Annotated in this window: 51 protein-coding genes and 2 tRNA genes (1 of these 53 cut by a window edge); 24 read left to right on the plus strand and 29 right to left on the minus strand. The window is 54.5% G+C overall.

What is annotated here, in order from left to right:
• Window positions 1-60 precede the first annotated feature (60 nt).
• Window positions 61-2,130: a tetratricopeptide repeat protein gene (locus SIB88_RS10395; RefSeq protein ID WP_412558009.1), complete on the minus strand. Its 2,070-nt coding sequence runs from the start codon at window positions 2,128-2,130 to the stop codon at window positions 61-63.
• A 531-nt stretch (window positions 2,131-2,661) separates the two neighbouring features.
• Here SIB88_RS10395 and ilvD point away from each other — a divergent pair.
• Entirely contained in the window at window positions 2,662-4,515 is a 1,854-nt protein-coding gene (gene ilvD, locus SIB88_RS10400) for a dihydroxy-acid dehydratase (RefSeq protein WP_068518097.1), read from the plus strand.
• Window positions 4,516-4,585: 70 nt separating this feature from the next.
• Here the strand turns inward: ilvD and ald are convergent, their stop codons facing one another.
• A complete protein-coding gene (gene ald, locus SIB88_RS10405) occupies window positions 4,586-5,701 on the minus strand; it encodes an alanine dehydrogenase (RefSeq protein ID WP_412558010.1) in 1,116 nt (371 codons plus the stop codon).
• A gap of 204 nt (window positions 5,702-5,905) precedes the next feature.
• Here ald and SIB88_RS10410 point away from each other — a divergent pair, with 204 nt between their 5' ends.
• Both SIB88_RS10410 and SIB88_RS10415 read left to right on the plus strand, forming a co-directional pair.
• Window positions 5,906-6,364 (plus strand): Lrp/AsnC family transcriptional regulator, encoded by a 459-nt coding sequence (locus tag SIB88_RS10410; protein ID WP_068518095.1) that lies wholly within the window; start codon window positions 5,906-5,908, stop codon window positions 6,362-6,364.
• A 257-nt stretch (window positions 6,365-6,621) separates the two neighbouring features.
• The gene (locus SIB88_RS10415; RefSeq protein ID WP_068518094.1) at window positions 6,622-7,332 is read left to right on the plus strand and encodes a TetR family transcriptional regulator; all 711 of its coding nucleotides are present in this window, start codon (window positions 6,622-6,624) and stop codon (window positions 7,330-7,332) included.
• Window positions 7,333-7,450: 118 nt separating this feature from the next.
• On the opposite strand, the gene SIB88_RS10420 is transcribed toward SIB88_RS10415, so the two are convergent.
• The 3 genes from SIB88_RS10420 to SIB88_RS10430 are packed head-to-tail and all read right to left on the minus strand — an operon-like array spanning window position 7,451 to window position 10,379.
• Window positions 7,451-8,290: an ABC transporter permease subunit gene (locus tag SIB88_RS10420; protein ID WP_101245943.1), complete on the minus strand. Its 840-nt coding sequence runs from the start codon at window positions 8,288-8,290 to the stop codon at window positions 7,451-7,453.
• A complete protein-coding gene (locus SIB88_RS10425; RefSeq protein WP_068518092.1) occupies window positions 8,287-9,216 on the minus strand; it encodes an ABC transporter permease subunit in 930 nt (309 codons plus the stop codon). The genes SIB88_RS10420 and SIB88_RS10425 overlap by 4 nt, the downstream gene beginning before the upstream one ends.
• Entirely contained in the window at window positions 9,213-10,379 is a 1,167-nt protein-coding gene (locus SIB88_RS10430) for an ABC transporter ATP-binding protein (RefSeq protein ID WP_101245944.1), read from the minus strand. The genes SIB88_RS10425 and SIB88_RS10430 overlap by 4 nt, the downstream gene beginning before the upstream one ends.
• Before the next feature lie 323 nt (window positions 10,380-10,702).
• Here SIB88_RS10430 and SIB88_RS10435 point away from each other — a divergent pair, with 323 nt between their 5' ends.
• Complete coding sequence (locus SIB88_RS10435) at window positions 10,703-10,846, plus strand: hypothetical protein (protein ID WP_412558011.1); 144 nt, start codon at window positions 10,703-10,705, stop codon at window positions 10,844-10,846.
• On the opposite strand, the gene SIB88_RS10440 is transcribed toward SIB88_RS10435, so the two are convergent.
• Both SIB88_RS10440 and SIB88_RS10445 read right to left on the minus strand, forming a co-directional pair.
• Window positions 10,830-11,930, minus strand: coding sequence for a polyamine ABC transporter substrate-binding protein (locus tag SIB88_RS10440; RefSeq protein WP_412558012.1), 1,101 nt, complete (start codon window positions 11,928-11,930; stop codon window positions 10,830-10,832). The genes SIB88_RS10435 and SIB88_RS10440 overlap by 17 nt on opposite strands.
• A 225-nt stretch (window positions 11,931-12,155) precedes the next feature.
• A complete protein-coding gene (locus SIB88_RS10445) occupies window positions 12,156-13,505 on the minus strand; it encodes a glutamine synthetase family protein (RefSeq protein WP_068518283.1) in 1,350 nt (449 codons plus the stop codon).
• 270 nt (window positions 13,506-13,775) lie between these two features.
• On the opposite strand from SIB88_RS10445, the gene dgcN reads away from it, so the two are divergent.
• The 3 genes from dgcN (at window position 13,776) to SIB88_RS10460 (ending at window position 17,335) form a co-directional block, all read left to right on the plus strand.
• Window positions 13,776-14,780, plus strand: a complete 1,005-nt coding sequence (gene dgcN, locus SIB88_RS10450) for an N-acetyltransferase DgcN (protein ID WP_412558013.1) — start codon at window positions 13,776-13,778, stop codon at window positions 14,778-14,780.
• A gap of 1 nt (window position 14,781) precedes the next feature.
• The gene (gene dgcA, locus SIB88_RS10455; RefSeq protein ID WP_068518088.1) at window positions 14,782-15,762 is read left to right on the plus strand and encodes an N-acetyl-D-Glu racemase DgcA; all 981 of its coding nucleotides are present in this window, start codon (window positions 14,782-14,784) and stop codon (window positions 15,760-15,762) included.
• A gap of 466 nt (window positions 15,763-16,228) precedes the next feature.
• Window positions 16,229-17,335 (plus strand): diguanylate cyclase, encoded by a 1,107-nt coding sequence (locus SIB88_RS10460; protein WP_412558014.1) that lies wholly within the window; start codon window positions 16,229-16,231, stop codon window positions 17,333-17,335.
• A gap of 1,065 nt (window positions 17,336-18,400) precedes the next feature.
• On the opposite strand, the gene SIB88_RS10465 is transcribed toward SIB88_RS10460, so the two are convergent.
• The 3 genes from SIB88_RS10465 to SIB88_RS10475 form a co-directional block, all read right to left on the minus strand.
• Window positions 18,401-19,243 (minus strand): hypothetical protein, encoded by an 843-nt coding sequence (locus tag SIB88_RS10465; RefSeq protein WP_228195918.1) that lies wholly within the window; start codon window positions 19,241-19,243, stop codon window positions 18,401-18,403.
• A 165-nt stretch (window positions 19,244-19,408) separates the two neighbouring features.
• A complete protein-coding gene (locus tag SIB88_RS10470; protein ID WP_068518085.1) occupies window positions 19,409-19,984 on the minus strand; it encodes a GNAT family N-acetyltransferase in 576 nt (191 codons plus the stop codon).
• A complete protein-coding gene (locus SIB88_RS10475) occupies window positions 19,984-20,850 on the minus strand; it encodes an N-formylglutamate amidohydrolase (RefSeq protein ID WP_068518084.1) in 867 nt (288 codons plus the stop codon). Before SIB88_RS10475 ends, SIB88_RS10470 begins: the two co-directional genes overlap by 1 nt.
• A 260-nt stretch (window positions 20,851-21,110) precedes the next feature.
• On the opposite strand from SIB88_RS10475, the gene SIB88_RS10480 reads away from it, so the two are divergent.
• Together SIB88_RS10480 and SIB88_RS10485 are read left to right on the plus strand one after the other, a co-directional pair.
• Window positions 21,111-21,187, plus strand: a tRNA-Val gene (locus SIB88_RS10480).
• A gap of 16 nt (window positions 21,188-21,203) precedes the next feature.
• A tRNA-Val gene (locus tag SIB88_RS10485) sits at window positions 21,204-21,280 on the plus strand.
• A 52-nt stretch (window positions 21,281-21,332) separates the two neighbouring features.
• Here SIB88_RS10485 and SIB88_RS10490 read toward each other — a convergent pair.
• Genes SIB88_RS10490 through SIB88_RS10500 form a run of 3 tightly spaced genes read right to left on the minus strand, consistent with a single transcriptional unit; the run spans window position 21,333 to window position 26,296 of the window.
• On the minus strand, window positions 21,333-22,475 hold the full coding sequence (locus SIB88_RS10490) for an ABC transporter permease (protein WP_412559407.1): 1,143 nt from the start codon (window positions 22,473-22,475) through the stop codon (window positions 21,333-21,335).
• Window positions 22,476-22,478: 3 nt separating this feature from the next.
• Window positions 22,479-25,286, minus strand: a complete 2,808-nt coding sequence (rbbA, locus tag SIB88_RS10495) for a ribosome-associated ATPase/putative transporter RbbA (protein WP_412558015.1) — start codon at window positions 25,284-25,286, stop codon at window positions 22,479-22,481.
• Window positions 25,286-26,296: an HlyD family secretion protein gene (locus tag SIB88_RS10500; RefSeq protein ID WP_412558016.1), complete on the minus strand. Its 1,011-nt coding sequence runs from the start codon at window positions 26,294-26,296 to the stop codon at window positions 25,286-25,288. The genes rbbA and SIB88_RS10500 overlap by 1 nt, the downstream gene beginning before the upstream one ends.
• A 287-nt stretch (window positions 26,297-26,583) precedes the next feature.
• Here SIB88_RS10500 and SIB88_RS10505 point away from each other — a divergent pair, with 287 nt between their 5' ends.
• Entirely contained in the window at window positions 26,584-26,793 is a 210-nt protein-coding gene (locus SIB88_RS10505) for a hypothetical protein (protein WP_286886716.1), read from the plus strand.
• A gap of 45 nt (window positions 26,794-26,838) precedes the next feature.
• Here SIB88_RS10505 and vapC read toward each other — a convergent pair whose 3' ends face one another.
• The 4 genes from vapC to SIB88_RS10525 form a co-directional block, all read right to left on the minus strand.
• The gene (gene vapC, locus SIB88_RS10510; protein ID WP_286886717.1) at window positions 26,839-27,237 is read right to left on the minus strand and encodes a type II toxin-antitoxin system tRNA(fMet)-specific endonuclease VapC; all 399 of its coding nucleotides are present in this window, start codon (window positions 27,235-27,237) and stop codon (window positions 26,839-26,841) included.
• The gene (vapB, locus tag SIB88_RS10515; protein ID WP_228195922.1) at window positions 27,237-27,467 is read right to left on the minus strand and encodes a type II toxin-antitoxin system VapB family antitoxin; all 231 of its coding nucleotides are present in this window, start codon (window positions 27,465-27,467) and stop codon (window positions 27,237-27,239) included. The genes vapC and vapB overlap by 1 nt, the downstream gene beginning before the upstream one ends.
• A gap of 85 nt (window positions 27,468-27,552) precedes the next feature.
• Window positions 27,553-27,903, minus strand: a complete 351-nt coding sequence (locus SIB88_RS10520) for a Dabb family protein (RefSeq protein WP_412558017.1) — start codon at window positions 27,901-27,903, stop codon at window positions 27,553-27,555.
• Window positions 27,904-27,941: 38 nt separating this feature from the next.
• Window positions 27,942-29,246, minus strand: a complete 1,305-nt coding sequence (locus tag SIB88_RS10525; protein WP_412558018.1) for an aspartate aminotransferase family protein — start codon at window positions 29,244-29,246, stop codon at window positions 27,942-27,944.
• A gap of 119 nt (window positions 29,247-29,365) precedes the next feature.
• Between SIB88_RS10525 and SIB88_RS10530 the strand changes: the two genes are divergently transcribed.
• Window positions 29,366-30,274 (plus strand): LysR family transcriptional regulator, encoded by a 909-nt coding sequence (locus tag SIB88_RS10530; RefSeq protein WP_412558019.1) that lies wholly within the window; start codon window positions 29,366-29,368, stop codon window positions 30,272-30,274.
• A gap of 69 nt (window positions 30,275-30,343) precedes the next feature.
• A complete protein-coding gene (locus SIB88_RS10535; RefSeq protein ID WP_412559408.1) occupies window positions 30,344-30,670 on the plus strand; it encodes an amidohydrolase family protein in 327 nt (108 codons plus the stop codon).
• A gap of 108 nt (window positions 30,671-30,778) precedes the next feature.
• Here SIB88_RS10535 and SIB88_RS10540 read toward each other — a convergent pair whose 3' ends face one another.
• From SIB88_RS10540 to SIB88_RS10550, 3 genes are all read right to left on the minus strand, one after another.
• The gene (locus SIB88_RS10540) at window positions 30,779-31,876 is read right to left on the minus strand and encodes a hypothetical protein (protein WP_412558020.1); all 1,098 of its coding nucleotides are present in this window, start codon (window positions 31,874-31,876) and stop codon (window positions 30,779-30,781) included.
• 172 nt (window positions 31,877-32,048) lie between these two features.
• Window positions 32,049-32,369, minus strand: a complete 321-nt coding sequence (locus tag SIB88_RS10545; RefSeq protein ID WP_412558021.1) for a Dabb family protein — start codon at window positions 32,367-32,369, stop codon at window positions 32,049-32,051.
• 5 nt (window positions 32,370-32,374) lie between these two features.
• Entirely contained in the window at window positions 32,375-35,422 is a 3,048-nt protein-coding gene (locus SIB88_RS10550) for an FAD-binding and (Fe-S)-binding domain-containing protein (RefSeq protein WP_412558022.1), read from the minus strand.
• A gap of 1,145 nt (window positions 35,423-36,567) precedes the next feature.
• On the opposite strand from SIB88_RS10550, the gene SIB88_RS10555 reads away from it, so the two are divergent.
• Window positions 36,568-37,725, plus strand: coding sequence for a LysR family transcriptional regulator (locus tag SIB88_RS10555; RefSeq protein WP_412558023.1), 1,158 nt, complete (start codon window positions 36,568-36,570; stop codon window positions 37,723-37,725).
• 850 nt (window positions 37,726-38,575) lie between these two features.
• On the opposite strand, the gene SIB88_RS10560 is transcribed toward SIB88_RS10555, so the two are convergent.
• Window positions 38,576-39,559, minus strand: coding sequence for a hypothetical protein (locus tag SIB88_RS10560; RefSeq protein WP_412558024.1), 984 nt, complete (start codon window positions 39,557-39,559; stop codon window positions 38,576-38,578).
• 538 nt (window positions 39,560-40,097) lie between these two features.
• Window positions 40,098-40,685 (minus strand): TetR/AcrR family transcriptional regulator, encoded by a 588-nt coding sequence (locus SIB88_RS10565; protein ID WP_412558025.1) that lies wholly within the window; start codon window positions 40,683-40,685, stop codon window positions 40,098-40,100.
• 226 nt (window positions 40,686-40,911) lie between these two features.
• Here SIB88_RS10565 and SIB88_RS10570 point away from each other — a divergent pair, with 226 nt between their 5' ends.
• Window positions 40,912-41,919, plus strand: coding sequence for an alpha/beta hydrolase family protein (locus SIB88_RS10570; protein WP_412558026.1), 1,008 nt, complete (start codon window positions 40,912-40,914; stop codon window positions 41,917-41,919).
• Between the two features lie 8 nt (window positions 41,920-41,927).
• On the opposite strand, the gene SIB88_RS10575 is transcribed toward SIB88_RS10570, so the two are convergent.
• Window positions 41,928-43,499: a hypothetical protein gene (locus SIB88_RS10575; RefSeq protein ID WP_412558027.1), complete on the minus strand. Its 1,572-nt coding sequence runs from the start codon at window positions 43,497-43,499 to the stop codon at window positions 41,928-41,930.
• 166 nt (window positions 43,500-43,665) lie between these two features.
• Between SIB88_RS10575 and SIB88_RS10580 the strand changes: the two genes are divergently transcribed.
• Together SIB88_RS10580 and SIB88_RS10585 are read left to right on the plus strand one after the other, a co-directional pair.
• Complete coding sequence (locus SIB88_RS10580) at window positions 43,666-44,811, plus strand: patatin-like phospholipase family protein (RefSeq protein WP_412558028.1); 1,146 nt, start codon at window positions 43,666-43,668, stop codon at window positions 44,809-44,811.
• Window positions 44,812-44,971: 160 nt separating this feature from the next.
• A complete protein-coding gene (locus SIB88_RS10585) occupies window positions 44,972-45,523 on the plus strand; it encodes a sugar O-acetyltransferase (protein ID WP_412558029.1) in 552 nt (183 codons plus the stop codon).
• Between the two features lie 110 nt (window positions 45,524-45,633).
• Here the strand turns inward: SIB88_RS10585 and SIB88_RS10590 are convergent, their stop codons facing one another.
• Together SIB88_RS10590 and SIB88_RS10595 are read right to left on the minus strand one after the other, a co-directional pair.
• Window positions 45,634-46,167 (minus strand): cytochrome b/b6 domain-containing protein, encoded by a 534-nt coding sequence (locus SIB88_RS10590; RefSeq protein ID WP_412558030.1) that lies wholly within the window; start codon window positions 46,165-46,167, stop codon window positions 45,634-45,636.
• A gap of 99 nt (window positions 46,168-46,266) precedes the next feature.
• On the minus strand, window positions 46,267-46,578 hold the full coding sequence (locus SIB88_RS10595) for a PepSY domain-containing protein (RefSeq protein WP_068518068.1): 312 nt from the start codon (window positions 46,576-46,578) through the stop codon (window positions 46,267-46,269).
• A gap of 245 nt (window positions 46,579-46,823) precedes the next feature.
• Here SIB88_RS10595 and SIB88_RS10600 point away from each other — a divergent pair, with 245 nt between their 5' ends.
• The gene (locus tag SIB88_RS10600) at window positions 46,824-47,492 is read left to right on the plus strand and encodes a response regulator transcription factor (RefSeq protein WP_412558031.1); all 669 of its coding nucleotides are present in this window, start codon (window positions 46,824-46,826) and stop codon (window positions 47,490-47,492) included.
• Between the two features lie 12 nt (window positions 47,493-47,504).
• On the plus strand, window positions 47,505-48,896 hold the full coding sequence (locus tag SIB88_RS10605; protein WP_412558032.1) for an ATP-binding protein: 1,392 nt from the start codon (window positions 47,505-47,507) through the stop codon (window positions 48,894-48,896).
• Window positions 48,897-48,983: 87 nt separating this feature from the next.
• On the opposite strand, the gene SIB88_RS10610 is transcribed toward SIB88_RS10605, so the two are convergent.
• Window positions 48,984-50,174 (minus strand): FAD-dependent oxidoreductase, encoded by a 1,191-nt coding sequence (locus SIB88_RS10610; protein ID WP_412558033.1) that lies wholly within the window; start codon window positions 50,172-50,174, stop codon window positions 48,984-48,986.
• 454 nt (window positions 50,175-50,628) lie between these two features.
• On the opposite strand from SIB88_RS10610, the gene SIB88_RS10615 reads away from it, so the two are divergent.
• Entirely contained in the window at window positions 50,629-50,955 is a 327-nt protein-coding gene (locus SIB88_RS10615) for a DMT family transporter (protein WP_101246413.1), read from the plus strand.
• On the opposite strand, the gene SIB88_RS10620 is transcribed toward SIB88_RS10615, so the two are convergent.
• The gene (locus tag SIB88_RS10620; RefSeq protein ID WP_412558034.1) at window positions 50,952-51,863 is read right to left on the minus strand and encodes an NAD-dependent epimerase/dehydratase family protein; all 912 of its coding nucleotides are present in this window, start codon (window positions 51,861-51,863) and stop codon (window positions 50,952-50,954) included. The two genes, SIB88_RS10615 and SIB88_RS10620, sit on opposite strands and share 4 nt — an antisense overlap.
• A 163-nt stretch (window positions 51,864-52,026) precedes the next feature.
• Complete coding sequence (locus SIB88_RS10625) at window positions 52,027-52,491, minus strand: RidA family protein (RefSeq protein ID WP_228195955.1); 465 nt, start codon at window positions 52,489-52,491, stop codon at window positions 52,027-52,029.
• Between the two features lie 291 nt (window positions 52,492-52,782).
• Between SIB88_RS10625 and SIB88_RS10630 the strand changes: the two genes are divergently transcribed.
• The 3 genes from SIB88_RS10630 (at window position 52,783) to SIB88_RS10640 (ending at window position 56,284) form a co-directional block, all read left to right on the plus strand.
• A complete protein-coding gene (locus tag SIB88_RS10630; protein WP_114112569.1) occupies window positions 52,783-53,682 on the plus strand; it encodes a DMT family transporter in 900 nt (299 codons plus the stop codon).
• A gap of 157 nt (window positions 53,683-53,839) precedes the next feature.
• On the plus strand, window positions 53,840-55,567 hold the full coding sequence (locus tag SIB88_RS10635; protein ID WP_412558035.1) for a phosphoethanolamine transferase: 1,728 nt from the start codon (window positions 53,840-53,842) through the stop codon (window positions 55,565-55,567).
• Between the two features lie 96 nt (window positions 55,568-55,663).
• Entirely contained in the window at window positions 55,664-56,284 is a 621-nt protein-coding gene (locus SIB88_RS10640) for a TetR/AcrR family transcriptional regulator (protein WP_101245973.1), read from the plus strand.
• A gap of 6 nt (window positions 56,285-56,290) precedes the next feature.
• On the opposite strand, the gene SIB88_RS10645 is transcribed toward SIB88_RS10640, so the two are convergent.
• The gene (locus SIB88_RS10645) at window positions 56,291-56,713 is read right to left on the minus strand and encodes a secondary thiamine-phosphate synthase enzyme YjbQ (RefSeq protein WP_412559409.1); all 423 of its coding nucleotides are present in this window, start codon (window positions 56,711-56,713) and stop codon (window positions 56,291-56,293) included.
• A gap of 169 nt (window positions 56,714-56,882) precedes the next feature.
• Between SIB88_RS10645 and SIB88_RS10650 the strand changes: the two genes are divergently transcribed.
• Complete coding sequence (locus SIB88_RS10650) at window positions 56,883-57,245, plus strand: hypothetical protein (RefSeq protein WP_068518059.1); 363 nt, start codon at window positions 56,883-56,885, stop codon at window positions 57,243-57,245.
• Window positions 57,246-57,385: 140 nt separating this feature from the next.
• On the plus strand, window positions 57,386-57,671 hold the 5' portion of the coding sequence (locus SIB88_RS10655; RefSeq protein ID WP_412558036.1) for a plastocyanin/azurin family copper-binding protein. It continues 281 nt past the right edge of the window; the window shows 286 of its 567 coding nt (coding positions 1-286); it begins with the start codon at window positions 57,386-57,388; its stop codon lies off the right edge, out of view.

The following is a 57,671-nucleotide window of genomic DNA, read 5'->3' on the forward strand; positions in this document are numbered from 1 at the left end:
GCCGCGTGCGCCGTCTGAGTATCGGCAGGCGCGCGCATGGTATGTTGCCGATCCGGCCTGTTATTTGGCCAGACACCAGTTTTGCCACATCTCGCGACAGGCTTCCTCGAACTCGCGGGCGACTGCCGGGCCGTGGAATGCCTTGCTGTTGCGGATGCGCTCGCGCATGTTTTCCCGGATGCTGGCCAGCGCCTTAAGGTCGGAACTCAGCATGATGCATTTATCGACATAGCCCTTTTCGGTTTGGGCACATAATGCTTCAAGCCCGATATCACCCAGCAATGCCAGTCCCATACGGGATCCCGGCAATTCGCTTGCAAGCGATACAAATGGCACCCCGAACCACAACATGTCAAAATAATTCTCGATCGAAATCGCCGGGAACGGCGCCAGTCCGATATCGATCTGGGCAAACAGGGCAGGGCGGTCTTCTTTTGCGACCGCCCCGGCAAGATCAAGCCGGTCGCGCTTGATCCCGGCCTGACGGGTACGGTCAAGAAACGTCTTGGCGGCATAACTGTCTTCAAGAACATCATCCTGGATGACAATGCGGCTGTTTTTGACCTTGTTCAGGATACGCGCAAAGCAATTGAGTGTTTCATCACTGATATTGGCAACCCGGTCGATGCAGCCAAACCGGATAATATCATCGCCCACCGCGGCAGGAAGCGGACTGACAGGAAGCGCATCATCATATTCATCAGGAAGATACGGCCCAAGTTCAAGCTTCTGCGGACGTTCGGAGAACAGCTTGTTGGCGGCAAGCTTGCCACTGAACATTTCCTTATGCCCGATCAGATAATCGATCTGGGCGATACCTGTCGTGATCGGCGACAGGCTGGCTTGAACCGGGGCGGCATAAAGCGCGAAAACCTCGATCGGTTGGGTCGGGTGAATGCCGCAAACATCAATCAGGATATCGACCTTGTCCTTGCGGATGCGGTCGGCAATTTGCATCGGGTCCTGTCCGAACACCTCGCGCCAGCCATCTGCCATGACCTGCCATGATCGGGTGACATCATCGGGGCGCGGTGTTGCGCAATACAGGAACAGTTCGATCTCGTGGCGGTTCAGATGACGTGCGAGGGGCCGCAAAAGCCCGTGGGTCGCGTGATCGCAAAAGAACGGCGACAGCCACCCGATGCGCAACCGCTTGTCGGCTTGTCTGATATTGGCAAAGCTGGGCTTGGCCGCAATCGGCATATGATGCTTTGCCCAGTTCTTGGCTGCCTTGGCGTGGTCTGTGCCGTCTGCTGATCCAAGCTTGGCCTTTGTTCGGACCAAAAGCGCATCTGCGGTCGCATGGTCCGGGTCCTTTGCCAGGATCCCTTCAAGAAGGGCGATGGTCTCAGTCAGGTCACCGCATTTCAGGGTAATATCGGCCAGAACCAGATCGATATCCGAGGTCCGGGTGGCAAGCTGGCGCGCCGTTTTCAAAAGGGCGATTGCCTTGGTATATTGGCCCTGATGGGCAAGTGCCTGTCCAAGTCCGCGCAAACCGGGAACAAATTTGGCATTGATGCTCAGGGCGCGCTGATAAAGTTCCTGTGCCGGCTTCGGATAGCCCAGCCGCAAATAGGCCCCGCCAACCCGGCAAATCAGGTCCGGTGAAATTCCGGCGGCCTGCGCGGCATGTTCAAGGGATGTCAGAGCGGCTTCTTCCTGGCCGAGCGCATGCAATGCATCCCCGAACAGAAGCAATCCTTCATAATGGTCGGGTTTCAGGCCCAGCAACCGCCCCAGAAGGTCGACCGCCTGGCCAAGATGGCCGCGCGGTATCTCAAGGCGCGCCAGATGATAAAGGGCGGTGGGGAAATCCCCGTGATAGCTGATGGCCTGCTTGAACTGATCGATGGCCTTTTCGATCTGTCCCGAACTTTCAAGCGCGATGGCATAATTGCACCGGGCGGCCGGATTGGCGCCAAAGCTCGACAAACAGCTTTCAAACAGGTCAATCGCTTCGCCATGGCGGCCCTGTCCGGTCAGAAGGGTCGCCAGAAGATGCTCTGCCTCTGCATTGTTGGGCGCGATATCAAGAACCTGGCGATAGATCTTCTCGGCCTCGTCTGGCCGGTTCCCCTCATGCGCGCTAAGTCCGCGTCGCAACAATGTCTTGAGTTGGTCCGACATCTGGGTGCGCTTCTCCGCCTGATCTTCTCATTCCGAATGGATGACTGACCCCCGACATTAAAGGGTTACGGGACACCTTTAAAGTAGACAGTTCTGACACGCCATCAGTCGTTTGCCCAAAAGGCAAAAAAAGAACCCCGAACCGCTACAGGTCCGGGGTGAGAATGGGAGTGGGAGAATCGCCTGGCGGCGATAATCATCCACTAAGATATGGATTGTTCAGGTAAAGATCGCCTATCCAAGGGGATAGTATTCTTGGTATTTGGGATAGGTACTTCATAATGATGTAATGTAAATTGTGAACTGGGTCACAAAATTGGCCCTGATGGACGGTCAAGGCGCTTCGCGCCGGGGCGGGGCATTCCCGATCGGACGTTTCGGCGGGTCTTTGCATTGTCCGATGTATCAATCGTACCAAATGTTCGGGTCTGGTGAAATTTTCAGGCAAAAAACTGTCAAAAAGCGCGAATACTGTGCTAGAACGCGAGTATATTAAAGAAACGTACCCCGCGAAAAAGAGAGGTTCCTTCCATGCCGGAATATCGGTCCCGTACAACAACCCATGGCCGCAACATGGCCGGTGCGCGCGGCCTTTGGCGCGCCACTGGTATGAAAGATGAAGACTTCGACAAGCCGATCATCGCGGTCGTCAACAGCTTCACCCAGTTCGTGCCCGGTCACGTCCATCTCAAGGATCTTGGCCAGATGGTCGCCCGCGAGATCGAGGCTGCCGGCGGTGTCGCCAAGGAATTCAACACCATTGCGGTCGATGATGGCATCGCGATGGGCCATGACGGCATGCTTTACAGCTTGCCGTCGCGCGAAATCATTGCCGATTCCGTTGAATATATGGTCAATGCCCATTGCGCCGATGCGATGGTGTGCATTTCCAACTGTGACAAGATCACGCCCGGGATGCTGATGGCTGCAATGCGCCTGAATATTCCGGCAGTCTTTGTTTCCGGTGGCCCGATGGAGGCCGGCAAGGTCGTCCTGAATGGCGAAGAACATCACCTTGATCTGGTTGATGCGATGGTTCAGGCCGCCGACCCGAAAATTTCCGATGAACAGGTCAAGACCGTTGAACGTTCTGCCTGCCCGACCTGCGGGTCATGCTCGGGCATGTTCACGGCCAACTCGATGAACTGCCTGGCCGAGGCCCTTGGCCTTGCATTGCCGGGTAACGGTTCGGTTCTGGCAACCCATGCCGCCCGTAAGGAGCTCTTCCTCGAAGCGGCCCGTACCTCGGTCAAGCTGGCACGTCGTTATTACGAAGAAGAAGACGTCACTGCGACCCCGCGCGGTATCGCCACGTTCGAGGCGTTTGAAAACGCCATGGCGCTTGATATCGCAATGGGCGGGTCGACCAACACGGTTCTCCATCTTCTGGCGATTGCCAAGGAAGCCGAAGTCAATTTTACCATGGCCGATATGGATCGCCTGTCGCGCAAGATCCCCTATCTGTCCAAGGTCGCGCCGAACCATCCGAAATTCCACATGGAAGACGTCCATCGTGCGGGTGGCATCATGCGCATTCTGGGTGAACTTGATCGTGCCGGCTTGCTGCATACCGACGTTTCAACCGTTCATACCAAAACCATGGCCGATGCCCTTGCAAAGTGGGACATCAAACGCACCACAAACGAGGCGGTCCATAAATTCTATCGCGCCATGCCCGGTGGCATCCCGACCCAGACCGCGTTCAGTCAGGAACGCTACTGGGATGACCTTGATCTTGATGAAAAGGAAGGCTGCGTTCGTGACGTTGCCCATGCCTATAGTCAGGATGGCGGTCTTGCGGTTCTGTTTGGCAACCTTGCGGTCAATGGCTGCATCGTCAAGACCGGTGGCGTGGATGAAAGCATCCTGAAATTCACCGGCCCGGCCGTGATTTGCGAAAGTCAGGACGAAGCCGTCGCCAAAGTTCTCGGTGGCGAGGTCAAGGAAGGCGATGTTGTCGTCATCCGTTACGAAGGCCCCAAAGGCGGTCCGGGCATGCAGGAAATGCTCTATCCGACCAGCTACCTGAAATCGATGGGGCTGGGCAAGGCCTGTGCGCTGATTACCGATGGACGTTTCTCGGGCGGGACCTCCGGTCTTTCGATTGGTCACGTCTCCCCCGAAGCTGCGGCTGGTGGGGATATCGCGCTGGTCGAACCGGGGGATATGATCGAAATCGACATCCCGAACCGCACGATCAAGATTGCTGTTGATGATGCAACCCTTGCCGCCCGCCGTCAGGCAATGGAAGCCAAGGGACCAGAAGCATGGCGCCCGGCCAAGCCGCGCAAACGCAAAGTCACAACCGCCCTTCGCGCCTATGCCGCCATGGCAACCAGTGCCGATCAGGGAGCTGTGCGCGACGTAACCCAGGTCGAATTCTGATTTTCGACCGGCATGAACCAAAACAAAAGGGCCCCAATTCGGGGCCCTTTTTTCATGTGATTGTGCGGGTTTAAGACAATGCCTTCTCAACTGGCAAATTGTCATATCCCAGCGCATCGGCGACCGCCTGATAGGTAATCTTGCCGTTATGAACATTAAGGCCCGCGGCCAGATGCGGATCATCCTTGCAGGCCTGTTTCCATCCCTTGTTGGCCAGTGCCAGGGCAAAGGGCAGGGTGGCGTTGTTCAGCGCAAAGGTTGATGTGCGTGCAACTGCACCGGGCATATTGGCAACGCAGTAATGCACCACGTCATCAACGATATAGGTCGGATCGGCATGGGTGGTGGCTTTGGATGTTTCAAAACATCCGCCCTGATCGATGGCAACATCAACAATCACCGAACCCGGCTTCATTCTGGCAAGCTGTTCGCGGCGGATCAGTTTCGGGGCTGCTGCACCGGGAATAAGAACCGCACCGACCACCATATCTGCATCAAAGACAAGCGCCTCTGTGTCGTCGATGGTGGCATATTGGGTTTTGATACGCGGACCAAATACATCATCGATATAGGTCAGGCGTTTGACGTTTTTATCAAGAATGGTGACATCCGCCCCCATGCCCGCGGCAATGCGTGCGGCATTGGTGCCAACAACACCGCCGCCAATCACCACAACCTTGGCCGGGGCAACGCCGGGCACACCGCCGAGCAGCATGCCTCGTCCGCCATTGGCCTTTTGCAGGGCGGCTGCCCCCACCTGCGGGGCCATGCGTCCTGCGACTTCCGACATCGGTGCCAAAAGCGGCAACCCGCCATTCCGATCAGTCACGGTTTCATAGGCAATCGCCGTGACACCCGACTTGATCAGGCCCGCGGTCTGATCCGGATCCGGGGCCAGATGCAAATAGGTGAACAGCAATTGTCCTTCGCGCAGCTGTTCATATTCGACTTTTTGCGGTTCCTTGACCTTGATGACCATTTCGGCGGTGGCAAAAATCTCGGCGGCGGTACCGACAATTTCCGCACCGGCGGCGACATAATCCTCGTCGCTGCAACCGATACCGGCGCCGGCCATGGTTTCGATCTTGACCGCATGGCCATGGGCGGTCAGTTCGCGGACTGAACTTGGCGTCAGTCCGACACGGTATTCGTGGTTTTTGATTTCCTTTGGAACACCAATCAGCATTTCGTTTTCTCCCGACGAAATAGGTGGCAATCGGGGTGTCTCACGGGATCGACCGGGGACGCCCGGGCGTTTTGCGCCCATTTTGTTATTGTTTGTGAATGATACCCTAAAAATAGGGCAATTAATCTTCATTTCTAGGGGGTGTTGGTGGTATCATTGCTAGATAATTTAAAAGAATGACCGAAATCTCGGAGGATTATTCAAATGCAGATGGATGAACGTGATCGCATGATCCTGCGTCTGTTGCAAAAAGACGGACGTATCAGCAATGCGGATCTAGCCGAAAAGGTAAACCTGTCCGCATCGGCCTGCCTGCGGCGCGTGCGCCTGCTTGAAGAAGCCGGTTTCATCGACCATTACACCATGCTTCTTAATCCGGCCCGCATTGGCAAACCGGGCAATGCGTTCGTCAATATTGCCATCACCCGCCAGACCCGCGAAGCCCTGGAAACCTTTGAAAAGGAAGTCCAGAAGGTGCCCGAAGTCGTCGAATGCTATCTTCTGGCCGGGCAAAGCGATTATCTGGTGCATGTCGTTTATAGCGACACTGCTGATTATGAACGCATCCACAGTGAAGTCCTGACCCAGCTTCCCGGTGTCGAACGTGTCCAGACGGTCATTACCCTTCGCGAAGTCAAACGCACAACCGAATTGCCGGTGTGATCGGTTGCGGTGCCGGGCGGGAATAACGACTCGCCCAAAAACTGTACAGATTCGCGGAAAATGTTCAGAATTGCCAAGGTCGGTTGATTTATATGACGGCAATTCATCTAGTGGAAGAAGCTTTGCACAAGCAAAATCCCTGCTATTTCAAGGCGTCATCAAAATTGTCAATTTATTCTGGTTCCACGGTTTGACTTTTAGGTGAATTACAATGCAATAATGTGCGCGGGGAAAAACGCTGGGGGAAGTTAACCAACATGGAACAAGAGAATCTTGTTCGTGCGCGTAGCCACGAACAGAAACTGAAGCGCCGTGCAGATATTCTGGATGCTGCACGCGAGCTGTATCTGGAAGGCGATGGAACGTTGCCATCGGCTGCCGAGGTCGCCCGCAAGGCCAATCTGGCAAAAGGGACCCTCTATCTTTATTTCTCAAGCAAAGAAGCACTCTTCCTTGAAGTGCTGCGCCATTTCCAGAAAGGCTGGTTTGAGAACAATCTTGATGTCATCGATCAGGAAGCACTGCGACGGCCCGAGGAACGGGATTCAACCCGTGTGGCGCGCGAATTTGTGCAGTATCTCGTGAAAAACGAAAAGTTTCTGTATCTGGCGTCCTTGTCACAAGGTGTGCTGGAATCGGGATCGGACGATGAAATGGTCGTCGGCCACCGCCGTTTTCTGGCATCAATGGTCAAACGTACCGCGGATGCCCTGGCCGAGCTTTACGAAATCACCCCGGACGATGCCAGCAAACTGATGCGCTCATCCTATGCGCTGGTGATTGGCCTTTGGCAGATGTCGCAATTGCCTGATCGCGTCAAAAAGCTGATGGAACAGAATGCGCTGACCAATCTGATCATTGATTTCGAAGAAGCTGCCGAAGAAGCCGTCGTGTCTTACTGGCAGGTGGCGGCACCCGGCATGAAATGCCGTGAAATGATGCGCCGTGCCGCATCCGGCGAGTGCTAGCACCGCGCACAGTGCGACACTGATCGGACAGATCAGATAAATCGGATCATAATGTAAAACAGCGCCGGAAGTGATTCCGGCGCTGTTTTTGTTTGTCGGTTTTTGCAGGACCTGATGATCAGGTGGCCTCGGCACCGCCATTGGCGGCCCGGTTGCGCAGGCGTTCTGATCGCAGGATCAGGATGCTGGCAATCACAATCAGGATCGATACCGCCAGGATAATCAGCGTCGCAAGCGCGTTGATTTCCGGCGATACACCCAGACGCACCGATGAAAATACCTTCATCGGAAGGGTGGTCGAACCCGGCCCAGCGACAAAGCTTGCAATCACAAGATCATCAAGCGACAGCGTAAAGGACAGAAGCCACCCGGCCATCAATGCCGGAAGGATCATTGGAAGGGTAATCACGAAAAAGATCTTGCCCGGTTTGGCGCCAAGATCCATCGCGGCTTCCTCAACCGAAATGTCCATGCCTGACAGGCGCGATTGCACGACCACCGCGACATAGGCCGCACAGAATGTCGTATGCGCGATTGTGATGGTCGAAAGCCCGCGTCCGGCCGGCCAGCCAATCAATTGTTCAAGGGTCACAAACAACAGCAAAAGCGACAGACCGGTAATGACTTCGGGCATGACAAGCGGGGCGGCGATCATGCCTGAAAACAGGGTTCGGCCCTTGAACCGGCCAAAGCGCGACATGACAAGCCCGGCCGGTGTGCCAAGTGCCAGCGCAAGCGTTGCCGACATCACCCCGATACGCAGGCTGTTCCAGGCGGCATCGATCATGCCGTCATTGTTAAACAGCGACACATACCATTTGGTCGAAAACCCGGCCCAGACGGTAACCAGCTTGCCTTCGTTAAACGAATAGACAATGACCAGCAGGATCGGCACATACAAAAACGCAAAGCCGAAAACCAAAGCCGAAATCAGGAAGGTTGAACGTTTACCACTCATTGTTCGCGTTCCTCCTGCTTGGTCTGGATGTGCTGGAACCACATGATTGGCACCACAAGGAAGATCAGCATCGCAATCGCCACCGCCGATGCAATCGGCCAGTCACGGTTGGCAAAGAATTCATTCCAAAGCGTGCGCCCGATCATAAGCGTATTCGGACCGCCCAGAAGTTCCGGGATAACGAATTCGCCAACAGCTGGAATAAACACCAGAAGCGACCCCGCCAGAATACCGGGCAGGGACAGCGGCAAGGTCACCTTCACAAAGGCCTGCCACGGTTTGCAGCCAAGATCCATCGCCGCTTCGATCAGGCTGATATCCATTTTCTCAAGCGTCGAATAAAGCGGCAGGATCATGAATGGCAGATAGGTATAAACAATGCCGACATAAACCGCGAACTCGGTCTGACGCATGATCAGCGGTTCGGTAATGATCCCGGTCCACATCAGGAATGCATTGATCAGACCTTCGCGGTCCAGAATGCCGATCCAGGCATAAACACGGATCAGAAAGCTGGTCCAGAATGGCAGGATCACCAGCATCAAAAGAACACTGCGCATCGATCCGCGGGCGCGCGCAATCCCGTAGGCCATCGGATAACCGATCAAAAGGGTAATGATCGTGGAAATGGCGGCAATCCGGATCGAATTAAGATAGGCCGTGGCATACAGGCTGTCAGATAACAGGAACAGATAGTTCCCGAAATTAAGCGTGATCGTGACGCCTTCATCAATCCATGCAAACAGGGCGCTATAAGGCGGCTGTGCATATTCCGCCATTGAAAAACTGATCTTCAAAACGATCAGAAACGGCACAAGGAAGAACAGGAAAAGCCAGAAATACGGGATGCCGATCACCAGTACCCGGCCATGCTTGATCATCCAGCGGTCAAATTTTTGCTTGATGGTTAGCTTGTCACTGCTCATTTGTTCAGAACCGACGCAGCCCCGGCCTCCCACGATACCCACACGCTGTCTTCCCACGTATAGCGCGGTTCGATCTGGCGGGTGGAATTGGGTTCGGTGACCTTGATGCGTTTGCCGGTTTCAAGGCGCACGTGATAGGTGGAAATACCCCCAAGATAACCGATCTCTTCGACCTTGCCCGACAGGCAGTTATATTTGGTGTCTTCCGGCGCATCCTTGGTCAGACGCAGGCGTTCCGGGCGCAGTGCCACCCAGAAAGTCATGCCTTCATGGCCCTGAACGGCGTGATCGATATAGATATCGCAATTGGCCTCGTCCGATTTGATGACCGCGTATTTTTCATCATCATCAACCAGAACGCCTTCGATCAGATTGACCTGGCCAAGGAAGTTCGCGGTATAGCGGCTGTTGGGATATTCATACAGCTCGAACGGGGTGCCGATCTGATTGATCACGCCTTCATTCATCACCGCAATGCGCGATGCCATGGTCATGGCTTCTTCCTGGTCATGGGTCACCATAACAAAGGTCGTGCCGACTTTTTCCTGAATATTGACCAGTTCAAACTGGGTCTGTTCGCGCAGCTTCTTGTCAAGCGCACCCAGCGGTTCATCAAGCAAAAGCACCTTCGGGCGCTTGACCAGTGACCGTGCAAGAGCAACACGCTGACGCTGACCGCCCGAAAGCTGATGGGGTTTGCGTTTGGCAAATTTGGTCATTTGCACAAGGGCAAGCATATCAGCAACCTGTTCCTTGATCTCGGCGCGCGAAACGCCGTCTTGAACAAGGCCGAACGCCACATTCTGTTCAACACTCATATGCGGAAACAGGGCATAGGACTGGAACATCATATTGGTCGGGCGTTCATAGGCCGGGACGCCGGCCATATCGACACCATCAATGAAAATCTTGCCCGATGTGGGTTCTTCAAATCCGGCAAGCATACGCAGAAGCGTCGTTTTCCCGCAGCCCGAACCGCCCAGAAGGGCGAAAAGCTCGTGGCGATAAATATCAAGGGAAACGTCATCGACAGCGTAAAAGTCGCCGAATTTTTTGGTCACATTCTCGAAGCGGATATAGGGAACCGCATCTGGATTGTTCCAAGGTTGCGTCTTATGCACGTCCTCATGCGCGCGATCCAAAACCGCCTCAGGCACCAGCATTCTCCCCTTTTTCAGTGTCATGATGAACCGATTTGACCAGACGACAGTCCCTGATGATCTGCTGCGCAAGTTTTTGATTATTGCGTCGGCGCCGGGTGTCGGTTCGCTCTGATAACAGGATGAAGCAATTCTACAATCTGTAAAGAGGGGTGTGCGATATTTTGAACAACAAATATGATTTGCCGCCCAAAACGGCAGAAAATGGCCTTCGGGTGTTCAGAAAATGTGCATTCTTCGACCGCAGAGGACGGCGCGCGGACGGGCGGGGATTGTGTGACTGTCTTCACAGCTTTGCGAGTCACAGCGATGCCGGGGTGCGGAAGGTGGCCGGCACAGGACATCTGGCACTTGATGTCGCCGATAAGAAAAAGGGCGCGATGAAAATCGCGCCCTTTGATGGTTCGAACTGTTTTGTTGTCCGATCATCGGGGGATGATCGCAAATACAGTCTTACTGACCGGTTTTAAGCTTGGTCCAAAGACGGGTACGGGTACGCAGTTCGCGGGAACCCGGTTCGACTTTCGAACGCAGACGTTCTTTGACTTCCTGCGGCGGGTAGATGCCCGGATCGTTCAGGAGTTCCTCGTCAACCAGTTCCATTGCCGCCAGGTTCGGGGTGGCATAGGCAACATAGTTGGCAATGTCGGCTTCAACGTCGGCACGCAGCACATAATCGATGAATTTGTGTGCCAGTTCCGCATTCGGCGCATCGGCCGGAATCATCATGGCATCAAACCAGATCAGGGTGCCTTCCTTGGGGATGACATACTTGATCTCGTTGCCGTTGCCGGCTTCTTCGGCACGAAGGGCAGCCATGCCAACGTCACCCGACCAGCCAACAGAAACACAGATGTTCCCGTTTGCAAGATCGTTGATGTATTGCGAGCTGTGGAAATAGGTCACGTAAGGACGGATTTTTTCCAGCTCGGCAATCGCGGTTTCAATCGATTCTGCGGACGGTGCGCCGTCTTCCATATTGCCAAGATAGAAGTTGACCAGCGGCACAACCTCGCCCGGATCATCCAGAAGGCTCAGACCGCATTTCGACAGCGGCTCGGCATATTTCGGATCGAAAATCAGTGACCAGCTATCGACCGGTGCGTCGTCGCCAAGGACTTCCTTGACCTTCTCGACGTTATAGCCATAGCCGTTCGTACCCCAGAAATACGGAACGGCAAATTTGTTGTCCGGGTCGTATTTGGCCTGCTGTTTCAGGATGACCGGATCAAGATTGCCATAGTTGGACAATTTCGATTTGTCGATTTCCTGGAAGATACCGGCCTTGATCAGGCGTTCGGCATCGGCAAGGGTCGGGACAACAATGTCATACCCGGAATTGCCTGCCAGCAGCTTTGCTTCGACAACCTGGTTGCTGTCATAGACGTCGTAGTTAACCTTGATGCCGGTTTCTTTTTCGAAATTGGCAATGGTTTCTTCGCCGATATAATCCGACCAGTTATAGATGTTCAGAACATCTTCGGCCTGCGCCGCGCCGGCAAGGCCAACGGATGCAAGCACAACAAGGCTTGAAGATTTAAGAAGAGATTTCATTTCGCTGAGCCTCCCATGTGGCAGCGTTTGAAAAGTTTGGGCGTCCTGTTGTTTCATTCCCCCAGGACAAGAGGACACGTCCAATATCCTTCGAATGCATCAGGATATTGTCAAACACAAGATGGAAAATTGTGCATTTTTCGCATCAAGTGAAAATTTGGGCATTCGAGATGCAATAATCTTGCGCCGGGTTCAGGATCCCGGCGCAAAATTCGATCTGTGATTTTAAACGTTGAGCAACAGGTGCTCGCGTTCCCAGGCGCTGATCACGGTCTGATAGGCATCCCATTCCGCTTCCTTCACCGCCAGAACCGCAGCCGAGAATTCCTCGCCCAGAAGTTCTTTCAGCGGCTTGCAACGCTGGAATTTCGCCAGTGCCTCGTGGATATGACGGGGCAGGGAATGCGCCCGGTCATAGCCCGACCCTTCGATCGGTGACGTCGGTTCGACTTCTTCAAGAATACCCAGAAGACCACAGGCAAGGGACGCTGCCACCGCAAGATACGGGTTGGCATCGGCACCCGGAATGCGGTTTTCGATCCGTCGTGCGGCTGCCGGGCCATTGGGCTGACGCAGACCGACCGTTCGGTTATCAAGCGACCAGTGCATGTTGATCGGGGCATCCGACCAGGGCTGCAAACGGCGATAACTGTTCAGATTCGGTGCCAGAAGCGGCATGGCCGCAGGCAGATAACGCTGCAAGCCGCCAATATAGTTCAGGAACATCTTGGAGTTTTCGCCGTCATCATCGGCAAACAGGTTCTTGCCGGTATTGATATCGACAAGACTCTGATGAATATGCATGGCACTGCCCGGATGGTTGCCCATCGGTTTGGCCATGAAGGTGCCATAGACTCCATGCTTGAGTGCGGTTTCGCGCAGCGTGCGCTTGAACAGGAACGACTGGTCGGCCAGTTCAAGCGGCTCACCATGGTTAAAGTTCATTTCAAGCTGGGCGGGACCGGATTCGTGGCTCATGGTATCGGCATCGATATCCATGGCTTCGCAATAGTCATAAAGATCTTCGATCAGCGGGTCGAATTCGTTGATCGCATCAATGCCAAACGCGTTCGATGCACGTTCCGGGCGGCCGGAACGGCCAATTGGCGGTTCAAGCGGGTTGTCCGGATCGGTGTTTTTCGCCACCAGATAAAATTCAAGTTCCGGGGCAATGACGGGTTTCATGCCGCGTTCTTCAAATGCCTTGAGAACACGTTTGAGAACCCCGCGCGGCGAGGTCGAAACTTCCTCGCCAGAGAAGTGATAGCAATCGCAGATGATCTGGGCAGTCGGCTCCTCGTACCACGGCACGACGCGGATGGTTTCCGGATCGGGAACCATGACGACGTCTTTTTCCGCCGGGTCAAGGAATGCATCGGTTTCTTCCGGATAGCCGCCGGTTACAGTCAGGCAGAAAATCGCCTCCGGGATGGCAAGGCTTTTGGCTTCCAGACCGCGCAGAAACTTCTGCGTCGGCAGAACCTTGCCCCGGGCCACCCCTGACATGTCCGGTACAATGCATTCGACTTCTTCGATTTTTCGCTCAGATAGCCACTTCTTGAGATCGGTGCTCATATGTAGTCGGGCGCTTTCACGCCAGTCCTTCAAAATTGCATTTTCTTGCGTTTTTCGGGCCATTCCCGACAAATTTCACAAGAAAGAATGTTGGTCTTCGAAGAGTTTTGTATTTTATTTTGTTATTGTTTTGGTTTTTCGAATTATAGTCGAAATATCGGTGTGATCGTCGAAGATATCAATTCATATCTCTGGAACGACCCCACCATATTGCGGTATAACTGCTCCAGATTATAAGGGCAGCGCTTGGACGCTGGTCAAGGAGGTATTATGAAAATCGAACATCCCTATCTTATGTTTCTTGGTGACGCGCCGGACGAACTGGCTGCAAAAACCGCAATCGGCATCAAGCAGTGGCGCCCGGAATGGTGCGTCGGTCAGCTCAGCCTGCCGGGCTGTCAGGCTGATCTAGGTCTGCAGGAAATGATGATCGCCGAAGCAAAGGCCGCTGGCGTCAAAACCCTGGTTCTTGGTGTTGCCAACCGTGGCGGCATTATCGGCCCGGCATGGATGGAAACCCTGCTTGCGGCAATTGATGCCGGCATGGATATCGCAAACGGTCTTCATACCCGTCTTTCGACGATTCCCGAGCTGGTCGAAGCAGCTGCTGCCAAGGGTGTAAAGCTGTTTGACGTTCGCCACTTCGATGGCAAGGTCCCGGTCGGCAACGGCGAAAAACGTTCCGGCAAGCGCGTGTTGGCAGTTGGTACCGACTGCTCGGTTGGTAAAATGTACACCACTCTTGCCATTGATGCCGAAATGAAAAAACGCGGCATGAAGTCCGACTTCCGCGCAACCGGCCAGACCGGCATCTTTATCGCCGGCGAAGGCATCTCGGTTGATGCGGTGATTTCCGACTTCATCTCCGGTGCGGTTGAAACCATTGCGCCGGCCAATGATGCCGATCACTGGGACGTTATCGAAGGGCAGGGCAGCCTGTTCCACGCTTCGTTCTCGGGTGTGACCATGGGGCTGATCCACGGCTCCCAGCCCGATGCGCTGGTTGTCTGCCATGAACCGACCCGTGCGCACATGCGTGGTCTTCCGGGCTACAAGCTTCCGGATCTCAAGACCTGCATGGATGTCAATCTGATGCATGCCAAACTGACCAACCCGAACTGTGTGGTTGTCGGTTTTGCCATCAACACCAAGGCGCTTGACGATGCCGCCGCGACCAAGCTCCTGGCCGATATCGAGGCCGAATTCGGTCTTCCGGCTGTTGACCCGGTCCGCACCGGCGTTGCGTCGATCGTCGACAAGCTTCAGGAGATTTAAGTTGCCTCAACTCACTGTGATTTCCGAAGTCTTCCCCCTTGCACAGGTTTTCAAAATCTCGCGCGGGGCCCGGACCGAGGCACATGTGGTCAAGGTGACCCTGACGGACGGCACCCATACGGGCTACGGGGAATGCGTTCCCTATGCCCGTTACGGGGAAACGGTCGATGGTGTCATTGCTGATATCAATGCCCAGGCCGATGCCCTGTCGCGCGGCATGACCCGCAAGGAGCTTCAGGATGCCATGAAGGCCGGCGCGGCACGCAATGCCGTTGATTGCGCCTATTGGGATCTCGAAGCCAAGCGGTTCGGCCGTCGTGTCTGGGAAATGATCGGGCACAAGGCACCGGAAGGTCTGGTAACAGCCGAAACGCTCAGCATCGATACCCCTGACAACATGCGCGAAGCAGCACGCAAAATCGCCCATGCGCCGTTATTGAAGGTCAAGCTGAACGGGGAAAATGTTCTCGAATCCGTGCGTGCGGTTCGCGAAGGTGCCCCGACGGCCCGCATCATTGTCGATGCCAACGAAGCCTGGTCACTTGATCTGCTCGAAGATATCGGTGCCGAACTTGACGGCTTGGGAGTCGAAATGATCGAACAGCCGCTTCCTGCCGGTCAGGATGATGGTCTGATCGATATCGATTGCCCGGTTCTGCTATGTGCCGATGAGTCGGTTCATACGGTGGCGGACATTCCGCGTCTGGCCAATCTCTATGACATGATCAATATCAAGCTCGACAAGACCGGCGGCCTTACCGGCGCGCTCGAACTTGCCGAAGCAGCCTCCAAGGCAGGCATGCAACTTATGACCGGCTGCATGGTCGGGACATCGCTTGCAATGGCACCGGCCATGATCATCGGTGCAATGTCGCGCATTGTTGATCTTGATGGTCCGATCTGGATGGCAAAGGATCGCGACCACGCCCTGACCTTCAAAAACGGGGTGATGGGGCTTCCCGATCGTGCCCTTTGGGGCTGATACCGATGCACGCAGGTCGGTGATCTGTGTGCATACTGTCATCTGACTGATATGTTTCAAAAGGCCGCCCCGGCATTCGGGTGCGGCCTTTTTCTTTTGCGCAATATGACCGCAGGTCGAATTGTCTTTGCTGCCATTTTGAAAAAAGTTTCAGTTTTTTTAAAGCGATTCCAAAATTGAAACTTGAATAATTATCTTTTTTATCAATATGTTGCGCCACGGTTCTCGACGGTGTTGCAAAGATCGCTATGTCGTTTGGATACGACCACCTCCAATGGATAGTTGTATCTTTGGTTAAATAAGGGAACCATGATGGTCACATTCGGGGACAGGTAGGTCCCTGAAATTATTGAAGGTGGAGCTGTTCTGCGTGCTATCTGATCTCTTCAGAGATAGTAGGCGCACTGCCGGGTCTTTGCGGTGTTGCTATCGTGACTTCCTCTATACGCCAAGACATGCGGAATTATTGCATCTGCGGCGTAAGGAAACGATTCTGCTATCGGCGCGTTTCGCCGCCTTCTTTGTATTGGTGCTGATGCTGGCTGTCCCGTTCTGGGATGGTTCTCTTTCGATTGATATGTGGTCCTCACAGGTCTTTGTGATGCGGCTGCTGGTGTCCGGGGTGGCCTTGGCCGTCATCACCAACCGGGCGGTCAGTGCGCGCTTGCGTCGGCATTTTCCCTATTTGCCGATGCTGATGCTGATTGTTGCGGTCTGTCTGCTGACGGTATTTTGCGGGAATGATCTTCAGGCGACCGAACGCATGCATACCGCGCACAGTTTCCTGATGCTGGGGCTGGTGGTGATGATTGCGATCATGCCCGTGACCCTGGTTGAAGCAGTCATGCTGTGTGTGCCGATTCTCGGGCTTCTGGTGGTCGGGGGCTATATCGACCTTGCCACCGGCATGATCCCGCTTGAATTGCTGTTGATGGTGCTGCTGCCGCTTGCGGTCTTTTCGGCACTGGTACAGCTCTATCGCACGATTGTCGCGGCCCAGGAAATCGCCATTGATCCTTTGACCGGCTGTTACACCCGTGCCTTTGGCATGGAAATGATCAAGGTCAGCTTTGATGGCGCCCTGCGCAAAAAGGTTCCTTATACGGTGGCCTTTATCGATCTTGATGATTTCAAACAGATCAATGACCGCTACGGGCACGACTATGGCGATCGCATTCTGGGTGAGGTCGGTGAAAATCTGATTGCCCGGTTCCGGCGTTCCGATCTTGTCGTGCGCTGGGGTGGGGAGGAATTCCTGGTCCTGCTGCCCGAACTTGATCGTGCCCGCGCCGCCGAGGTCCTTGACCGTGTCATGGCACCTGGATTGGCCGCGCTTGAAAATGGTCAGGTCCAGAAAGCCAGCGTCGGTCTGTCCGAACGGATCGAAGATGCAATCGCCTTGCCGCAAAACCTGATCGAACTGGCCGACCGCCGCATGTATGAAGCCAAAAAACGCCGCGATCATGATGACATGATTGCAAACGGGCTGTCCGGGCGCCGTCACCCGACCCGCAAGCCTGCTGGCGCACCCTGCAGCGCCAATGTCCAGTCGGTTGACCGTACCCTGAATTGATTGGTCTGATCCGGTATGCCCTTTGCCAGCATCGGGTAAAGGACGGCGGCGGTACGTGCTCCTGTTCTTCACCTGACAATTTGCATCGGAAGCACCGCAGCTCCTTAAGTCCATGTCCGGGACTGTCTCTCTCTGCGCTTCACACCGCGGGCCATGCTTCTGGCGCTTAACGTCAGATGCCTGTTTGTCGGCGGTCTCTCGAACGATTGGCGCTTGGGCTTGGCGCCGGAGCATCTGAGCACCAGCATCTGCCATCCATTGCCGGTTGGTTGCTCGGCGTGGGCCATCCAGTACGCTGCACCCACCTAAAGCACCCGATATCCGAAGCTCTCATAACCACTTCCGATTTACGACGGCCTTTGCGCGGTGTTTGGCGGGCATGCCATCAAATCACGGGTTTTTATTTTCTTTTGTGATCGACTTTAATCCCCGGTATTGGGGGAAAAAGTTCTGATACAATCAATGCTTGCGTGCAGCCCTCGGGCTTTCGGTCTGTGTTTGACGGGCGAAACGCCGTTTGATGTGCTTGTCCCGGGTGGTTTTCTTGCTTTCAGGGGTGACTTTCCCGAATCACCCGAACCGGGCAGGGGGATGTTCGGGCGATTGATGCGATGGATTCGCATCGATTCTTTTTCCAGATTCGAAAATCCGCTTTTCTTTGGTGATCAAAAAATAGCCTCCGACGTCGGAAATTCAGACCGATTGGCGGGCATTGTCATAAAATTGTGATCAAAAAATATGCATCGATATTTTTGACGAAAAAATAGTCAAAAAGCTATTGCGTCCTCCCCGTCAAATGGGTAATCTCCATTTGTGCGCTGCGGTAGGACGCAGTGCATTCCGGCGAGCGACTTGTCGCTCGTTTCTTGGACGTTTCCTCCCTAGACTTGGGCCGCTGTCACAGGCGGCCTTCTTTTTTGCCTGAATTCAGCCATTTAGGTTGATTTCGGCTGTCTCAATAATCCTGTTGATGTGCGTTTTTAATTTTCGCGCGGATTTTTGTGCGTTGCAAATCAACCGCGCCGCGCCAGTATGCGCGGGCTGATATTTCGGGACGCGATTGCCCTAATGGCTGCAATCGGTTCGGCTGACCCGGAATGTATTGAGATGCTTTTGACTGGTGACGTAGTTCTCGACAAATACGGCACCGGCATTCACCAACAGTGCTATTTTCGGATCGCTGCATAAATAGGCCGCGATCTGATCATGGGAGTCGGCGGTAAAGGCAAAGGCGGGATCATAAACGATATAGGTCCGCTGAAGCTCGTTCCGGGCAGCTTTGATCATGACCAGGTCAACCGTTTCCCCCGTTGTGATCGGCAGCATCGGCTGAAGGTCGTTTGCGATCTTGCCAAGCTTCGCACTGAGCTGTTGCTGATCATCGATCGTAAAGGCGGATGTCTTGAAATTGAATGACGTATAGGCACCCAGCATAATGATCGCCAGTCCGATCATGATGCCTTTGCCGCCAGACAGCAGGGATGCCGAGCCGGATCTTATGATACCCGGTCTTGTCCGACCGCTTTTCAAAAGCAGATAAAGATTGAGAACCGGGATAAATCCCAGAATGGCCAGTTGCTTCTGCCCGCCGATATCAAGCGCCCGGGCAACCGAAAGGCGGCCAAGAACAAAGCCCGCCACCATGGCGACAAGCAGCGGATATACCGTGATCACCCAGTAAAGATTATGCTCGATCGCGGGCATGGTGAAAACATAGGCGACCCCGGAAAGTGCAATGGCAAATCCCAGAAGCGAAAGCCTGACAAAATACTGTGTTCGCGTGATCGATACGTTGTTTCTGCGCGACATCGCGCCAAGCAATCCGGCAGCGGCAAACATGCAGAAATTCACCGCACGGGCGGCCTGATCGGGCAGGCCGGCATAGCTGGTCGCAAGATCGTTCAGCATCTTATCGCTCTTTCTCCCGATTGCGGATCACGCGTCGGAGAATAAGAGCGTTTCAGGCCCCACGGAACTAGCTGCAAGAGTAGGTTTTGCAGTTTATTTTAGAAAAATCGAATAATAAGTGTGTCGGGCTTGATATGTTCCCGGATCAGGGGCTTGATTCCGGAATTATTTCTCGCGCGAGGGGTTGTTTTGCGGGGTTGTGCCATCGCCATCGCCAAGGCCGCGCTGCATGATCACACTATCGACCCAGCGGCCCAGCTTGAAACCGGCCGACTGAAGGGTTCCGGCAACCCTAAAGCCAAGCCGCGCATGAAGCCCGATCGATGCCACATTGGCACTGTCGCCAATCACGGCCACCATCTGGCGGTAACCAAGGGCGGTACACCGTTTGATCAGTTCCGACAGCAGGGCACGCCCCGCGCCCTTGCCGACAACATCGGGCGCGATATAGATCGTGTCTTCGACGGTAAAGCGATAGGCCGGGCGCGTTCTGTATGATCCGGCATAGGCAAAGCCTTCGACCCGGCCATCAAGTTCGGCGACAAGATAGGGCAGGCCGCGTTCGCGCACATGCTGCCAGCGTGATGTCAGTTCGGCAATTTCGGGTGCACGTTCTTCAAATGATGCCAGCCCGTGCAGGACGTGATGGCCATAGATTTCGGTAATGCGTTCGAAATCTTCGGGTTCGGCATCGCGGATCACCAGATCGTGCAAAACAACGCTGGTCGCAGTATCGGTCATTAAAACGGGTTCCCGTCGAGATCATGGAAGGCCGCAATCAGATTGGTCATCTGATCACGCAGAATGTCAAAGCCGCGATGCGGGGTGATTGTGGCTTCGTCCATGTAAAGCGCGCGTGACAGCTCGATCTGAAGACTGTGCACATGCTCTTCGGGGCGGCCGTAATGGCGCGTGCAATATCCCCCGGCATAGGGGTCATTATGCGCCGGGCCAAAGCCCATATTGCGAAGACAATCATCCACAAACCGCGTCAATGACGGGTGGCATGAACTTCCATAGCAATCGCCAAGCACCAGATCAACGCGGTTTTTCATGCTGTCGGTGGAATCACCGGGCATTGAATGGCAATCAATCAGAATGCAATAGCCGAAACTGTCGCGTGTCTGATCAATCAGTTTCTGCAACGCGCTGTGATAGGGCCGGTAATAGGTATCAATTCGCTCGAATGCTTCTTCGACTGGCAGGCGGCTTTTGTAAATCTCGACCCCGCCGCTGACCACGCGCGGGATCGATCCAAGCCCCGAAAGCGCGCGCATCGAATTGATTTCCGCATCATCGGGCAGGTCGCCTTCGAACATGCGCGGATCAAGTTCCATCGCGGCCCTGTTCACATCGACATAGGCACGCGGAAATGTCGCGCATAAAAGCGGTGCGCCAAGTTTCGGGGCGGCTGTAAACAGCTGATCGACAAAGGCATCTTCCGATGCGCGCAGTTCGAACGATCCGATCCGCGCGCTTTCAATAAGGTCCTGGGGGTACTGGCGTCCTGAATGTGGGGATGCAAACACCACTGGCAATGTTTGCCGTGGTGGCAGGATAACAGTAGCTGGGCCGGTTGAGGTAATTTCCGAAGGCAACTGGTTCATTGTCGTGCGTAACGTCCATCCCTGGTAACAGTGTTCTTCAATATCCCGCGGTCCCCAAAACCATCCTGCACCCGATCAGGTGCAGCAGGCTTCCCTAGCATATGGTAATTGGAGCAGAATTGATGAAGATTTTTTGTCAAAAAACCATTTCTGGGGTTGCACCTTTGTCTGCCTTGGGCTAAATACCGCCTCGCCGACGCAAACGGCACGGACCAATCCTTTCACCCTGATCGGGGCGGTCTTTCAAAAGATGGATTTGCGGGCCTATAGCTCAGTTGGTTAGAGCGTTCGCTTGACATGCGAGAGGTCACAAGTTCGAGTCTTGTTAGGCCCACCATCTTTTACACCCATAGGGGCCTATAGCTCAGTTGGTTAGAGCGTTCGCTTGACATGCGAGAGGTCACAAGTTCGAGTCTTGTTAGGCCCACCATTCCCACCCCGCCGGGTTGCCGCGCGGGGTTTTGTGTTTCTGGCCTAGTTGATCACCGCATTTGCGCAATGCTTTTTCTGAACCGCATGGCGCTGAATGCGAAAAAGGCGCTGCCGATCACAAAGACCAAAAGAAATTCCGGCCACACCACATCAATGCCCGCTCCGCGAAACAGAATGGCTTGCGCATATTTCACGAAATGGGTTGATGGGGCGATCTGCATGATGTTCTGAAGGGTTTCGGGCATGCTTTCAAGCGGGGTGGTGCCCCCCGAAAGCATCCGAAGCGGCAGGACGACCAGGATAAACAGCAACCCGAATTGCGGCATGGATCGCGTCATGGTTGCCAGGAAAATGCCAAGGGCTGTGGCAAAGAACAGATAAAGCACCGTACCGGCCATGAATAACAGCTTTGATCCGATCACCGGCACGCCAAGGATAAGCTCGACCACAAAGGTCAGCGACAGCGTGCTGGCAATCAGGATAACAAGCCCGTTGGCCCAGACCTTTGCCATCATGATTTCAAACGGATCAAGCGGCATGACCAGAAGGTGTTCGATCGTGCCATGTTCGCGTTCGCGAATAAGAGCCGCCCCCGAAAGAATGATCGACAGCATGGTAATGGCATTGATGATTTCCATGGTCGCGGTAAACCACGAACTGGTCGCATTCTGGTTATAGGCATAGCGTGTGACGATCTGCGCCGTACTGTCGCTATTGGCCCCGGCATAGGCCGATTTGCCGCCAAGCCAGGTTGATACTTCCCGCGAAATGATATTGCTGACATATCCTTGGCCGATCCCGGCCTGCATCATCGCTGTGGCATCGATATTAAGCTGCACTTCCGGATTGCGTCCGCCAATCAGGTCGCGTTCGAATTGTGGCGGGATCACCAGTACAAAGGTGAATTCACCGCTATCCATTGCCGCATCAAGGTCGCGTTCCTCGATCTGGACCGGGTTCTGGAAAAATGGCGGAAGGAATGAATCACGAATGCGCAGAGAAAGTGCCGATCCGTCCTGATCGGAAATTGCGATCGACGCATGGTTAAGGTCATGGGAAAACCCGGTCGCCGCGTTATAGATCGCAAATGAAAACGCCCAGACAATCAGGATCATCAGAACGATGTCGCGTTTAAGGCTGTAAAGCTCCTTGATGCCAAGCCGATAGATATTGCTGATCCGTCTTGCCAACATCACTTAGGCCTCCTGCTTTTTCAAAAGCAGCATCGAAATCATGCTGAGTGCCGGGAAGAAGATCGCAAGCTTGATCAGTTCGGGATACAGCTCGGCAAAGCCAAGCGCCTTGGTAAAGGTGCCGACACTGATCGACATGAAATGCGATGTCGGAATAATGGTCGAAAGAACCGCCGGCGCGCCTTCCAGTGATGAAATCGGCTGCATCATTCCTGAAAACATTACCGATGGCACCATGGTAATGATCGCCGTGCCAAACAGGGCGGCGATCTGGGTGCTGGTAAAGGACGAAATCAAAAGACCAAGCCCCGTGGTCGAAATCACAAACAATGTTGCCCCAAGCAAAAGCGTCAATCCATTGCCGCGCAACGGCACCTCAAACCAGAACAGCGCCATGGCACTCATCAGAACAAAGTTGATCAGGCCAAGTGCGATATAGGGCAACTGCTTGCCCAACAGAAACTCAAGCTTTGAAACCGGGGTGACATAAAGATTGGTGATCGATCCCAGTTCCTTTTCGCGCACCACGCCCACTGCCATCAGAACGGCCGGAATAAACATCAAAAGCAGGGCAATCACCGACGGCACCATGGCATAGATGCTTTTGAAGTCCTGATTGTAGCGATACCGGGTTTCAATCTGGATCGGCAGGGATGATGTCGTGCTGCCATCCTCGCGGCGGGCTGTCTCGCTCAGATACCGTTGATGGATGCCTTCGACATAGCCATGAATGGTTTCGGCCCGGAACGGCATGGTGCCGTCAATAAAGGCCCCGATTTCCGGGCTTGCACCCCGACCGACATCGCGCCCGAAACCGGGCGGAATTTCAATCGCCAGTGAAATGCTGCCCGACAGCAACCGTGCCTCAAGATCGGCATTGCTGATCAGCGGTTCCTGTTCCCGGAAATAGCGCGATCCCGAAAGATTTTCGATATAGGTCCGGCTTTCCGGCGTCTGATCGCGATCCAGCACCGCATAGGTCAGGTTTTCAACATCAAATGTAATGCCATAACCAAAGACCGGCATCAGGATCGCCGTCCCGATCAGGGCAAACATCAGCCGGATCGGATCGCGGATCAGCTCCATGGTTTCGCGCAATGAATAGGCCCAAAGTCGACGCGGGCTGAATATCGATGCCTTTGCCGGTTTCCAGTGATCGGGTTGAATGTCATCGCCCGAAATCTGATCCGGGTCCGGTTCGGGGGCGGTTTCCTGTTCGCCGCTGGCCTCGACCAGATAACTGATAAAGGCTTCTTCAAGGGTGTCTGATCCGCGTCCCTGGGTAATCGCGTCCGGGGTGTCGCTGATCAACACCTTGCCGGCATGCATCAGTGAAATGCGATCGCACCGCTCCGCCTCATTCATGAAATGGGTGGAAATAAAGATCGTCACACCCTGCTTGCGCGAAAGTTCGACCAGCAATTCCCAGAACCCGTCACGCGCCACCGGATCGACACCCGATGTCGGTTCATCAAGGATCAGGATTTCCGGGTCATGAATGATCGCAACCGCCAACGACAAGCGTTGCCGCACGCCAAGCGGAAGGCGCTCCGCCAGGTCATCGTGATATTCACCAAGCCCGAACCGCTCGGAAAGCGCTTCAATGCGCGGTTTGATCTGATCATCTGGCAGGTGAAACAGCCGCGCATGCAGTTCAAGGTTCTGCATCACGGTCAGTTCGGAATAAAGCGAAAAGGCCTGGCTCATATAGCCAACCTTGCGGCGAAGCTCGATATCCTGTCCATCGACCGGCTTGCCAAAAAGTTCTGCCGTGCCTTCGGTTGCTGCCAAAAGCCCGGTCAGCATCTTCATGGTCGTGGTTTTGCCGCATCCGTTCGAGCCCAGAAACCCGAAAATCTCGCCTTTTTCGATGCGGAAACTGACATTGTCCACGGCGGTAAAATCGCCAAATCGCTGGGTCAGATTTTCGGCAACAATGGCCGGTCTGTCGCCATGGCTGCTGCGCGGCGGAATGACCAGTTCATGATGCCCGCTGCGTTCTTCTTCGGGCAAAAGGGCGATAAAGGCCGCTTCAAGGTTATCCGTACCGGTCCGGCTCAGGATGTCATCGGCACTGCCGGTCGCAAGGATCTTGCCGTCATTCATCGCAATCAGATGATCAAACCGGGCGGCCTCATCCATATAGGCGGTGGCGACAAGAACCGTCATCTCGCGCCGGGTTTCTCTGATTGCATCAATCAGTTGCCAGAATTGCCGTCGCGACAGGGGATCAACCCCGGTGGTCGGTTCATCCAAAATCAGGATATCGGGATCATGAATAAGCGCGCAACACAGACCAAGTTTCTGCTTCATCCCGCCCGAAAGCTTTCCGGCGGGCCGTTCGGTAAAGGGTGCCAGTCCGGTCGCCTTGGTAAGGGACGCGATCCGCTCGTTGCGTTCTCGCTTGCTCTGGCCAAACAACCGGCCAAAGAAATCAAGGTTTTCGCGGATCGTCAAATCCATATAAAGGTTCTTGCCAAGCCCCTGGGGCATATAGGCAATCCGGGGCAGGATATCGTTGCGGTGGCCGCGATCAGCCATTGATCTGCCAAGCGTTTCAACCAACCCGTCCTGAACCTTGCGCGCGCCCGATATCAGGGCAAGGGCTGTGGATTTCCCCACACCATCCGGCCCGATAAAGCCCACGGTCCGTCCGGTCGGAATTTCCAGATCAATATGATCAAGCGCCGTGACCTTGCCATAGCGGTGGCACACATCTTTAAGCCGCACGGCATGTTCGATGGCATGATAGACACCCTGAACGACGCCCTGACCGACAGCGTGAACGGGCTTTGAGCCGGTATCACTCATTACTTCATGCTCTGGCGAAGGGTGGCATCATCGGGCACGTTTGGCGTGAATGCATCGGGCCAGTCCTGATGATCGGCCAGCATGATATAGGCCTCACCCGGAAGGCCGGTCTTGACCCGCTTGATATGTTCGGCAAGCAATTCCCGATCAATCCGCACCTTGACCCGGAACATCAGCTTGTCACGTTCCGACCGTGTTTCGACCTCGCGCGGGGTGAATTGCGCGTCATCGGCAACAAACGATACCTTGGCCGGGATCACAAAGCCCGGTGCGGCATCGAGCATGATGCGCGCCTCATTGCCAACAAAGGCCAGACCGGCCTGTCGCGTGGGCAGGAACACATTCATGTAAACATCGCTCAGATCAATCATCGTGATGACCGGCCCGCCACCTGACAAAACCTCGCCCGGTTCGGCAAGGCGATATTGCACCCGGCCATCGCGCGGCGCTTTCAGGACTGAATCATCAATCTGGACCTGAATGCGTTTAAGTTCCGCTTCGGTCGCCTCGACATTGCGTTGCGCGCTCACAAGCTTGGCCTGTGCGGCACTAAGGGCCGCCTGCGCAACATCCCGGTCAGCGCGGCGCTGATCGACCTGTTCGCGGGAAATATTGTTGTTTTTCACAAGCTCATTGGCGCGTGCCAATTGTTGCTGGGCAAAGGAAAGCTCGCTTTGGCGCTGGATGATCAATGCCTCGGCCTCGGCAATGCCCTGTTCGGCACCGGCAACTTCGGCCCGGGCGCGCGCCTGACTGGCCATCAGTTCTGCGGTATCCATGCGTGCCAGAACCTGACCGGCACTGACCGTATCGCCCTCATCAACCAGAACCTCGTCGACCCGCCCGGCATATTTGGTTGCCACCCGGATTTCTTCGGCTTCAATGCGGCCATTGCCCGATGCGATAAAGTCGGGAAGCTCGGATTGCTGGGATTTCCAATAGGCAAAGCCGCCACCGGCAACTGCCACAATCACCACAAGAACAATCAGCACAGAACGCAGGTTCTTCATTCCATTCTCCGAGAAACGGGGCCAGGACAGGGGGCAAGGGATCTACAATCTCTGATCGTAATATCTGACCAGAGTTCGCTTGCGCTTGCAATGTCCGATTTTCTGGAATGATCCTAAAGGGTTGCCGCACTACATTCTTTGATGTTGCGCAAATTAGTCATTGCTATGCGGATTTATATCATAGGTTTATTTTTAAGTTAAAAAATCACCTTAAAGTGTTATTGTGGGCACGAGGGCTATCGTATGGACCTTGGCGATATCAGGTGGCAGTTTGATAGGAGCTAAAAATGGGTATTAGTGATCACGAGTATGTAAATTTTTCTGAAGACTACGAGTTGAATTATCATTTGGACAAAGTTGATAAGCGCCAAACGAAAGGTAATCGGGAAATTCTAAAAGACATGGGAGCAGAGCTTAAGAAAGTGCTCGACAAAACTATGCTCACACATGCTGAGTTTCACCCTTATGTCTCGAAACAGAAGTACCGGCTTGAATGAGGGAATGTGTTTCCTGTTGGCTGGGACTAAGGCTGGGGATCGTGTTTAAACCCAGTTCTCCAGCCGTAAGCCGTCGACCCGTTCAAATTCACGGATGTTGTTGGTGACAAGGATAAGGCCGTGACTGCGTGCGTGACCGGCAATCATCATGTCATATGGCCCGATGACTTTGCCTTCGCGTTCAAGTGTGCTTCGGATATCGCCGTAATGACCGGCAGCATCGGTATCGAAATCAAGAACACTCAGGCGTGCAGCAAATTCTTCGATGGTGCGAAGGTTGCTCTCGGGTTTGGCCGATTTCATGGCGCCATAAATCAATTCTGCAAGTGTCACCGATGAAATTGCCATCGCACCGCTATGGGTGCTGAACTTCTCGCGGCAGGAGGCCGGGCGGTTCTTGATGACATAGATGCAGATATTGGTATCAAGCATGAACCGCAGCATTAAAACCCATCCCGTTCCTGCATGGCGGGCTGGTTGCGGTCTTCCATGAAATCGTCACTGACGGCATGACCATCAAAGAACGTATCCCAAAGATGGTCGCTTGGAACGATCACGCGAGTCACCCCGACCGAGATCACTTCAACCGTTTTCGTGCCTTCAGGAAAGGCGACATCCTTGGGCAGGCGCACGGCCTGCGTCTTGTTGTTCAGGAATACGGATGCTTGCGTCATGGCGACCTCCTGCAAGGATGGATCAAGGTGCTATTGTCGGGATTTTGAATGTATATGTCAATTGTATATACTTGAATGATGCGGGTTAGGCCATCTCAAGGTCAAACACCACCAACCCCGCCAAACCACCGTCAAGCATCCCGACCAATTGCCCGCCAAGTTTCTGATGTTCGGGATGTTCAAGGTAAGCATCACGCGCGGCGGCATCATCAAAATCAATGCAGAACCCATGCCGGAAACCCTGTTCAAGCTTTTCCGGGCTGACCGATATGCCGCCATCAAAGCCCCGCATACCGGGAACAAGCGTGCCAAGATTGGCAAGGGCATCAAACAGGGATGTGATGTCATCCTGTTTGATGCCCGATTGGAATTTGACCAGAACGATATGGCGGATCATGACAAGACCTTTGTGAAGGTTGGCTTTGTCTGATTTCACCTCTGTTTCGTTTGGTCTGTCAACTGATGTGAACGTGATCAGCGACCATTAAGGCTTGCCGCAATGCTGTCCCCGATGATCGAAATGCCAAGATCAAGTTCTTCTTCGGAAATGGTCAGCGGCGGGGCAATGCGGAATACACCGCCCATGCCCGGAAGCTTGACGATATTCATGCTAAGCCCGCGCTTGAATGCCTCACTCGCAATCGCGGCCCCCAGATCATGATCGGGCACGCCGCCATCCTTGACGATCTCCATACCCAGCATAAGCCCGCGTCCGCGCACATCCCCCACGCATGAATACTGGTTTTTCAACGCAGCCAACCCGTCAAACAGCCGTTTGCCCAAGTGACCTGCGCGGGCCACAAGATTTTCTTCGGCCACCACATCAAGAACCGTTACGCCAACTGCGGCGGGCAGGGGATCGGACACGTGGGTGGTATAGAACAGATAACCCTTTTCATGGGCGGCATCTTCAATCTCGGGCGTGGTCATCACGGCCGAAAGCGGCAATCCGGCCCCGATGGTTTTCGAAAGGGTGAGGATATCGGGCATCACGCCATCGCGTTCAAAGGCAAACATGGTGCCGGTGCGGCCAATGCCGGTTTGCGCCTCGTCCAGGATCAACAGCATCCCGCGCTCAACGCATTTCTGCTTGAGTGCTGCAAGGTAACCTTTGGGAAGTTCCAGCATCCCGCCGCTTGACAGGATCGGCTCGGCGACGAATGCCGCAAGATTGCCGGTTGATTGCGCATCGATCAGGTTAAAGGCGTCATCAAGTTCGGTCTGCCAGTCAAGCGACCCGTCGGCATTTTTAAACCGCGGACGAAATGCATTGGGGGCCGGAATGGCAAGCGACCCGACCGCCGCCGGACCATATCCCTTGCGCCCCGCACTATAGGTCGCAGATGCCGCAACCCCGGTCATCCCGTGCCAGCTTTTGGAAAAGGCGACAATTTCATGCTTGCCGGTCACAAGCTTTGCCATGCGAATGGCGGCTTCGTTGCTTTCGGCCCCTGTGGACAGCAACAGCACACGATCAAGCCCCGGCGCAAGCGCTGCAAGCCGTTCGGCCAAGGTGACGACCGGGCGGGTCAACATGCCGCTAAACAGATGGGCCACGGTTTCGACCTGACGCTGCACAGTCTCGACAATTTTCGGGTGCCCATGGCCCAAAACCGCACTCATTTGCCCGGATGTGAAATCAAGGATTGCGCGGTTGTCGGCATCATACACAAACGATCCCTTGGCACGTTCAATGATCGCTGGTTCGAACGTTCCGCCATAGCGGATCAGGTGTTTTTTGGCGGCATCCCAGAATTTCGGATCGGCATTGTTTGACATGGTTGGCTCCCTGCAGCGTGTGTCTTTGATGGATACAGGGTATCGGCTGTTGATATCTTCGTAAAATTGATAATGATGGCATTCCGGTATTGGAAAAATTGATATGCGGTGGCAAAGCGATGCAAACCTTGCTTGATCTCAAACTGCTGACGACCTTTGTGCGCGCCGCCCATTCCGGGACGCTCAGCGCAACCGCCCTTCAGGTCGGGCGCACGCAATCAACCGTCACCATGCAGATTCAGCGTCTTGAAGATGCGCTGGGCCAGACGCTTTTTCATCGCAGTGGCAGTGGCGTTCGCCTTACCGGAAGTGGCGAACGGTTTCTTGGCTATGCCGAACGGATTTTGAAACTGCATGACGAGGCGGTCTTTGCCTTTTCCGACCGGGGTCTGCGCGGATCGATGGTGTTTGGCTGTCCCGAGGATTACCTGATCGCGTTTTTCCCGGCCCTGCTTAAAAGCTTCGGGACGATCTATCCTGATGTCGAGATCAAGGTGGTTTCGGCCCCGACGCCGGAACTTCATAAAATGCTGCGCGCGCGTCAGATCGATCTGGCACTGGTCTCTGTCGCCAACCCGGACGGGGAGCCCGATGTCGCACGGACCGAACAACTGGCCTGGGTCGGTGCCAAACCGACCCTTGATCTGCATGATTTCGGCACCGGGATTGGAAACACTATCAGCGATGGATTGGGGGGCGGCGACAGCTTGCGAACCATCCCGCTGGCCTTGCCCGCATCAAACGCCCTTGATCACAAGGCCGCGTGTGATGCCATCGAGGCCGCCCAAATTCCCTACAAGATTTCCTATGCCAGCAGCAGCCTGACCGGCCTGATCGCCGTGGCTCGTTCCGGTCTTGCCATCAGTGTGATGATGCAAAAGGCGGTGCCCAATGACCTGTATATCCTCAAGGCCCCGTTACCCGCCTTGCCCAAGCTTGGCCTGAAAGTCATCGCAGGCGAGGGCACCCAAAACCCCGCCACAACCGCCTTCGCCGATCACGTCAAAAACATGCTGCCGTTTTTGTGATTTTTTGGAAGTGCGGTCAACGACACCCGCATGCCGCCCCAGTTCGCTAAAGGCTTGTGAAAAGGCCGCATCGACCTCAACCGCTTTGTCGCCCTGACATCGACCAACCACACCAAACTCTATGGTATGTACCCGCAAAAGGGCTCAATCGCGATTGGGGCGGACGCCGACCTGGCCCTGTGGGACCCCAACAAAAACGTCACCATCACCAACGACATCCTGCAACAGGGCTGCGACTACAGCCCCTATGAAGGCTTGGAAGTCAAAGGCTGGCCTATGCACATTATCGTGCGCGGCAAAACCGTGGTCAAGGACGGCGAAGTGATGGGCCACAAGGGCGATGGCAAATATTTTCCTCGGCAGAAATCCAATCTGGTGACATCAACAGCTATCTGAGCAAGCATGCTAATCCTCTGAATGGTGCCCAACGACCCCAATGCTCAAATAGATTCTTTTGCTGAGATTGGATAATAATAAAGTAAATAAGTTTTTTGTCATGATGGGTTAGTTATGTGTTTCTATTGTTTTTATATTGAGCTTTTGGAATTCTGGTATTTCATACACGCTTTCCTCTAGTCCTTTGGAGAACCTTTTTGTTAGTATGATTATTTTCTTTGAAGACAGTTGTTCACTTTCTGATATTAGTTGACATAGTAAATATAGATTGCTTGTGTGCAGCATTATTCCAGCATCAATATATATATTTTCGCAATCAATAGAAGTTTTACTGAATTCCTTTATCTTTGCGTGCCTAGCGTCAGATAGGTCATTTAAAGTAATTGAGCATTTATGATTTGATTCTAGCATGTTAGATGCGCTCAATGGCGCACTAATAGTGTATGTGTTAAGCTCGTTTTCAATGTTGTAATTTAGAAAAACGTGATCGTAGTGTTGTTTTTTAAATGAACTTAAACAAAGAGACCCGCCTCTTCCCTTTTCTGACGCAATGAGCTGTTCAAGTGAGAAGTGTTCTCCATCAGTTGATAGTACTATACCTGTTTTGGTTGATCTTAAGTATATAATTTTTGCGCATCCGTGCTTGAATGCATTAGTAGAAATTTCGAAAATTAATTCTTGGGTAGAGTTTCTCAGTTCTTTTCCCCAAAGATCGTCAATTGAGCATTGAGTTAAAAAGTCCTCAATTGTTTCGACCAGTGTTTCTTGCTCGTCCTGTGTATGTGTCAGTTGTAGAGGGATAATAGGGTGTGCTTCGTATAAGGCTCGTGAAATATCGGAGTTTTCGCCTCTCTCATGGCGTAGCTTCGCGCTGAGTTCACTTTTCTTTTTCCATTCCTTTAGTGTTTCCACAGAATATCGTTTTTCGTCCGTATCAATTTGTTTTCCGTGAAAATAGCACATCCAGATTCCATTCTCTGGGGATGAGAGAAACTCCTTGCTTAGCAAGTTGCCTTTGCGCCTAGCTGGAAGGCTGTTTCCAGCTGAATAGATATGGCAGGCCATCCCAGTTGCCGAGCTTTTCTCATCAGATTCTTCGTTTGGCCCGATTGTTACTCTATCGCAGCCAGGAAAGGAGCAGCGAAATCCCGCTCTTTCGGACAGTGTTCTTTTAGTTGGTGCGCTAAACTGGTTTTCCTTGCTCATGCTCACTCCGAAGCGATAGGACGTTTTTCTTAAATTAAGTTAGTAGTGTATCAACTAAAATGAGTTTTGGAATATTATTTCAACTAAAAATAGTGATTCTGCATAAGGGCAGGCTTCCCATTGCCTTTTTCGCTGTAATGATAAGCAACTGGTAGAGTTCGAAGCCCAGCGACTACTCATACGTATCGATGATTAGATTACATACCATCAATCTGGCCAAATCACCGTCCAGCAATGCCGCTAATTGATCTCCCAAAGCCTTGTGCTCTGGATGTTCCAGAAAGGCGTCGTGTACTGCCATATCCCCAAAATCAATTGAAAATCCGTGGCGGAAGCCTTGTTCCGGGCCCTCCGGGCTGACGGAAACGCCGCCATCAAAGTCGCGTATGCCGGGGATGCGGTATTGAAGGTCTGCCAGTTTGGCAAACATGCTGTCGATTTCGGCCTTGGTAACGTCGGCGCGTAATTTGGTCAGGGCGATGTGGCGGATCATGGGGCCTATGCCACAAGTTTCGCCAGATACTGCACCGGGTGCTGTGGTTTCACGCCCTCGTATCGGTTGACCTGACAGCGGCATGAATAGCCGGTGACCAGCATGTTTTCCGCCCCCGTCGCATCCACCTTCTTTTTCCAGCTAAGATCATAAAGCGCGCGCGAGGTTTCCTTATGGCGGGTTTCATGGCCGTAAACGCCCGCCATGCCACAACAGCCGGTTTTCTCGGCCGTCAGTTTAAGACCGAACGCCTCAAAGATTTTCTGCCATTTCACGCCGACATCGGGGATCGATGTTTTTTCGGTGCAATGGGGGAACAGGCTTGCCGGAATATCCATGTTAACGGCGTTATCAATTTTCGGTGCGTTCAGGCGACCGTCATTGATTTCGGACGCCAGCCATTCATGGAACAGATGTACGCGGTAATCCGGTCGGTCTGAAAGGCGCTGGGCATATTCCTGGCGATAGGTCAGGGTGACGCTGGCCTCGATGCCGACCATGGCGACACCGGATTTGGCAAGGCGACCATAAACGATATCGTTCTGCTTGGCCTGATAATCGAATTTCTTCAGGAAGCCTTTGACATGCATGGCCTTGCCGTTCGGGCGATAGGGCGGCACAAACACCCGGTATCCAAGGCGTTGCAAAAGGTCCACATGGGCAAGGAACACGTCGGTGTCATAATGGGTGGTGAAGCAATCCTGCAAGATAATGACCGACTTGGCCTTTTCATCGGCACTCAGGCCATCAAGATCAGCCTGCCGGAATTTGCCAATGCCACGCGCACGCAAGGCCGATTTAAGGCCCCGGGTATCAAGCTTCGGCAAATCGGTCAGGCCAATGAGGCGCTTGAAAATCCAGGGCATCGGCGGGATTGATTGCAGAGCATTGAACAGGCCCGGCGCGCTTGCCAGAAGCGGGGCCATATATTCAAGTTTTGCAATGACATAATCCTTCACCGGGCGTTTGTAGCGGGTGTGATAGGTCTCGAGGAACCGGGATTTCATTTCCGGGATATCGACCTTGACCGGGCATTGCCCTGCGCAGGCCTTGCATGACAGGCAACCGGCCATCGATTCATAAACATCGTGCGAGAAATCCCGTCCGTTGATCACCGCCAGATCCTGGTTCATCGGGTCGGTGCCGACCGAAAGCTGCCTGATCCATTCGCGCAGCATTCCTGCACGGCCCTTGGGCGAATGCACCCGCGACCGGGTGACCTTATAGGACGGGCACATGGCATCCATCAGATCCCAGTTAAAGCACGCCCCGTTGCCGTTGCACCGCGTCGCATTAAGGTATTCATCACGAAGCGCATCTTCGATCTGACGGTCAAGTTGGCCTCGCATCGGGGCCTCGTCGATTGCCGTGATCGGGATGTCCTTGGAATAGGGGGACGCGATCTTGCCGGGGTTTAATTGTCCTTCCGGATCAAAGGCTTCCTTGATGCGGCGAAGAACGTCATAAAGCTCCGGCCCGAAATAGATCGGGCTGTATTCACCGCGGAAACCCTTGCCATGTTCGCCCCAGATCAGGCCGTTATAGCGCTTGGTCAATTCGGCGACCGCGTCCGATACCCGGCGCAGGCGCGCTTCGTCTTCTTCATCGCACATATCAAGAAGCGGGCGCACATGAAGGCACCCCACATCCACATGGCCAAACATGCCGTAATCAAGGCCTTCGGCATCCAGAAGTGCGCGGAATTCGGCGATAAAATCGGCAAGGTTTTCGGGCGGTACGGCGGTATCTTCGACGAATGGTGTCGCGCGGCGTTTGCCTTCAAGATTGCCCAGCAAGCCCACCGATTTCGCCCGGATTGACCAGATTGCAGCGATTTGGCCGGGGTCGGTTGCCTGCACAAAGCCGATCGGGGCGTAAGCCGTGTCGGGATTGCCATCAAGATAAGCGCGCAATTCGTCCTGTTTGGCGGCGACTTCTTCGGGGGTTTCGCCAACAAATTCAACGACGTTAAAGCCGCGCGTGGCAACGGTACTGTTTTCCGTACCCAAAAGCTTGCCCAGCATGTGCCAGCTTTCATCCTGCTCGGCCAGTTTCATGACCTTGTCATCAATACTTTCAATCGCAACAGGATCAAACTTTACAAGGGCTTGCACGTGACGAAGGGCGCTATCAAAGCTGTCATAACGGACAACGGTGATCGCCTTGTGCTTGGGCAGGGGAATAACGCGGAAGGTGATTTCCTTGACCATGCCAAGGCTGCCCTCAGCCCCGGCAATCAGGAAGGAAAGGTTCATATCCCCTTGATCGGAAACGGCTTCCTTAAGGTTATAGCCGGTCAGCCCGCGGTTCATTTCCGGGAAGGTTGCCTTGATCTGATCACGACGCGGGGCGATTTCGTCATGGACCTTGCGATAAAGCGCGCCAACCCGGTCGTCGCGGGACATGATTTCTTTTGCTTTATCGGCACTTAGGGCGGATGTGCGGAAATCGGTGCCGTCAATCAGGACGGTGGTCATGTCATGGATATAGTGACTTGTTTTGCCATAAATCCGCGATCCCTTGCCCGAACTGTCCGATCCGATCATGCCGCCAACCGTGGCGCGGCTTGCGGTCGAGACGGCGGGCGGGAAGAAATAGCCATGCGGTTTCAGCCAGGCATTCAGCTGATCCAGCACCACGCCCGGTTCAACATGAACCAGTCCCTTTTCCGCATCAAATCCCAGTATGTTATTGAGATAATTGGAAGTATCGAGAATGATGGTGTTATTTAGCGACTGGCCGTTGGTGCCCGTACCGCCGCCGCGCGGGGTGATTTTGACCTCGCTGAATTTTTCGCGACCGGCCATTTCCATGACGATATTGATGTCATCGCGGGTACGCGGCTGCAACACTGCACGCGGCATCACCTGATAGACGCTGTTATCGGTGGCATGGATCAGGCGGGTGGGGAAATCTGCATGGATTTCGCCGCTAAATTTTCCTTCGGATTCAAGGGTTTTGAGGAAACTTAGCGTCAAACTGTCCAGCGACCGGTCCGGGGTCAGGCGGGGCAATTTGGCAATAACGCTTTTGGTGGCGGTCGCGGCGGGCATGGTGATCTCTCTGTCTGCGATCCCCCGGCCGGATGCTGGTTTGGTTCCGGGTTTGATGCCAGTTCTGATAGCAAGTCTGATACCGGACTTGATATCGGATTTCATGGCGGATCTGGCACCGGGGCGGGATCGATGTCATGGCAATTTTCCCTATTTGACCCGATCAGGATTAATTGGACAAATTGAAAATTCCGAATGATTATTAGTTTTTGCCTAATAATCCCGACTGGAAAACCATGCTGCAAAGACCGACTTGCTGACACCTCCGGACAGTATTTAGCAATTCGGGCACCCGTGCCGGGAAACCGGAGGCCGTTTTTAGCCGCTGTACCCATTTATTTGTATGAGGATTTGTTTTCAGGCTGGGAAATTGGCATCGGGCATCAATCAAAGGGTGTGGATGCGCAGCGGCCATAAAGTGCCGGTGTAAAGAAAAGTTTACAGCGCGTGGTGCTGTTTGATCGGGCAGCGGTGGTTTGAGCTGTTCTGGCGTGAACCCATCCTGGCAAGGGGGGCTGGTTTGATGGTGCCTGGCCTGATGGTGTTTGGCCCGGATTGGCCTGGACAGGGCTTGTTTGGTTCGGTTCAGTTCAGTTCGGGCAAGTTTGGTTTGGGCTGGTTGGCTCTGAGTTGGTCCGTTTCGGTGCGACCCGACCCGGCCCAGCCCAGCCCAGCCCAGCGCGCTATAGCCCGGTTTTGGCGGCCTTTGGTCGTCCGGGTGGCATGCGGATTGGGGATTTGGGGCATGGTTTCTGTGCCGGGGCATGAGCGGAAGGGCGTGGGCGGAAGGGCGTGAGCCGAAGGTCTTCCGGAGCCTTGCAGAAGCGGTGCAATCGCCGGGCAGAAGTCGTGCAGAAGCGGTGCAATAGCCAGGTGGAAGTCGTGCAGTGGCCGTGCAACAGCCGTGCAGCAGTCGGGTTGCAACGGTGCAGCGGCCGTTTTGGCGGCGTGCGGATGCAGGTGTCGTGTTGAGATCATGTTGAAGCCGCTCGGAAGCCGCTTGCAAGCTGTGCTGAAGCCGTTAGAAAGAATGCAGAAGCTGTGTTGGAACTGTGCTGAAACTGTACTGGTGGATTGGGTGATTTAATTGGGCTGTAATGGCCGTTATCACTGGGTCATAAATGGCTGAAAAAAGGGGAGTTTCGATGTTTTCATCGCTGAATATGCGCCATATGCGGTCCTTTGTGGCGGTGGCCGATCACGGGTCCTTTACGGCGGCGGCGGCCGTCCTTGGCGTTACGCCACCCAGCCTGACCACCACCATTCGCCAGTTCGAGGATGTGACGGGGGCAGCCCTTTTTGATCGCACGACACGGCAGGTCACCCTGACGGATACGGGGGAGCGGTTTTTGCCGGTGGCAAAGCGGCTGATTGGCGATTTCGAGGAGGCATTGGGCGATCTTGATGCGCTGTCCAAGGGGATTGGCGGGAAAATCACCATTGCCGCGGCCCCGTCGGTTTTGACCCGGATATTGCCGGCCGTGATATCGCGCTTTGTGGTCGATCATCCCGATGCGCGCTTGCGCCTTGATGAAATGAATGCCGGGGAGGTCCATGCAGCCGTGGCGGCGAACGAGGCCGATTTCGGCATCGCCGGGGAGTGGGAAGCGCTGCCCGATATCGCGTTCCGGCCGCTGTTTTCAGATCGGTTCGGCGTACTGTGCCGGGCCGATCATGCCTTTGCCAAACACCCGTTCGTGACCTGGGCGCAGTTGTCCGATCAGCCCTTTGTCGGGCTGGGTCCGGAATCAGGGACATCGGCAATGATGGCCGGGGTCAGCGGCGAGCCCCGGGGGGAGGGCGCGGCAAAGGCCCCGCAATATAGCGGATCGGATTTCACAAGTCCGGCCATCGAAGATGCCGCAAGGCTTGGCATCGCGGCGGCCAAAGGGGTGATGAAACAGGCCGAAAAGCTGGCGCGCGCACAGAATAAACTGACCGACCAGCGCAAGGGAAAAGCCGCGAAATCCGCAGCACGCGCAGGTGCGGGCGACGGTGCTTCGGTCATGCCGATCACCCTGCCGCGCCCGACGGTCGAAACATCCAACACCCTCACGCTGGCCGCCATGGTGGCCCAGGGGGTGGGGATCACGGTGCTGCCGGAACTGGCCGCCCGGGTATCGGACATGACGCGCGACAAGGGGCTTGTCTTCGTGCCGCTATCCGCCCCGGTCCGCCAGCGCCATATCGGCATCATCACGCGTAAAAGCAAAAGCCTGTCCCCGATTGCCAGCCTGTTCCTGCATCAGGTCCGTGAACAGGCCGCAGGCCTTGATCTTCCGGCAGCGTTGGAGTGGTATTGACTGTAAATAGCCCAAAACAACAGAGGGAATCGTTCGTTTTTCATATCTGACCACAAGTGGAGTTTAGAGGGCGATCATCTCTGTCTCTGGATTTATATGACGTGATCTATACAGAATTTAAAATAAAAAAATGAAATTATTATCATTTTGTGAAGTAAATATTGGTGATTTAATTTGTTGTTATCTAAGTTGTTTGTTTAATATTATGCATATAATATGTTGATTAATATTATTATTGTGGTTGGTGTATCTTTTCGCATAGGAAATATATGCCGTGCAATGTGGTTATCGAAAGTGAAAATAGTAATGTGGAGTTAATGAAAACAAATAAAACTTTTAATATAAACGATATATATATCGATATATCATTTGGTATTTCTTTGAGTAAAAGAATTACTGTAGGTAGTGCTGCGGAAGATAATATTAATAATCCGCAAATGAGTAAGGATAGCAGGGTGAGATATGCAAACATGTAAGTGAGAAACATGCGTCTTGTAAGTGAAATTTTCTCAGTGCTTCCTTGGGTGGATATATTGAGTTTGGGGGCGGGTTCTGGGATTTCAGAATCCATGCCAGGGCGATCAAACGTGGCAGAAGCTGCTAGAGCAGCTAAATAAAATCCGGGTAGGGTCGAGACAAGGCCCAGGATTGAGTTGGATAGCGAGGTGCCAGCTATAAGCGGGGGCTTTGCAGGTAGCGCAATATAGCAAGCGCTTGCAAGGACAGCCAGAAGCAGCGGCATCCATTTATTGTACCAACCAATGGAAGGGTGCTCAATTCTCTGGTAGGCCAGCCCTCGTGTTAGTTCGTACCACATGTCCACCTCGGATGTTCTCGTATTGTTCTTGTATCACGTGTTGCGTTCTTCGATCAAGCGTGGTCTCGCTTTTTCAATTAAATGTTTAACAAGTGACCTCGAGGAGCTTGCTAGAAGGGGGTATATTTTATCGATCCGAAAGGATTTTATATAAATATCATCAATCGGCACACCGCTCTTGTTCTCAATATTTACCGTAACTGATCTTTTCTGATCAGGTAGTTTGAATGATATTTTGCTCGTGGGAAATGCTTTGTGTTGTGACAGCATGGCGCTTTTTATATCATCCCATGCATTTTGGGACTTGTTTTTATTGTCTACAGAAATTCTTACATTTGTTTCCTCTTTCTTGAGGTAGGAGACACCTCCAACGGGAGTTTTCTGCTCCGTTTTTATTAAGGTTATTTCACTTATGTTTCCGCGATTTATGTCGTTAATCAAGTTTTCAGACGGGAGTCCTCGAAAATCTAAGCGCGGAAGATGTTTGATTAGTTTGGGTGCGCCATCTTTTGTTCTTCTGCCAAATGGGTCAACATATTCGAAGGGAGTAGGGTCTCTGTCATATTGATTATGCAGAATCTTATTTAGTGCTCTACGAACTTCCCTATAATTTAGTCCAGGAACAGATTCTAATATTGCTAAATATGTGTTTGGCTTTCCTTTTTCGGGTAAAGTTGAAATTATGAAATGAGCACCAACCTCATACCCTTCTGTTCCTGACTTTTGATGTTCGATGTATTTCTTATTCGGAATATCAGAGTAGACGACGTTAGGTGCTTCTGTGTCTGACAGTCTAATGAGGACACTAATTGTATCCTTATTTTTGCCGTGGTCAGCATCAATGTCACCCACCAATAGATGCGCGGATGCCTTCCTTATCGGAACCGACGCCACATCATCTTCGAAGTGTTTTTTCCAAATTTGAGCAAGATCGGTGATAGTAGGCAAAACCGCACCGCTGCTTTTGGAGGCGACTTCACATTCGAAAATATAGAAAAGGCGCTCGTTGTTCTTCATTCGTCACCCCTTGGTAGTATTTATTCTTCATTTATACGTTTTATGGCTGTAAAATCAAGCATGTTAGGTGGTTTAAAATTGAAGAGAATTAAACTAACTGTCGCTTTCGGATGTTTGGTGAGTATGGGCGTTCCAAAATGAATTCGTCATATCGGCGATAACGCTGTTCTTATTTATTTTTTGCAAGGAATCTATTGTGATTGATTTCGATGGTGCTAATCAGCGCTCACTGTAAAGATTCCAAAGACATGACAGAGGGCAGGTATGGGGGCGGATGCGGACGGCTTGACGAAGAAGGGGGCCAGAAAACTGCGCAAGAATATCAGTCTTGCCCTTCAGGGCGGCGGGTTGCACGGGGCGTTCTGGATCAGTTGCTTGAGATGCTGAAATCATGGTCGAGGCAATTTTGAGCTCAACGATTGGAGGCATCAATACCGCTCAGGTCGCATTGTGCCAGACGATAGGTGGCTTTGAGAGAGTACGGTTCAGTCTCTTCACTGCGTTGCAGCATGATGGTGTCGCGTAACGGACTAATATTTCAGCGCGTCGCCGCCCCGAAACGCAGCCCGTCAATCATCAGTTCGAGCATGCGGTGCGTGTGTTCGGCGCCCTCGGTGCCGCCGACGGAGGCGAGGTTGCCGATGGCGCGGAGCAAGTCAAAGGCGTCAATATCGCCGCGGATTTCACCGGCCCTGGCGGCTGATTGCAGGAGGGATTGCAGGGTCGGTTCGAAATTGGCGCGGAAATAGGCGGGCAGGGCATCAAAGGCCGGGTCGCCGGAATAGAGGGCGGCGGCCAATCCCTTTTTGGTGACGATGAACTGGCAATAGCGTTTCAGCCAGTGGGTCAGGGCATCGCCCGGACCATATTGGCGCGTGAAGTCGGCCGCGGCTTTGACGCAGGCATCGACTTCGCGCTTGTAAACACCAACCACAAGGTCGCTGCGTTTGGGAAAACGACGATAAAGCGTGCCGACGCCAACACCGGCCCTGGCGGCGATTTCACGCACGGGCGCATCCACCCCCGAGGTCGCAAAAATCTCCTTGGCGGCTTCAAGAAGCGCGTCCTCATTGCGCAGGGCATCGGCACGGATGCTTTTTTTTTCGACGGCAGAATCGTCGGTCATCTCATTGTTTTCCAATAGCAAAATCTGGTTTTGACGCGCGGACGGAATCCTTGCGTCAAATTTTGCGCTTGATAAACGGAACAATGTTCCATATTTGCATTCGCATAAGCGGAACGTTGATCCATTTATGAGCCCGCTTACGGGCCGCAGCTTATCGGATCAATGTTCCGTTTCGGGATATATAGGTGAAACATCCGGTTTCGCCAATCGGAAAAGGATCTCAGCGATGAATAACCTGATTGATAAGGCCCGCCACATTCCGGTCAATGAAGCTGTTTCGACCATTTCGGTATGTCCGGTGATCCTGGCCGCACCCGGGCGGCCCAAGCCGATCGAAATGCGGGTGACCGCCCCGGCACAGGGGCGGGATTTGCCTATTATCCTGTTGTCGCACGGGCATGGTCCGTCGCTTTATATCCCGTCCAAGGATGGCTATGGGCCGCTTGCCAATTTCTATGCCGAGCACGGCTTTGTCGTGATCCAGCCGACCCATGGCAATTCCAAAGTCGCCGGGTTTGGCGCGGACGCGCCCGGCGCACCGTTCTTTTGGCGATCGCGGGTCGAGGATTTCAAAACCATTCTCGACCATCTTGATGATATCGAACGTGCCAGCCCTATTCTGGACGGGCGGCTTGATCATGGCCGGGTGGCGGCGGTCGGTCATTCGCTTGGCGGGCAGACGGTGGGCATGTTGCTGGGCGCGCGGCTGAGCGACAGTGCCGACCCGGATGCGCAGGATGTCAATCTGATCGAGCCAAGGATCAAGGCCGGGGTTCTTTTGGCCGCACCGGGCCGGGGTGGCGACAGCCTGAGCGATCATGCGCGCCGGAACTATACCGCGCTTAATCCCGATTTTTCGCATATGACGACCAGAACGCTGGTGGTGGCGGGCGATCAGGATATCAATCCGAACCTGACCACGCGCGGGGCGGCCTGGCACACCGATCCGTTCCATCATGCGCCGGGCGGGGAGTTCTTGCTGACCCTGATCGGTGGCAAACACGGGCTGGGCGGCATTGCCGGATATGATGCCAAGGAAACCGACGACGAGGACCCGGACCGCCTTGCCATCACCCAGCGCATGACATGGGCCTATCTGCGATCCGCGCTTTATGGTGATGACCCGGCATGGGCAACCGCGTGCGCGGGGCTTGCGCAACATGCAGGCGAGTTGGCGTATGTTGAGGCGAAACAAGCCGCAACGGAACCAACCCGATCAGGAGCCGTCGCCTGATCGCAGGATCACTGCGCCGCTAAGGCAGCCTGGGCTTCCTCAAGGGCCTTTTGGGCCTTGATGCGTTCGAGCAGGGCATTTAGCAGTTCTGTCTCGCTGTTGATTTGTGCGGTGCTTTCGCCTGTCGGGTCGGGTTGGCCTTCGGCGATCGCGGCCTGCAATGCGTTGCGTGCTTCGACCTCCTGTTTTTCAAGTTTCAGGTCTTCAAGTTCGGCAGTTCGACGAAGTTCCTTGAAGGCCAAAGCATTATCGACAGCGTCATCAAGAACACCTGCAATCTTTTCAAGGGAAGCCGTTTTTTCATCATAGCTGAATGTTTCCAGCATGCCCTTGTCTGAGAATGTCGCGGCCAGAACATTATCCTGCCCAACGCCATTTTTCAGAGGCAAGACAGCAAGAACACCAAGTTGCGGAACATCGAGAAACTCGTTCAAAAGCAGGCCTTCTTCGGGAATGCTCAGACAGGTTGTGCTCAAAGCGGAACTTGTCATGCAAGAACGCAGATAGGCCTTCGCCGGGACACGATAATAGACACCCTGTCTGTCAGAACTGCAATCCCAACTCCCGTCACTGCAATTTCCGGCGGTTGGGCCAGTGCTTGTGACCTTTGATATTTCGGTGAGGACAGCAAGCTGTTCAGGCAGTTCAGCAAGGGACGTTGTGGTCACTTGTGCCTTCAAACCGTCGTTTGCCAGCGTGAATGAACCATCCCTCAAAAGCTTGGAAATCGGTGGCGCAGGCATGCGGGTTCGGGTTGACGTCTCGGTTCCTTGTTTCGGCCACGTGTCAGAAACCTTGATCGTCAAGGCAGCGTCTATTTTTGCCAGCAGTTTTTGAGTTCCAGCCAGTGCCTTTTCCGCAGCCAGGCTGTCTTTCAAAGCGGTTTCAAGCGCCTGGACGGCCTGATCGCTGGGTTTGGCAGATGCTTCTACAACCGCACGTGCTTTTTCAAGTGCCTGTGTTTTAACAAGTAATGTTGCCGTTTCTGTCTGTTGCTTGCTGCTGGTTGAGCTCCGCTTGATCATTAGTTGCTCTGCGTAGGGAGTACATATGACACCGCCAACGTCTGTAGACTTGGTTTTGTCTAATGGCATAACGCCTGAAAAACCGGAGGCCAGCTGGACGATTTTGAAGCCGGTTTTGATCGCAGACTTTGCAACTTCGGTGGTGCGATCCGTGACGCCTGCATTGATGCTTTTGAGTGTGCCGTTTTCGTGCAAATCCACTTTCAAAGTCGAGGTTTTGGTCGGACCTGACATGTCTTCATAGTTCAGGATATAGAGCTTGTCCGGGTCGGGGGTTATGTTTTCCTTTGCGGTCTGTTTGATTTCAAAATCCGGCGCAAGAAGAATATTTCCTGCTTCTAATGGAATGTCGGCAATCGAGGGATCCGGGCAGCCCGTTATACGGAAGCTTGTTTCGAGCGCGTATTGCACCATTGGAAGGCTATAAAGAACGCCCCCTTGCAGTGCTTCATTTCCGTCGTTGCTTACCAGACCTGATTTTAGCTCGGTGCAACCAGTGATGGTCGCGAGGCCCAGGAAGGCCGGAAGCATATATTTGAAGTGCTGTCGACCCATGAGAGCCCCCTTTGCCGTCTGTTGTAATATTATATTAGTAACTTATGATGATAAATTTATCAACCTAGGATTGTTATGGTCGTTCGTTGCAGGAGAGAAACTGGCAATTTGTGCCGGCTGCGACATATCATGATTGCGGGTTGTGTGATGTGAGGCAGGAGGCGGTATGAGTGCGAAGGGCGCGGATACGGGGACGGATACGGAAACCGAGAAGGGAGCTGATGCCGGGGGTGATGCGCGCATGGATGCGGGGGCTGGTCCGGGTGCCAGTGCGAGTGCCAGTGCGGGCAAAAAGCCGCGCAAGAATATCAGTCTTGCTCTTCAGGGGGGCGGGTCGCACGGGGCGTTTACATGGGGCGTTCTGGACCGGTTGCTTGAGGATGAGGAACTGAGCATCGAGGCGATTTCGGGGACCTCGGCGGGGGCGATGAATGCGGCTGTGGTGACGTCGGGGGTTGCCAGGGGCGGTTATGAAGGGGCACGGGCCGATCTTGAGACTTTCTGGCGTGCGGTGTCCGAAGCCGCGCGGTTCAGCCCGCTGCAACGCAGCCCGATTGATATTCTGTTTGGCAACTGGTCGCTTGAAAACTCGCTGGCCTATATGTGGCTTGATATGAGTGCCAAGATGTTTTCGCCCTATGACCTTAATCCAACTGGCGACAATCCGCTGGCGGCGATCCTGACAGAGGTTGTGGATTTCAAGGCGTTGAACAGTAGTCCGGCCAAGCTTTTTATCACCGCAACCAATGTTGAAACCGGGCAGGGGCGGGTATTTCGCAATCCCGATATTACGGTTGATGTGTTGCTGGCATCGGCCTGTTTGCCGACGATCTACAAGGCGGTCGAGATTGATGGCGTGCCTTATTGGGATGGCGGTTATACCGGCAATCCGAGCCTTGGCCCGCTGGTGCTGGAATGCGGGTCCGATGACACGGTTCTGGTGCAGATCAATCCGGTCAGGCGGCCGGGGGTGCCCAAAACGTCACGTGAAATTGCCAACCGGCTTAATGAGGTTTCATTTAACAGCAGCCTGATGAAAGAGCTGCGGATGATTTCGATCCTGCGCAAGGATGCGCCCGAACATATGTGCGAAGCCGCCAAATGGGGGGCGATGCGCATGCATTGTATCGCCAGTGAAGATATGCTTGATCTTGATCATTCCTCGAAACTCAATGCGGAATGGAGCTTCATGACCATGCTGCGCGATCTCGGGCGGGAGGCGGCAAGCGCGTTTCTGAGCCGCCATCGCCGCGATATCGGTGTCAGGCCGTCGCTTGATCTTGATCTGTTTGCGCCCGATTATACGTCCTGAGATCCTCGGTTGGGCGATTGCACATTGCGCGTGCGGGGCGTAGGCTTGTTCGTCTGCACCAGATACATGGCGCCCGGATATTGGCAGGCCAGAGAAGGCCGTCATGAGACGGCAGTCCAAAGACAAACCGCCAGATAGAACCAACAAAGTGCGACCGGAAATGTCCAAAACCGAATTTGAAAAAATGCAGGCAGGGGAATGGTATAGCTGCCTTGATCCGGAGCTTTCGGCCCTGCGCCGTCGTGCGCTTGAAGCTTGTCACGAGCATAGCGTGCTGTCCCCGGCAGAACGCGGCAATATCGGGCCGTCCTTGCGTGCCCTGTTTGCCGCCTGTGCCGATGATGTGCGGATCGAAGCGCGGTTTCATTGTGCCTACGGCATCAATATCCATCTCGGGCGTGATGTGTTTTTGAATGTTGGGTGCGTGATCCTTGATACCGCACCGGTCCATATCAGCGATCATTCGATGCTGGGCCCGAATGTGCAGATTTACTGTGCGGACCATCATCGTGATCCGCAATTGCGCAAGGAACATCTTGAAGTCGGAAAACCGGTGACGATCGGGGAAAATGTGTGGATCGGCGGCGGGGCGATCATTTTGCCGGGCATTACCATCGGCAATGATGCGATTGTCGGCGCCGGATCGGTGGTGACCCGCGATGTTGCGCCGGGAACCACGGTTGTCGGGAATCCGGCACGGGCCATCGGGTGATCTTCGGATCGTTTTGACTTTTCCCCAAAATCCCCCCCAAAAAAAAGCGGCAGCCAGAAGGGGTTGAGGACCGGCCGCCGCAAGTTTGCAGTATGAGGGAAAGATCGAATTCAGGCGATATCGTCAGACATCGGGCGGCGTTTGCGTCCGGTAAACATGGCGCGGATCAGGTTTTCGTGATGGCGCAGGCTTGCCAGCAGCACACCGCCAATATGCAGCAGAACAAGCGCAAGCAGGCCGTTGGCCAGAAATTCGTGAATATGTTCGAGGGCATCAGAGCCCCAGAAGGCATCGGTGGTATAAAGCCAGCCGGTAAAGGCACAACCGCCCATGGCAAGCAGCAGAGCGATGATCATGGCCGCCCCGGCCGGATTATGGCCGATATAGCGGTGTTCACGACCGCGCGCGATATCGCCAAGATAGCCAAGTGTGGTTGCCGGGCCCTTGATGAACTGGGCAAAGCGGGCATAGTGCGTACCGACCAATCCCCAGACCAGACGGAGCGCAATCAGGCACCCGGCAGCATAACCGGCCCAGTGATGAAGGGCGTGCCATTCATCGGCGGTGATCCAGGCGATCAGGAAGCTTGTTGCCAATCCCCAGTGAAACAGGCGGATGAACGGATCCCAGACCTTGATCGACATGATGGTTCCTTTCAGACAGACAGAAAGCGTTTCCGGCGACGCGGGGGACTATTGGCGCCGCCAGAAACACCCGGATATGGCAACAACTGACTTTGGGGATCAGTCGTCTTCGCCATCCTGTTTGACGATCACGAAAGATGCCGGATCGAAATAGGCTTCGATTTTCTTGCCGTCGCTGTCGATGGCGTAAACTTCAAAGCAGCCTTCGTCTTCCTTGATCTTGCGAACGTCCCAGCCTTCGCCGGTCAGCTTGGCCTTGAGTTCATCGGTGGTTTTCCATTCCGATTTCGGAACCTTGCAGTAATCCTCGTCGGCAAAGGCCGCGGTCGAGGAAAGTGACGCGACCGCCCCGGCCAGAAGGGCCGTGATGGCAACGGCAAAAAGGGCGGTTGGGAAAACAGTTCTTTTCATGGGCATAATCCTTCATAACTGTGGGACGCGGATCCGGCAGAGGGAACGATGCAGGAATTCCGGCGGACGCAGGCGATGTGACGGACATTTCCGGGATGTGCCGTGTCAACGATGCGCCGAACAGGAACAAGAATGACGGTGTTTCCTGACAGCCAACTGAAGGCGCACTGTGCGTTGTTCAGGTTGCTGTCAGGACAGGGGCATAGCCAGACGGTTTGGTTCAATAACGGTCTGGTGCAGATATCGTGGATGGAAAATCGTTGCGAATTCTTCTGGTCGAAGACGAGATCATGCTGGGCGAGGCAGTGCGCGATCATTTGCTGGCCAGTGGCGAGGCGGTGGATCACAGCGAAAATGTCACCGATGCCGAGATCATGATGCGCACCACCAATTATGATGTGCTGTTGCTTGACCTTAATTTGCCAGATGGCAGCGGGCTTGATCTTTTGCGCGGGCTCAGGCGGCGCGGATCGGCCATTCCCTGTATCATTCTGACCGCGCAGGATCAGATTTCCGACCGGATTGCCGGGCTGAATGCCGGGGCGGATGACTATCTGGTCAAGCCGTTTGATCTGAATGAATTATCGGCCCGTCTGGCCGCGGTTGCGCGGCGTTATAGCGGCAATCCCAATCCGTTTGTCACCCTTGATGGCGGGGTCGAGGTTGACCTTGCCGGGCGGACCGTTCTGGTGGACGGGGTGCAGACCGATCTGACATCGCGCGAATGGGCGTTGCTTGACCAGATGGTGCGCCGCCCCGGTCAGACATTGTCAAAACGCCAGCTTGAAGAAGCGCTTTATGAATTCGGGGCGGAAATTGAAAGCAATACGGTCGAGGTCTATGTCAGCCGGGTGCGCCGCAAGCTTGGACGCGATGTGATCAAGACCGTGCGCGGTGTGGGTTATCGGGTATAGGGCGGGGCCGGCATGATGAAAATCAAGCAGCAAAACAGCCTGCAATTCATCCTGACCAAGCGGCTGACGATCATTGTCGCGCTGTGCTGGATCGCAGGGTCGGTTCTTGCGGCCTATAGCATGTATCACGAACTCGAAGAGGCCGCCGATACCGGGCTTGTTGAAACAGCCCGGCGGGGTTCGACCCTTATGCGGTTTTATTTCGATGCCCATTGGGACGGATCATCCATGGTGGTGATGCCAACCCCGGCCGATCAAGTGGCAAGCACCGATAATGACGGGGACGAGGAAAATGTTGCCGATTACCTGCTTTATCAGTTGCGGGCCGCCAACGGGGATGTGTTGTTGCGGTCGCATAATGCCATGGCCGCACCGTTTGCTGCCCCGGTAGCGGTCGGGTTTTATCAGGATAACGATTTCCGGATTTATACCGCCCGCAGTGGCGACGGGCAGCTTTACATGCAGGTGGCAGAGCCGCTTGAGCATCGCCACGAAGCAATCCTTGAAAGTGTTGCGGCACAGTTTTTGCCGATTGCGCTTCTGATCCCGACGGTGATTATCGGGATTATCCTTGGCGTGCGTCAGGGGCTTAGGCCGGTACAACGGGTGCGTGACGAGATCGAGGCGCGCGGCGAAGGCAACCTGACGCCGATCGAACAGGAAGAAGCCCCCGAAGAAATCACCACCATCGTATCGGCGGTCAACAGCCTGATGGGCAAGCTTGAGGCAGCGCTGAATGTCGAGCGCAGCTTTACCGCCAACAGCGCCCATGAATTGCGTACCCCGATTGCCGCAGCCCTGGCACAGACCCAGCGGCTTGTGCTTGAACTGCCCGAAGGACATGAAAGCCGCAAGCGCGCCCTTCAGACCGAGGCATCGCTTAAACGGTTGTCGCGGCTGGCCGAAAAGCTTTTGCAGCTGGCGCGGGCCGAAGCGGGCGGCGGTTTTAGCCCGACCGGGCATGATCAGAAGCTTGGATCGACGCTTTTGCTGGTGATTGATGATCTGATGCGTGCGGGAATTGATGGTGGTGATATCGTCTATGACAGCGATGCGGTGGCAACGCTCGAGGCCAATATCGACCATGATGCCTTTGCCATCTGTTTGCGCAATCTGATTGAAAATGCGCTCAGACACGGGGCAAAGGACCAGCCGGTCGAGATTACGGTCACAGACCGCCACATCATCCGGGTGGCCAATGGCGGACCGGCGATCGCCGCAGGCAATCTTGATGATCTTAAAACCCGGTTCAAACGGTCCCATAACAGTGGGGACGGGGCGGGGCTTGGGCTTGCCATCGTTGATGCGATTGTCCGCAATACACGGTCCGAGCTGAAGCTTTATTCGCCGCGTCCGGGCAAGACGGACGGTTTCATGGCGGAATTGATCCTGCATCAAAGCTGAACGCAAAAAGGCCGCCCGAAGGTGGCCTTTGCGTTATTGGTATCGTGATATCCGCGAAAAGCGCGCAAAGCGCGAAGATGGTGCGGGCTATTTGCCGACCCCGACCTTGATGGCCAGTTTGCGAAGCGGGCTGATGCGGTTGATTGCCGACAGGCCCGCCAGACGCAGGTCGCGCAACGGTTTGGGTTCAAGCATCGATGCGCGATTCAGGATATCGATACCGCCGACCCGCATCACGGTTTTGGGCAACTGGCGGCGTTCATAGGATTTCAGAAGCGGGGTTTCGCCGATATCCTTGCCGTGCAGCTTGGCCTTTGCCATCAGTTCGGCCAGGGTTTCGATGTCATGCAGGCTCATATTCAACCCTTGTGCGCCAATCGGCGGCACGACGTGGGCGGCCTCGGCGATCAGGGCAAGACGGGCGGCAATCAGGCGGGTGGGGATCTGTGCGATCATCGGCCAGACTGCACGCGGGGATGCCACGCTTAGCGGACCAAACAGGTTCATGGTGTCATGGGTGATTTCGGCGGACAATGCATCGTCACTCATGGCATTAAGCTCATCGGCCCGGGCCGCAGGCGTCATCCAGACCACGGACGAGCACGGCTTGCCATCAAGATCAGGCATCGGCACCAGTGTCAGCGGCCCGCCGGTGCGGTGGATTTCGGTCGAGATATTGTCATGCGGCTTGTCATGGGTGACGACAAAGACCAGCGCGCTTTGATCATAGGCCCAGCGTTTGTGTTTGATCCCGGCCATGTCGCGCAAGCTGGAATTGCGGCCATCAGCGGCGATCACGACTTTGGCCCGGACGGTTTCACCATCGGACAGCGTGACTTCGCCAAAACGCGCAGCGCTTTTGAAGCCGGTTACCGTGGTCGAAAACCGGAAATCGACATTTTCAAGTTCGGCCAGACGGGCCATCAGGGCAACGCGGGCCGCCTTGTTTGAAACGTTCCAGCCGAAAAATCCCTGTTTGGTTTCGGCCCCGTCAAAATCGGCGGTTTCGCGCGGTTGCCATTCGGAACCGCCGGCATCGACGATCCGCATGACACGAAGTTCCGCCCCGGTCGGTTTGATCGCATCCCAGACACCGGCCTTTTTCAGGGTTTCGATGCCCGGCTCAAGAAAGGCGGTGGTCCGCAAATCCGTGCCTTCGCCAATATCGGCGGGGGCCGGATCGACAATCACGATCTGATGTCCGTCGGCCGCAAACCGTGCGGCTGCACTCATTCCGGCGATCCCGCCACCAGCAATCAGAATATCGGTTTCGATCATGATCGGTCTTTCCTGTCTTCACGGCAAAATGCAGCGGCCAAAGCCATACATTTGATGTCCGGCAATGTGCCCGTTTGGCGGACTATACGCAATTGTTTTGCCAAATGTCTTGATACAGATCGTCTTGCTATACGCATTGCGCCCGCCATCCGATTGATCGTGCTGGCAGCAGGTGGCAGGAAGGTGCAAGAGGCATCGTATCGGGGACGGGGGTTGTTTGAGGCGTCGGATCAGGGGGGCGGACTGGTGGTGCAGTGTTGCCGTGGTGTTTTGATGCCGTGATGTGGTGCTTGCAAGGGTAGGGTGACAGGAATTGCGGTGGCTCGGTATGGTTCAGGTCGTTCCGGGGGCATGTTGCAGCAGGCATGTGGCGGGCGGGATTGCGCCGGAAGGGCGGATCGGGCATTTTGGGCGGGCGTTTGTTGCCACCACCTTTATGTGCAGGATATTTGCCATGCTCGCCTGGGTCTATTTGATGGGCGCGATCGGTCTTGAAGTGATCGGGACCGTGTCGCTTAAATTTTCCAACGGATTTACCGACCTGAAATTTTCGGTCCTGACGCTTGTGATGTACGGGCTGAGCTTCTGGGTGCTGGCGCTGACCTTGAAGGTTTTGCCGATCAGCACGGCCTATGCGGTGTGGTCGGGGCTTGGCACGGCGGCCGTCGCGATCATTGGCCTGGTGTTTTTCAAGGAGCCGATGACCGCCCTTAAGGGTGTTTTCCTGTTGATGATCATTGGCGGTGTTGTCGGATTAAAGGCGATCAGTTCGGAAAGCTAATCCCGAAATTGCATGCCGATCCGGCGCAGATCATTTTCAAGATCGCAATGAGCCGGATTCCAGCCAAGATCGCTGACGGCCTTTGTCGCGGTCATGGTTTGATGGCGGGCAAGTCCCGCCGCCCAGCGGCCCAGTCGCGAGATGGCGGTTTGCACCGTGATCGCATCAATCTGGCAATCGGGCGTGCCGACACGGCGGGCGATCAGACCGGCCAGTGCACGGTTGGTCAGATCATTGATCGCAACCCCGAAATAGCTTGAACCGCGGGTGGCGTTGCCAAGGGCCAGACAATAAAGATCGGCCAGATCATCGGCATGAACCATCGGCAGGGTCACATCGCCATCACCGATCAGGGTGACGTGGCCCTTGGTACGTGCGGTTTGCAGATCACGGTCAAGAAGCCCGTAATGCCCGTGCCGCCCGGTGGCATAGACACAGCCCGGGTGAATGACGATGCCGTGCAATCGTTCATCGCTCAGCACGCGATCAATGCCGGAGCACATCCATTGAAATTCGGGCAACGGATCAAAGGGGCTGCCTTCATCGATTGACTGTCCGGGCAGGGTTTGCGCAAACAACCAGCTGCCACCGGTATAGAGGAAGCGCACAGGTCCGGGCATGGCGTGCACCGCCGGGATCAGGTGATCAAGCAGGGTGCGGTCGATATCGGTCATGGCATCGGAAAAATCGCAGGCCGCATGAATGACCGCATCAACGGGCGGCAGGGTCGCACACCAGCGGGCGGGATCGGTCAGATCGCCATGGATCGGAACTGCCCCCATCGCGCGCAATCTGGTGCAGGCGGTTTCAGATCGGGCCAGCGCAAAGACCCGGTATTGACGGGAAATCAGGCTGTCAACAAGTGCCGAGCCGATCAGCCCGGTTCCGCCGGTAATGAAAACACGCATCTGAAATTCCTTCCTGTGAGAACAGATTTGGCGATGGTCACAGGCGATGTTTTCCGACCTCAACCACGATTGAGGTCAAGCGGTTTTATCGGGGTAATCAAAATCCGGGCAAACAAAAAAGCCGGGCAAATGCCCGGCTTTAAAATTGTGATCGGCGTTTTGATCAGGCGACTTCGAAAATGCCGTCAATTTCAACCGCAACGCCAAGCGGAAGCGATGCCACACCCACAGCGGAGCGGGCATGTTTGCCGACATCGCCAAATATTTCGACCATGGTGTCAGACGCGCCATTGACGACTTTGGGCTGATCGGTGAATTCCGGGGCGGAATTGACAAAGGCATTGAGTTTGACAACGCGGGTGACTTTATCAAGGTCGCCGATCGCAGCCTTGAGCTGGGCAACCAGGTTGAGCGCGCACAGGCGGGCGGCCTTTTGGCCGTCTTCGACCTGATAATCCTTGCCAAGTTTGCCAACAAATTTCAGTTCGCCATTTTCCATGGTGATCTGACCGGAAATGTGAACCAGATTGTTGGAGACAACATAGGGCACATAATTCGCAACCGGTGCGGTGGCATTGGGCAGGGTGATGCCAAGTTCGGCAAGACGTGCGTCGATTTTACCAGCCATGATTTCCATCCTTCAGACTGTGGTGGCACAGGGTCGGAACCCTCGTTTGAGGCAAACTTACCGATCCTGACCGCCGAACAAAACAGTTTCTTTTGGTTCGTCGGTCATCGGGGATTTATGTCGATGGCAGGGATTGGGCATTGCTGCGGTGCCGCATTTCACCGATAGTTGAGAAAAATCAAATTGTGCCGGGCGGCAAAGCACCGCAAAACTGTATGCACAACAACCGGTGCCGGTGGCAGATGCCGGGCACATGTTTGGAATGAAACCAGTTCGCCAAAGGGGAATTTCATGGCATTGCGCGACCAGATCGGAAATTTGCATGGCGGGTGGCTTGCCCTGATCGGGGTTCTGGTGATTTGCCCGGATGCGCTGTTGATCCGGCTGATTGAAGTCGATGACATGACGGCGTCGTTCTGGCGTCTGGCATTGTTGAGTATTGCGACCCTGATGCTGGCCTTGTGGAAAGGGCAGCGGCGCGGCGAAGGTGTTGTGCAATCGGTCACACCGGGCAGGGCCGAGATCCCGGCAGCCTTGTTTTATTGCGGCACGACGATCTTTTTCATTTTGTCGGTGCGCAATACCGATGCGGCCAATACGCTGGTGATCATTGCCGCAACCCCGCTGATTGCCGGGGTGATGGGGGTCTTCATCTTCAAGCGCGGACAACCGATGCGGACCTGGGTGGCATCCTTTGTCGTGCTGGCGGCACTGGGCATGATTGTCGGGGCCGGGTTTGGCGGCAAGAATGCGCTTGGCGATCTTCTGGCGCTGGGAACGGCGACCTGCATGGCCGGGTTTTTCAACGTGATCGGGGCCAAGCCCGAAATCAATGAAATCAAGGCTATGTTGCTGGGCGCTGTTCTGGGGGCGGTGATTTTGCTGCCAACAGCGGAGCCGTTCACCGTGACCGGCATGGACTGGCTGTGGCTGGCGATGCTGGGCTTTTGGGTGTTGCCGGTATCGTTTCTGTTCATTTCGGCAGGGGCGCGCAAAATACCGGCAGCCGAGGTTGGCCTGATCATGCTGAACGAGGCGATTTTCGGATCGTTTCTGGTGTGGCTGTTTATCGGAGAAGTACCAAGCAACACGACACTGATTTGCGGATCGGTGGTGATCGTGACACTGGTGTTTCACAGCTATCTTGGCATTCGTGAAGTGCGCCGGATGCGGGTTGGTGCATCGGCCTGACCGGGGCGGTTGTTGCCAGCGCACATCTTTCAGGTTGCTGTCAGGTTGGGGCTTTAAATGTTGCGGGGTTGGTCAAGGACCAATCGCCCCGCAGGGCATCTGTTGAGGTGCGCTTTCTGCTGCGGGGTGGATGTGCCCAGATAGCAGGTAGGCCTTTATGCCCCGTTCCCGGTTCGTGCCGAAAATTCCACCGATTGATTATCGTATTGTTCTTGTTGTGCTGGCGGTCTTTTTCACGCTGGTTCTCAATGCCAGGGTGCTTGGTCATTTCTATGACATTCTGGGCGCGCTTGGTGCCTATGACCGCGGATTTGCGATCAGTGCGCCGTTTGTACTGATTTTGGCATCGCTTGTGGTGTTTACGCCGTTTTCGTGGCGCTATCTGTTCAAGCCGTTTTTCGTGGTGCTGATCGCAACAAGTGCGCTTGCCCATTACGGGATGATGAAATACGGCATCGTGTTTGATCGTGGCATGATGGAAAACGTGATCGAAACCAATCAGCTTGAAGCGGCATCCTATTTCAGTGTGCCGGCCCTGTTGTGGTTTGTGGCGACCGGTATCGTGCCGGTATGTGTTCTTTTGATCGTGCCGGTGCGCTATCCGTCGACAGTGTTGCGCGGGGTCGGGCAGCGCATTGTCATGATGCTTGTGCCGCTGGTGTTGCTGGGCGGAATTGGGGGGCTTTATTTCAAGGATTACGCATCGGTCGGGCGCAATAACAAGGTGCTGGGCAAGGAGATCATCCCGTCAAATTTCATCACCGGGACGATCCAGCTGGTCAAGCGGCGCTATCTTTATGCCGATATGCCGTTTCGCAAGATCGGCGAGGATGCACGACTTGTTGCCGCACCGGGGAAGACCAAGCCGACATTGATGTTTCTGGTGATCGGGGAAACCGCGCGGGCGCAAAGTGTGGCGGCCAACGGGTATGATCGACCGACATCACCCTTTACCAGTCAGATTGACGGGCTTCTGGCGTTCCAGAATGTGCAATCCTGTGGCACGGCGACCGCGGTTTCGGTTCCCTGCATGTTTTCGCCGATGGATCATGCCAATTATGACGGCGAAATCGCGCGCCACAGCGAAAGTCTGATGGATGTGTTGCAGCGTGCCGGGGTCAAGGTCCTGTGGAAGGATAATGACGAGGGCTGCAAGGGGGTCTGTGACCGCATTCCAAGCATCGAGATTTCAGCCGATGCGTTTCCCGAAGAATGTGTTCTAGGTACCTGTTATGACGAGGTGATGTTGCGCAACCTTGATCAGCAGGTGGCAGATAAGCCGGTCGATCAGCTTATTGCCTTTCACCTGATGGGCAGCCATGGGCCGACCTATTACAAACGTTATCCCGAGGCCCATCGTGCCTTTGCGCCGGACTGCCCGCGCAGCGATATTGAAAATTGCAGCGCCAGGGAGCTGATCAATACCTATGACAATACGATCCGCTATACCGATTATGTGGTGGCGGAACTGGTGGCGAAGCTTAAATCCTATGAGGATCGCTATAACACCGTGTTGCTTTATGTGTCCGATCACGGCGAATCGCTTGGCGAGGGCGGGCTTTATCTGCATGGCGCGCCCTATATGCTGGCCCCGGATGAACAGACCCATGTGCCGATGATGATGTGGATGTCCGATGGATATCAGACCACGCGCGCGGTCGGGCAGGAGTGCCTTGGTGATCAGGCACAAAATGGCGCGTTTTCCCATGATAATCTGTTTTCAACCGTGCTTGGCGTCATGGGGGTCGAAACCGGGCTTTATCAGCCGGCCAAGGATATTCTGGCGCGCTGTGCTGCGAACGATGCCGACATGGCAGGGCGGCGCGACGGGGCCGTTGAAGCGGCCCTTGCGACGATGTCCGTGGCCGGTCCGCAACGGCAGTAAGGTGCAGGGACAAGGCCCGCAAGGAATTGACAGACGGGGCACTTCGTATTAGTTGAGTGAACTCAGTGAGTTTGCTTGATGAGTTGGAGGGCCCCGATGAGCATTCGGGCAACCAGACGTGAAGAAACCCGTCAGAAGATACTTGAGGCGGCGCGGGGCATCCTTGAAAGCGGTGATTTCGAGGAGGCATCGACGCGCGAAATCGCCAAGCGGGCCGGGGTCGCCGAAGGGACGATTTTTCATCACTTTTCGACCAAGGAAGAACTGATCATCAGCTGTGTGACCACACAGCTGGCCGAAGCCATTGAAAAGGGTCTTTATACGATGGACCCGGAATGGTGCTTTGTGGATAAGTTGATGCATGTGGCGTCATACCGCTTTACCCAGATCGGCCTTCATCCGACACTTTGGAACGTGATCATGCGCCAGTTGACCTTTGCGCCGCGCAAGGGGGCGGTGCATGACATGATGCAGCGCAGCGGCCTGATCAAGGCGATTACCGACCTGATCGAAGAAGCGCAGCTTTCGGGGGAATTGAACCCGGATCTGTCACCGACCCTGATCCGCAAAAGCCTGATGGCGCTGTTTCTGTTTACGATCCACGAACATATGAGCACGCAGAATTTCGACTGCGAAGACATGTGTGCGACGCTGCGCGAATTGATCGAGGTCCAGACAATCGGACTTTGGGCCCGCAAACCCGAATGTGCGGCGTAACCGGCCCTATTCCCCGATCAGATGCAGGATGACGTTGCGCCGATGCGGGGCGTGGCGATGTTCGAACAGATAGATGCCCTGCCAGGTGCCAAGCATGGCAAAGCCATCGGCAACCGGGATGGTAAGGGACACATCAGTCAGGGCCGATTTGATGTGGGCGGGCATGTCATCGGGGCCTTCGCAGGTGTGGCGATAAAGGCTCGGATTTTCCTGAACCAGCCGGCCAAAGAATGTTTCCAGATCAAGACGCACGTCGGGATCGGCATTTTCCTGAATGGTCAGGCTGGCCGATGTGTGGCGGACAAAGACCGTCAGCTGACCACGTGCAATGCCGGTCGAGGCGACCCATGATTGTACCTGATCGGTGATTTCAGTCAGTCCTTGGGTACCGGTTTTGACTTCAAGGGTGCATTGATCCTGACGCAGCATCATTTCATCTTGCCTGTCATTGACGGGAAATTGGTCTGGCGGTGATGGTAGAAGTGCGATCTGTTGCTGACAAGGGGGCTGTCATGTTTGTTGGCGGGTGCAGTAAAAATATCACGTTTTCAGCATGTTATCCGTGCCACAATATTGCCACTTGACGCAAACGGCCGGTGTGAATAACGACCTGGGCGTTAACTTTCGACTGGAAAATCCGTTGCGTTTCATTTCCTGCATGCTTGTGATCCTGATCAGCCTGACAGTTCTGCTGTCGGGGCATGGCACCGTGCAGGCAGGTTCCGGTTCGTCCGGTGACGGGCACCATGTTGTGACAATCGATGTCACCAAACCGGTGTCCCATGATCCGCATTCATCCCATGCCGATATTTGCGGCATGACAGTGTGCGGTCCCTATGCCGAGGAACATGTCAGCACGGCATTGTTCATGCCGGTGGTGACGTCTGTGACCTATTGGGTGCAGGACCGTACCCTTGTTTCCGCCGAGGCGGATGGCAGCTACAAGCCGCCGCGCGCCTGAAAATAATCCCGTTTTAAAGAAAACGCCGTCGTTTGTTTGGCCCGTGTCTGTTTGACCCGTGTCGGGCAAAGCAGCAAGGTTTGCGCATGTCTTCATGCGGCGATGGCAATCATTCTGACGATTATTTTCAGGAGCATGATATGCCCAGTTTCAAGAAATCCCTTATCCGTCACATCGCGGCATCGACCGTTCTTTTGAGCGCGTTTGCCGGTATGCAGGCCCCGGCCTTTGCCGGTGCAGGCCATAGCGGTGGTCATGGCGGGGCTGCGACCGATATTGGTGCGCCCGGCCAGTTGTCCGATGTTCGCCGGACCATCCGGATCGTGATGGAAGACAATTTCTTTGATCAGGAAAAGATCATTGTGCGTGCGGGCGAAACCGTACGCTTCATGATCGATAACAAGGGCGAATTCGTTCACGAATTCA

This window comes from Thalassospira sp. MIT121401 (genome assembly GCF_047125595.1).
In the GTDB taxonomy this organism is placed as follows: domain Bacteria; phylum Pseudomonadota; class Alphaproteobacteria; order Rhodospirillales; family Thalassospiraceae; genus Thalassospira; species Thalassospira povalilytica.

Excerpts from the sequence above, each read along its gene's own strand:
- SIB88_RS10530 (WP_412558019.1), top strand. The coding sequence starts at position 29,366 with ATGCAAACCTTGCTTGATCTCAAACTGCTGACGACCTTTGTGCGCGCC.
- SIB88_RS10525 (WP_412558018.1), bottom strand. The coding sequence starts at position 29,246 with ATGTCAAACAATGCCGATCCGAAATTCTGGGATGCCGCCAAAAAACAC.
- SIB88_RS10500 (WP_412558016.1), bottom strand. The coding sequence starts at position 26,296 with ATGAAGAACCTGCGTTCTGTGCTGATTGTTCTTGTGGTGATTGTGGCA.
- SIB88_RS10630 (WP_114112569.1), top strand. The coding sequence starts at position 52,783 with ATGGCATTGCGCGACCAGATCGGAAATTTGCATGGCGGGTGGCTTGCC.
- SIB88_RS10620 (WP_412558034.1), bottom strand. The coding sequence starts at position 51,863 with ATGCGTGTTTTCATTACCGGCGGAACCGGGCTGATCGGCTCGGCACTT.
- SIB88_RS10490 (WP_412559407.1), bottom strand. The coding sequence starts at position 22,475 with ATGTTGGCAAGACGGATCAGCAATATCTATCGGCTTGGCATCAAGGAG.
- ald (WP_412558010.1), bottom strand. The coding sequence starts at position 5,701 with ATGCTGATTGGTGTTCCAAAGGAAATCAAAAACCACGAATACCGTGTC.
- SIB88_RS10590 (WP_412558030.1), bottom strand. The coding sequence starts at position 46,167 with ATGTCGATCAAGGTCTGGGATCCGTTCATCCGCCTGTTTCACTGGGGA.
- SIB88_RS10645 (WP_412559409.1), bottom strand. The coding sequence starts at position 56,713 with ATGCTGCGTCAGGATCAATGCACCCTTGAAGTCAAAACCGGTACCCAA.
- SIB88_RS10410 (WP_068518095.1), top strand. The coding sequence starts at position 5,906 with ATGCAGATGGATGAACGTGATCGCATGATCCTGCGTCTGTTGCAAAAA.
- SIB88_RS10420 (WP_101245943.1), bottom strand. The coding sequence starts at position 8,290 with ATGAGTGGTAAACGTTCAACCTTCCTGATTTCGGCTTTGGTTTTCGGC.
- SIB88_RS10570 (WP_412558026.1), top strand. The coding sequence starts at position 40,912 with ATGAATAACCTGATTGATAAGGCCCGCCACATTCCGGTCAATGAAGCT.
- rbbA (WP_412558015.1), bottom strand. The coding sequence starts at position 25,286 with ATGAGTGATACCGGCTCAAAGCCCGTTCACGCTGTCGGTCAGGGCGTC.
- SIB88_RS10555 (WP_412558023.1), top strand. The coding sequence starts at position 36,568 with ATGTTTTCATCGCTGAATATGCGCCATATGCGGTCCTTTGTGGCGGTG.
- vapB (WP_228195922.1), bottom strand. The coding sequence starts at position 27,467 with ATGACGCAAGCATCCGTATTCCTGAACAACAAGACGCAGGCCGTGCGC.
- SIB88_RS10585 (WP_412558029.1), top strand. The coding sequence starts at position 44,972 with ATGTCCAAAACCGAATTTGAAAAAATGCAGGCAGGGGAATGGTATAGC.
- SIB88_RS10560 (WP_412558024.1), bottom strand. The coding sequence starts at position 39,559 with ATGAAGAACAACGAGCGCCTTTTCTATATTTTCGAATGTGAAGTCGCC.
- SIB88_RS10415 (WP_068518094.1), top strand. The coding sequence starts at position 6,622 with ATGGAACAAGAGAATCTTGTTCGTGCGCGTAGCCACGAACAGAAACTG.
- SIB88_RS10395 (WP_412558009.1), bottom strand. The coding sequence starts at position 2,130 with ATGTCGGACCAACTCAAGACATTGTTGCGACGCGGACTTAGCGCGCAT.
- SIB88_RS10430 (WP_101245944.1), bottom strand. The coding sequence starts at position 10,379 with ATGCTGGTGCCTGAGGCGGTTTTGGATCGCGCGCATGAGGACGTGCAT.
- dgcN (WP_412558013.1), top strand. The coding sequence starts at position 13,776 with ATGAAAATCGAACATCCCTATCTTATGTTTCTTGGTGACGCGCCGGAC.
- SIB88_RS10545 (WP_412558021.1), bottom strand. The coding sequence starts at position 32,369 with ATGATCCGCCACATCGCCCTGACCAAATTACGCGCCGACGTTACCAAG.
- SIB88_RS10575 (WP_412558027.1), bottom strand. The coding sequence starts at position 43,499 with ATGGGTCGACAGCACTTCAAATATATGCTTCCGGCCTTCCTGGGCCTC.
- SIB88_RS10565 (WP_412558025.1), bottom strand. The coding sequence starts at position 40,685 with ATGACCGACGATTCTGCCGTCGAAAAAAAAAGCATCCGTGCCGATGCC.
- vapC (WP_286886717.1), bottom strand. The coding sequence starts at position 27,237 with ATGCTGCGGTTCATGCTTGATACCAATATCTGCATCTATGTCATCAAG.
- SIB88_RS10615 (WP_101246413.1), top strand. The coding sequence starts at position 50,629 with ATGCTCGCCTGGGTCTATTTGATGGGCGCGATCGGTCTTGAAGTGATC.
- ilvD (WP_068518097.1), top strand. The coding sequence starts at position 2,662 with ATGCCGGAATATCGGTCCCGTACAACAACCCATGGCCGCAACATGGCC.
- SIB88_RS10505 (WP_286886716.1), top strand. The coding sequence starts at position 26,584 with ATGGGTATTAGTGATCACGAGTATGTAAATTTTTCTGAAGACTACGAG.
- SIB88_RS10550 (WP_412558022.1), bottom strand. The coding sequence starts at position 35,422 with ATGCCCGCCGCGACCGCCACCAAAAGCGTTATTGCCAAATTGCCCCGC.
- SIB88_RS10580 (WP_412558028.1), top strand. The coding sequence starts at position 43,666 with ATGAGTGCGAAGGGCGCGGATACGGGGACGGATACGGAAACCGAGAAG.
- SIB88_RS10635 (WP_412558035.1), top strand. The coding sequence starts at position 53,840 with ATGCCCCGTTCCCGGTTCGTGCCGAAAATTCCACCGATTGATTATCGT.
- SIB88_RS10540 (WP_412558020.1), bottom strand. The coding sequence starts at position 31,876 with ATGAGCAAGGAAAACCAGTTTAGCGCACCAACTAAAAGAACACTGTCC.
- SIB88_RS10640 (WP_101245973.1), top strand. The coding sequence starts at position 55,664 with ATGAGCATTCGGGCAACCAGACGTGAAGAAACCCGTCAGAAGATACTT.
- SIB88_RS10610 (WP_412558033.1), bottom strand. The coding sequence starts at position 50,174 with ATGATCGAAACCGATATTCTGATTGCTGGTGGCGGGATCGCCGGAATG.
- SIB88_RS10445 (WP_068518283.1), bottom strand. The coding sequence starts at position 13,505 with ATGAGCACCGATCTCAAGAAGTGGCTATCTGAGCGAAAAATCGAAGAA.
- SIB88_RS10440 (WP_412558012.1), bottom strand. The coding sequence starts at position 11,930 with ATGAAATCTCTTCTTAAATCTTCAAGCCTTGTTGTGCTTGCATCCGTT.
- SIB88_RS10625 (WP_228195955.1), bottom strand. The coding sequence starts at position 52,491 with ATGGCTGGTAAAATCGACGCACGTCTTGCCGAACTTGGCATCACCCTG.
- SIB88_RS10465 (WP_228195918.1), bottom strand. The coding sequence starts at position 19,243 with ATGCTGAACGATCTTGCGACCAGCTATGCCGGCCTGCCCGATCAGGCC.
- SIB88_RS10425 (WP_068518092.1), bottom strand. The coding sequence starts at position 9,216 with ATGAGCAGTGACAAGCTAACCATCAAGCAAAAATTTGACCGCTGGATG.
- SIB88_RS10605 (WP_412558032.1), top strand. The coding sequence starts at position 47,505 with ATGATGAAAATCAAGCAGCAAAACAGCCTGCAATTCATCCTGACCAAG.
- SIB88_RS10470 (WP_068518085.1), bottom strand. The coding sequence starts at position 19,984 with ATGACCGATACTGCGACCAGCGTTGTTTTGCACGATCTGGTGATCCGC.
- SIB88_RS10475 (WP_068518084.1), bottom strand. The coding sequence starts at position 20,850 with ATGAACCAGTTGCCTTCGGAAATTACCTCAACCGGCCCAGCTACTGTT.
- SIB88_RS10595 (WP_068518068.1), bottom strand. The coding sequence starts at position 46,578 with ATGAAAAGAACTGTTTTCCCAACCGCCCTTTTTGCCGTTGCCATCACG.